The sequence below is a fragment of the Bacillus sp. NPDC094064 genome (assembly GCF_050279585.1).
GTDB lineage: Bacteria > Bacillota > Bacilli > Bacillales > Bacillaceae_G > Bacillus_A.
Genome location: NZ_JBNNUI010000006.1, coordinates 39,571 through 97,241, shown reverse-complemented (window position 1 = coordinate 97,241; position 57,671 = coordinate 39,571). Strand labels below are relative to the sequence as shown.

The 57,671-nt window shown below is 34.6% G+C and carries 50 protein-coding genes and 1 pseudogene (1 of these 51 running past the window's edge); 12 read left to right on the top strand and 39 right to left on the bottom strand.

Annotated features, from left to right (window positions below; translation table 11 throughout):
• From ACQKNI_RS15125 to ACQKNI_RS15100, 6 genes are all read right to left on the bottom strand, one after another.
• Window positions 1-561 carry the 5' portion of a peptidoglycan-N-acetylglucosamine deacetylase gene (locus ACQKNI_RS15125; protein ID WP_427282486.1) on the bottom strand. It extends 267 nt beyond the left edge of the window, so only the first 561 of its 828 coding nucleotides appear in the window; it begins with the start codon at window positions 559-561; its stop codon lies off the left edge, out of view.
• A 117-nt stretch (window positions 562-678) separates the two neighbouring features.
• Entirely contained in the window at window positions 679-1,551 is an 873-nt protein-coding gene (locus tag ACQKNI_RS15120) for an aminoglycoside 6-adenylyltransferase (protein WP_098840891.1), read from the bottom strand.
• Between the two features lie 304 nt (window positions 1,552-1,855).
• Window positions 1,856-2,575, bottom strand: a complete 720-nt coding sequence (locus tag ACQKNI_RS15115; protein ID WP_000818985.1) for a 3-ketoacyl-ACP reductase — start codon at window positions 2,573-2,575, stop codon at window positions 1,856-1,858.
• Window positions 2,576-2,745: 170 nt separating this feature from the next.
• Window positions 2,746-3,819: an envelope stress sensor histidine kinase HitS gene (hitS, locus tag ACQKNI_RS15110; protein WP_427282485.1), complete on the bottom strand. Its 1,074-nt coding sequence runs from the start codon at window positions 3,817-3,819 to the stop codon at window positions 2,746-2,748.
• A complete protein-coding gene (gene hitR / locus ACQKNI_RS15105; RefSeq protein ID WP_218012486.1) occupies window positions 3,816-4,493 on the bottom strand; it encodes a response regulator transcription factor in 678 nt (225 codons plus the stop codon). Before hitR ends, hitS begins: the two co-directional genes overlap by 4 nt.
• A gap of 87 nt (window positions 4,494-4,580) precedes the next feature.
• Complete coding sequence (locus ACQKNI_RS15100) at window positions 4,581-6,341, bottom strand: ABC transporter ATP-binding protein (RefSeq protein WP_088230572.1); 1,761 nt, start codon at window positions 6,339-6,341, stop codon at window positions 4,581-4,583.
• A gap of 239 nt (window positions 6,342-6,580) precedes the next feature.
• Here ACQKNI_RS15100 and ACQKNI_RS15095 point away from each other — a divergent pair, with 239 nt between their 5' ends.
• Window positions 6,581-7,345 (top strand): alpha/beta fold hydrolase, encoded by a 765-nt coding sequence (locus tag ACQKNI_RS15095; protein ID WP_088230573.1) that lies wholly within the window; start codon window positions 6,581-6,583, stop codon window positions 7,343-7,345.
• A gap of 99 nt (window positions 7,346-7,444) precedes the next feature.
• On the opposite strand, the gene entFM is transcribed toward ACQKNI_RS15095, so the two are convergent.
• Complete coding sequence (gene entFM / locus ACQKNI_RS15090) at window positions 7,445-8,731, bottom strand: enterotoxin EntFM (RefSeq protein WP_088230574.1); 1,287 nt, start codon at window positions 8,729-8,731, stop codon at window positions 7,445-7,447.
• Window positions 8,732-9,362: 631 nt separating this feature from the next.
• Here entFM and ACQKNI_RS15085 point away from each other — a divergent pair.
• The gene (locus ACQKNI_RS15085; RefSeq protein WP_088230575.1) at window positions 9,363-9,554 is read left to right on the top strand and encodes a DNA mismatch repair protein MutT; all 192 of its coding nucleotides are present in this window, start codon (window positions 9,363-9,365) and stop codon (window positions 9,552-9,554) included.
• A 46-nt stretch (window positions 9,555-9,600) separates the two neighbouring features.
• On the opposite strand, the gene ACQKNI_RS15080 is transcribed toward ACQKNI_RS15085, so the two are convergent.
• Window positions 9,601-10,203 carry a nitroreductase family protein gene (locus ACQKNI_RS15080; protein ID WP_170933760.1) on the bottom strand — a complete coding sequence of 201 codons (603 nt, stop codon included), beginning with the start codon at window positions 10,201-10,203 and terminating at the stop codon, window positions 9,601-9,603.
• A 243-nt stretch (window positions 10,204-10,446) separates the two neighbouring features.
• Window positions 10,447-11,400 (bottom strand): D-alanyl-D-alanine carboxypeptidase family protein, encoded by a 954-nt coding sequence (locus ACQKNI_RS15075; protein ID WP_088230577.1) that lies wholly within the window; start codon window positions 11,398-11,400, stop codon window positions 10,447-10,449.
• Between the two features lie 200 nt (window positions 11,401-11,600).
• Between ACQKNI_RS15075 and ACQKNI_RS15070 the strand changes: the two genes are divergently transcribed.
• The gene (locus ACQKNI_RS15070; protein ID WP_098252246.1) at window positions 11,601-12,602 is read left to right on the top strand and encodes a S66 family peptidase; all 1,002 of its coding nucleotides are present in this window, start codon (window positions 11,601-11,603) and stop codon (window positions 12,600-12,602) included.
• Window positions 12,603-12,690: 88 nt separating this feature from the next.
• Here ACQKNI_RS15070 and ACQKNI_RS15065 read toward each other — a convergent pair whose 3' ends face one another.
• The 9 genes from ACQKNI_RS15065 to ACQKNI_RS15025 form a co-directional block, all read right to left on the bottom strand.
• Window positions 12,691-13,137: a DUF6376 family protein gene (locus ACQKNI_RS15065; RefSeq protein WP_088230579.1), complete on the bottom strand. Its 447-nt coding sequence runs from the start codon at window positions 13,135-13,137 to the stop codon at window positions 12,691-12,693.
• Window positions 13,138-13,225: 88 nt separating this feature from the next.
• Complete coding sequence (locus ACQKNI_RS15060; protein WP_140417346.1) at window positions 13,226-13,447, bottom strand: hypothetical protein; 222 nt, start codon at window positions 13,445-13,447, stop codon at window positions 13,226-13,228.
• 149 nt (window positions 13,448-13,596) lie between these two features.
• Complete coding sequence (gene cydC / locus ACQKNI_RS15055; protein ID WP_088230581.1) at window positions 13,597-15,321, bottom strand: thiol reductant ABC exporter subunit CydC; 1,725 nt, start codon at window positions 15,319-15,321, stop codon at window positions 13,597-13,599.
• A gap of 2 nt (window positions 15,322-15,323) precedes the next feature.
• Window positions 15,324-17,039 carry a thiol reductant ABC exporter subunit CydD gene (cydD, locus tag ACQKNI_RS15050; RefSeq protein ID WP_088230582.1) on the bottom strand — a complete coding sequence of 572 codons (1,716 nt, stop codon included), beginning with the start codon at window positions 17,037-17,039 and terminating at the stop codon, window positions 15,324-15,326.
• Complete coding sequence (cydB, locus tag ACQKNI_RS15045) at window positions 17,039-18,055, bottom strand: cytochrome d ubiquinol oxidase subunit II (protein ID WP_427282484.1); 1,017 nt, start codon at window positions 18,053-18,055, stop codon at window positions 17,039-17,041. Before cydB ends, cydD begins: the two co-directional genes overlap by 1 nt.
• On the bottom strand, window positions 18,042-19,445 hold the full coding sequence (cydA, locus tag ACQKNI_RS15040; protein WP_088230584.1) for a cytochrome ubiquinol oxidase subunit I: 1,404 nt from the start codon (window positions 19,443-19,445) through the stop codon (window positions 18,042-18,044). The genes cydB and cydA overlap by 14 nt, the downstream gene beginning before the upstream one ends.
• Before the next feature lie 604 nt (window positions 19,446-20,049).
• Window positions 20,050-21,105 carry an LLM class flavin-dependent oxidoreductase gene (locus tag ACQKNI_RS15035; RefSeq protein WP_088230585.1) on the bottom strand — a complete coding sequence of 352 codons (1,056 nt, stop codon included), beginning with the start codon at window positions 21,103-21,105 and terminating at the stop codon, window positions 20,050-20,052.
• A gap of 76 nt (window positions 21,106-21,181) precedes the next feature.
• Window positions 21,182-21,625 (bottom strand): MarR family winged helix-turn-helix transcriptional regulator, encoded by a 444-nt coding sequence (locus ACQKNI_RS15030; protein ID WP_088230586.1) that lies wholly within the window; start codon window positions 21,623-21,625, stop codon window positions 21,182-21,184.
• A 381-nt stretch (window positions 21,626-22,006) separates the two neighbouring features.
• The gene (locus ACQKNI_RS15025; protein ID WP_088230587.1) at window positions 22,007-22,546 is read right to left on the bottom strand and encodes a DUF4352 domain-containing protein; all 540 of its coding nucleotides are present in this window, start codon (window positions 22,544-22,546) and stop codon (window positions 22,007-22,009) included.
• 421 nt (window positions 22,547-22,967) lie between these two features.
• On the opposite strand from ACQKNI_RS15025, the gene ACQKNI_RS15020 reads away from it, so the two are divergent.
• Entirely contained in the window at window positions 22,968-23,711 is a 744-nt protein-coding gene (locus ACQKNI_RS15020; RefSeq protein ID WP_088230588.1) for a siderophore biosynthesis protein, read from the top strand.
• 79 nt (window positions 23,712-23,790) lie between these two features.
• Here ACQKNI_RS15020 and ACQKNI_RS15015 read toward each other — a convergent pair whose 3' ends face one another.
• On the bottom strand, window positions 23,791-24,339 hold the full coding sequence (locus ACQKNI_RS15015; RefSeq protein WP_088230589.1) for a DUF4865 family protein: 549 nt from the start codon (window positions 24,337-24,339) through the stop codon (window positions 23,791-23,793).
• 120 nt (window positions 24,340-24,459) lie between these two features.
• Between ACQKNI_RS15015 and ACQKNI_RS15010 the strand changes: the two genes are divergently transcribed.
• Entirely contained in the window at window positions 24,460-25,248 is a 789-nt protein-coding gene (locus tag ACQKNI_RS15010; protein ID WP_088230590.1) for a LysR family transcriptional regulator, read from the top strand.
• A gap of 102 nt (window positions 25,249-25,350) precedes the next feature.
• Here ACQKNI_RS15010 and ACQKNI_RS15005 read toward each other — a convergent pair whose 3' ends face one another.
• The 7 genes from ACQKNI_RS15005 to ACQKNI_RS14975 form a co-directional block, all read right to left on the bottom strand.
• Window positions 25,351-26,304 carry a branched-chain amino acid ABC transporter permease gene (locus ACQKNI_RS15005; RefSeq protein ID WP_141524734.1) on the bottom strand — a complete coding sequence of 318 codons (954 nt, stop codon included), beginning with the start codon at window positions 26,302-26,304 and terminating at the stop codon, window positions 25,351-25,353.
• A 49-nt stretch (window positions 26,305-26,353) separates the two neighbouring features.
• On the bottom strand, window positions 26,354-27,214 hold the full coding sequence (locus ACQKNI_RS15000) for a branched-chain amino acid ABC transporter permease (protein ID WP_000382808.1): 861 nt from the start codon (window positions 27,212-27,214) through the stop codon (window positions 26,354-26,356).
• 22 nt (window positions 27,215-27,236) lie between these two features.
• Window positions 27,237-27,938: an ABC transporter ATP-binding protein gene (locus ACQKNI_RS14995; RefSeq protein WP_088230593.1), complete on the bottom strand. Its 702-nt coding sequence runs from the start codon at window positions 27,936-27,938 to the stop codon at window positions 27,237-27,239.
• Window positions 27,916-28,689, bottom strand: coding sequence for an ABC transporter ATP-binding protein (locus ACQKNI_RS14990; RefSeq protein WP_088230594.1), 774 nt, complete (start codon window positions 28,687-28,689; stop codon window positions 27,916-27,918). The genes ACQKNI_RS14995 and ACQKNI_RS14990 overlap by 23 nt, the downstream gene beginning before the upstream one ends.
• A gap of 90 nt (window positions 28,690-28,779) precedes the next feature.
• Window positions 28,780-29,997: a substrate-binding domain-containing protein gene (locus tag ACQKNI_RS14985; protein WP_098252243.1), complete on the bottom strand. Its 1,218-nt coding sequence runs from the start codon at window positions 29,995-29,997 to the stop codon at window positions 28,780-28,782.
• Between the two features lie 292 nt (window positions 29,998-30,289).
• Window positions 30,290-31,207 carry a CobW family GTP-binding protein gene (locus tag ACQKNI_RS14980; protein WP_088230596.1) on the bottom strand — a complete coding sequence of 306 codons (918 nt, stop codon included), beginning with the start codon at window positions 31,205-31,207 and terminating at the stop codon, window positions 30,290-30,292.
• 104 nt (window positions 31,208-31,311) lie between these two features.
• Entirely contained in the window at window positions 31,312-32,754 is a 1,443-nt protein-coding gene (locus ACQKNI_RS14975; protein ID WP_427282483.1) for a flavin monoamine oxidase family protein, read from the bottom strand.
• Between the two features lie 197 nt (window positions 32,755-32,951).
• Here ACQKNI_RS14975 and ACQKNI_RS14970 point away from each other — a divergent pair, with 197 nt between their 5' ends.
• Both ACQKNI_RS14970 and ACQKNI_RS14965 read left to right on the top strand, forming a co-directional pair.
• Window positions 32,952-33,896 (top strand): L-lactate dehydrogenase, encoded by a 945-nt coding sequence (locus tag ACQKNI_RS14970; RefSeq protein WP_088230598.1) that lies wholly within the window; start codon window positions 32,952-32,954, stop codon window positions 33,894-33,896.
• A 110-nt stretch (window positions 33,897-34,006) separates the two neighbouring features.
• Window positions 34,007-34,291, top strand: coding sequence for a YesK family protein (locus ACQKNI_RS14965; RefSeq protein WP_088230599.1), 285 nt, complete (start codon window positions 34,007-34,009; stop codon window positions 34,289-34,291).
• 122 nt (window positions 34,292-34,413) lie between these two features.
• On the opposite strand, the gene ACQKNI_RS14960 is transcribed toward ACQKNI_RS14965, so the two are convergent.
• From ACQKNI_RS14960 to ACQKNI_RS14935, 6 genes and pseudogenes are all read right to left on the bottom strand, one after another.
• Window positions 34,414-35,427, bottom strand: coding sequence for an AI-2E family transporter (locus tag ACQKNI_RS14960; protein ID WP_088230600.1), 1,014 nt, complete (start codon window positions 35,425-35,427; stop codon window positions 34,414-34,416).
• A gap of 307 nt (window positions 35,428-35,734) precedes the next feature.
• Window positions 35,735-35,875, bottom strand: a complete 141-nt coding sequence (locus tag ACQKNI_RS14955; protein ID WP_071712481.1) for a hypothetical protein — start codon at window positions 35,873-35,875, stop codon at window positions 35,735-35,737.
• 126 nt (window positions 35,876-36,001) lie between these two features.
• Window positions 36,002-36,604, bottom strand: a complete 603-nt coding sequence (locus ACQKNI_RS14950; RefSeq protein ID WP_088230601.1) for a nitroreductase family protein — start codon at window positions 36,602-36,604, stop codon at window positions 36,002-36,004.
• 54 nt (window positions 36,605-36,658) lie between these two features.
• A complete protein-coding gene (locus ACQKNI_RS14945; protein WP_098252242.1) occupies window positions 36,659-37,309 on the bottom strand; it encodes a DsbA family oxidoreductase in 651 nt (216 codons plus the stop codon).
• A gap of 71 nt (window positions 37,310-37,380) precedes the next feature.
• Complete coding sequence (locus ACQKNI_RS14940) at window positions 37,381-37,812, bottom strand: Rrf2 family transcriptional regulator (protein ID WP_088230603.1); 432 nt, start codon at window positions 37,810-37,812, stop codon at window positions 37,381-37,383.
• Between the two features lie 123 nt (window positions 37,813-37,935).
• Window positions 37,936-38,665, bottom strand: a pseudogene (locus ACQKNI_RS14935) (UDP-glucose--hexose-1-phosphate uridylyltransferase); the annotation flags it as partial.
• A 310-nt stretch (window positions 38,666-38,975) separates the two neighbouring features.
• On the opposite strand from ACQKNI_RS14935, the gene ACQKNI_RS14930 reads away from it, so the two are divergent.
• The 3 genes from ACQKNI_RS14930 to ACQKNI_RS14920 all read left to right on the top strand — a co-directional run bounded on the left by ACQKNI_RS14930 (window position 38,976) and on the right by ACQKNI_RS14920 (window position 41,972).
• A complete protein-coding gene (locus ACQKNI_RS14930) occupies window positions 38,976-39,836 on the top strand; it encodes an AraC family transcriptional regulator (protein ID WP_098357523.1) in 861 nt (286 codons plus the stop codon).
• 68 nt (window positions 39,837-39,904) lie between these two features.
• Window positions 39,905-40,768, top strand: coding sequence for a PucR family transcriptional regulator (locus tag ACQKNI_RS14925; protein WP_088230605.1), 864 nt, complete (start codon window positions 39,905-39,907; stop codon window positions 40,766-40,768).
• A gap of 100 nt (window positions 40,769-40,868) precedes the next feature.
• Window positions 40,869-41,972, top strand: coding sequence for an ABC transporter ATP-binding protein (locus tag ACQKNI_RS14920; protein ID WP_088230606.1), 1,104 nt, complete (start codon window positions 40,869-40,871; stop codon window positions 41,970-41,972).
• 111 nt (window positions 41,973-42,083) lie between these two features.
• On the opposite strand, the gene ACQKNI_RS14915 is transcribed toward ACQKNI_RS14920, so the two are convergent.
• The 5 genes from ACQKNI_RS14915 to ACQKNI_RS14895 form a co-directional block, all read right to left on the bottom strand.
• Window positions 42,084-42,704: a YcnI family protein gene (locus ACQKNI_RS14915; RefSeq protein WP_088230607.1), complete on the bottom strand. Its 621-nt coding sequence runs from the start codon at window positions 42,702-42,704 to the stop codon at window positions 42,084-42,086.
• Between the two features lie 34 nt (window positions 42,705-42,738).
• Window positions 42,739-44,388 (bottom strand): copper resistance CopC/CopD family protein, encoded by a 1,650-nt coding sequence (locus ACQKNI_RS14910; RefSeq protein ID WP_141552139.1) that lies wholly within the window; start codon window positions 44,386-44,388, stop codon window positions 42,739-42,741.
• A 324-nt stretch (window positions 44,389-44,712) separates the two neighbouring features.
• Window positions 44,713-45,132: a VOC family protein gene (locus ACQKNI_RS14905; RefSeq protein WP_088230608.1), complete on the bottom strand. Its 420-nt coding sequence runs from the start codon at window positions 45,130-45,132 to the stop codon at window positions 44,713-44,715.
• Window positions 45,133-45,216: 84 nt separating this feature from the next.
• Window positions 45,217-46,575 carry a branched-chain amino acid transport system II carrier protein gene (gene brnQ / locus ACQKNI_RS14900; RefSeq protein WP_088230609.1) on the bottom strand — a complete coding sequence of 453 codons (1,359 nt, stop codon included), beginning with the start codon at window positions 46,573-46,575 and terminating at the stop codon, window positions 45,217-45,219.
• A gap of 237 nt (window positions 46,576-46,812) precedes the next feature.
• Window positions 46,813-47,505, bottom strand: a complete 693-nt coding sequence (locus ACQKNI_RS14895) for an FMN-dependent NADH-azoreductase (protein WP_088230610.1) — start codon at window positions 47,503-47,505, stop codon at window positions 46,813-46,815.
• A gap of 312 nt (window positions 47,506-47,817) precedes the next feature.
• On the opposite strand from ACQKNI_RS14895, the gene ACQKNI_RS14890 reads away from it, so the two are divergent.
• The gene (locus tag ACQKNI_RS14890) at window positions 47,818-48,777 is read left to right on the top strand and encodes an arsenic resistance protein (protein ID WP_088230611.1); all 960 of its coding nucleotides are present in this window, start codon (window positions 47,818-47,820) and stop codon (window positions 48,775-48,777) included.
• Window positions 48,778-49,072: 295 nt separating this feature from the next.
• Here the strand turns inward: ACQKNI_RS14890 and ACQKNI_RS14885 are convergent, their stop codons facing one another.
• Complete coding sequence (locus ACQKNI_RS14885; RefSeq protein WP_170933761.1) at window positions 49,073-50,584, bottom strand: glycosyltransferase; 1,512 nt, start codon at window positions 50,582-50,584, stop codon at window positions 49,073-49,075.
• Between the two features lie 187 nt (window positions 50,585-50,771).
• A complete protein-coding gene (locus tag ACQKNI_RS14880; protein WP_098357522.1) occupies window positions 50,772-52,424 on the bottom strand; it encodes a hypothetical protein in 1,653 nt (550 codons plus the stop codon).
• Between the two features lie 493 nt (window positions 52,425-52,917).
• Between ACQKNI_RS14880 and ACQKNI_RS14875 the strand changes: the two genes are divergently transcribed.
• Window positions 52,918-57,671, top strand: a 4,754-nt coding sequence (locus ACQKNI_RS14875) for an adhesive domain-containing protein (RefSeq protein WP_427282482.1), incomplete at its 3' end; no start/stop codon positions are given.

Below are 57,671 nucleotides of genomic sequence, written 5' to 3'. Positions count from 1 at the left end.
TTGATTTTCAAGTATTTCACCATACGGCGGACGTATAAACTTCGGCGCATAACCCGCTAAACGATTTAATATTTCTTCTGTTTTTACAATTTGATTACGGTACTCATCCTCATTTACTTTCGCTAAATTCCGATGACTATACGTATGATTACCAATTACATGCCCTTCATTCGCGATGCGCTTCACTACGTTCGGATACCTTTCTGCGTTTTCCCCTAGCAGAAAGAAAGTGGCTTTTACATTATGTTGTTTTAACTTATCTAATATTTTTGGCGTAAATACTAAATCTGGTCCATCATCAAATGTAAGAGCTACTTCCGCTTTATTGTATGGCCCTGAAAATGCATACGCATATTTTTCAACCCATGAAAATGGAGTCCATGATCCACGATCTTCTTTTATTTGGACTTCATAATTTTGAGGAACATGTAAAGCGTATGGCAATGAGCTTATATAGTCTCCATAATAAAATGGAGGATACGGCATATAAGCATACGAAATATCTCGTTCTAGCCCCGATTGAAATGGAACGAACATCTCTGGTGAATAAAAATAATACATGATAAAAACCTCCCTAAAATTTCATATGTGATTCGTCTGCACTTTGTTAGAAAAATTGTTATTCATGAACAAAAATAAGACTGTCCATAATTAGGACAGTCTTACTGCTTTATATAATTAATATATCGATGTACTATCTTTCGGCAAAGTTTTCACATGTTTTAAATAACTCGTCACTTTATCATCGTCATCTTGCGGATATTGATAACCATAAGTGTCAGCAATTTCATTCGCAACTTCTCTAAATAAATCACCCATTACAAAGAATGACTCCCAAACATTTTCATAGTCTGCATTTGAAAATGTTTGTTTAAATTGCTCCCACATATCTTTTTCAAAATACTGTTCGAAATGCTTCCCAAACTTCCCTGTATTAACTGTAAAGTCTGTTTTCATACCAATATGCCATTCTAGCATTACGATGAACATATCTCGCACCGGACCATCAAACATTCCTTTTGCATAAGAGAGTTCCTCTCTCCATAGCCCTTTTGCGACATTCGTACTACACCACCAAAATTCATTACAGCAATCTAAAAACTCTTTTTCTGTAGGCTTTTTTATTAAGTAATCCCTATCGCTTGCTGCTGAAAATTCATCCATACAATTATCTTTATCAAGAAGCAGCTTACTTAAACTGTCTTGTCCAACAAATGTATGTATTAAATCAACTGGAATTAATGTTAAATCAATTCGGTTCCCATCCATAAACTGCATTAAATACGGAAATTTCCCGTCTTCGTCCGCTGGAACTAATGACATTTCTTCTGGCATTTGTACAATCATTATTTCTCCGAATCTACGTATCCAATTATGATTAGACGTAAAAGATTGTATATCTTTTACAACATACATAATATCATAGTCTTGAAAACAATCTTTTTTCACATTTGGATTTACACGCGATCCATTCATGATAACTACTCGGATTCTTTCATCCTCTTTTGCTGTATTAATAATTAAGTCTAACATTTCCTTTTCAGTTCTCATCTACTTATACCTCCAATTTTTGAATATACAATATAACGCTATATCTAATGGAGGTCCACGAGCTAGCTGTGTCGTACACGATACACGTTATAATTTTTGAAACTTCTTTTTCATCCCTTTTTCCTCCTCACATCACTCATATATTGCAATCGTGCTCATTGAAATACTATCTCTTAAAGTTATTAATGCTTTTCTACTATGCACTTTTAATTATACAGAATTTCCCGTTTTTCACACAAACAGAAAAAAGGACATCCATTCCATCACAGAATAGATGTCCCTACCTTATTTTTAAACTTAGCCCTTACGGATTAGTAGACCAAAGTCCAGCCGATTTAATAAATGTGCGTTTATTTAATTTCAGCTGCGCTACGATAAACTCTGCAATATCTTCTGCTTGCATAACTTTATCAGGATTTCCATCAGTTAATCCTAAATCTACAGCCATATCCGTTGCTACTGTACTTGGTGTTAAAGCAGTTACACGAATGTTATGTTTACGAACTTCCATCGCTAACGATTCTGTTAAGCCAAGAACACCGAATTTAGAAGCACTATACGCACTTGTTACAGGCGCACCTTTTTGTCCTGCTGTAGATGAAATATTAATGATATCACCAGATTGCTGTTCAATCATGCTTGGTAAAGCTGCACGAGTTGCATAGTATACACCCATTAAGTTTACTTGAATGATTTTTTCCCAATCAGCAACGTCTAGTTCTAAAAACTTACCGAACTTAGAAATACCAGCGTTATTAATTAAAATATCGATAGATCCTAAACCGTTCTTTAACGTTTCAATCGCAGTTGTTACCTCTTCATATGAAGATACATCAGCAGTCGCAATAACAGCTTTTACACCTTCTGCTTCTACTTCTTTCGCAACTGCTTTTAAGTTTTCTTCTGAACGTGCTAAAAGACCTACATTTACGCCTTCTTTCGCTAACGCGATTGCTACAGCACGACCAATCCCTCTACCTGCTCCTGTAATTAAAGCATTTTTTCCTTGTAATAATTCTGCCAAGTATAACACTCCTTAATCATCTCAGTTATGTATTATATTAAAATTGTATCTATGTTTATGTAAAAAGGCAATGATGCACTTTCATGTGCGTAGGTTACTTGTAGGTAACTATAGTAGTTATACATACATTTTTTAAAGAAAATTAGTGTTAGAAAGCTTTCCTCCTAACACTAATTTCCTTCATATTTAGGAATACGCACAATAAATTCCGTACCATTCCCTTCCTCACTCTCGACTTTTATTTCTCCTTGATGAAGGTCGAGTACTTTTTTTACGATGGCTAAACCTAAGCCACTTCCTCCATACGTACGATTTCGTGAAGAATCCGCTTTATAAAAACGTTCAAAAATATGTTGTTTCTGTTCTTCGGATATCCCAATTCCCGTGTCATGAATACGTATTTCTACGAACTTCTCATGTTCTTGTAACTGAATTGTAATTGTGCCACCACTTGGAGTAAATTTAATACTATTATGAATTAAATTAATCCATACTTGACTCATACTTTCTTGGTCGGCAGTAATGTGTACTTTCTCTAAATTAAGTTCTAACTCAATTTCTTTTTCAACCCAGAGCGGCTCACTAGTTAATACAATTTGCTTTAACTGTTGATCTAATCGATAGGTCACTCTTTCTGGTGTATATTCTTCTGATTCTAAAAGGGTTAACTTCAGTAAGTTTTGACTCAGTTTAGATAATCTCGTTGTTTCCGTTTCAATAATGGTAAGATAATGCTTTCTTTTTTCCTCAGAAAGATTGTTATCTTGTAGCGCTCTAGCAAACCCTTTTATGGAAGTTAATGGCGACTGTATTTCATGAGAAACATTCGATACAAATTCTTGTCTCATTGTCTCCATTGCATTCAGTTCATCTGTCATATCATTTATACTTTTTACGAGTACACCAATTTCTCCATCATACTTTTCTTCATTTCGTATTTTTACGGAGAAGTCTCCTTTTGCAATTTTTTGTATCGGTTCAATAATAGTCCAAATCATCGCCTCTCGTTTTGGTCTCATTAAAATTCCGATCAATGTCCAAATAAGAACAATAAATACAAAGCCGACCATATCACTAATTAAAAAAGTAACAAACGGCGATACGTTTATTTCAAAAGCATCTAATATGCTAGATGCCACATAAAATGCGATAGACCAAATTATAGTGAGAAAAGAAAAGAGCGCTATTACCGCCCCAATTACTTTCAACATCTTCAACTTACTCATTCGTTCTCTTCTTCTCATTTACTTACCTCTAAGCGATAGCCTAAGCCTCTTATCGTTTTAATACTAAACTTCGACTTTTCTTCTTGAAACTTTTCACGTAACCGATTAATATGAACGTCTAATGTGCGTTCATTCCCTTCAAAATCATACCCCCATACGTCTTCAATTAATTGCTCTCTCGAACAAGTTCTTCCTGCTTTAGATCCTAATGTAAAGAGCAATTCAAATTCTTTTAATGGCAGTGTAACCGTTTGCTCTCCGAGTGTCACTTCAAATGTTTTACGATTCAACAATACATGCCCAACTTGAATTGATTGCGATACTGTAATTTGGTAACGTTTCAATAACGCCTTTACTCTCACTACTAATTCTATAGGATCAAATGGTTTTACAAGATAATCATCTGTTCCAAGGTGAAATCCTTTTACTTTTTGAGACGTTTCTCCTTTAGCAGTTAGCATCAGAATCGGGATATCATAGTATTTTCTTAATTCAAAACATACATCAAATCCATCCATATTCGGCATCATAATATCAAGAATAACCATATCAACTTTCACTTCATCTATTTTCTGAAGTGCATCTAGTCCATCAATTGCTTCATATGTTTGAAAACCTTCTCTTTCTAAAAATACAGACACAAGTTCTCTAATATGCGGATCATCGTCTACTATTAAAATGTTAAGTATCAAAGGAACCATTTCCTTTCTAATTAGCATCCTTGGTAAAACTTTTAAAAATGAATCATCAGCGGAGTACAACCCCACTGATGATTCATTTTATAATGCACCCTCTTTAATTTTCAATTGTTGCGTTGCAAATTCACGATACATGTCATGTGTGCGTAACAATTCATCATGCGTACCGCTACCAGTAAGATTCCCTTTTTCTATAAAGATAATTTTATCTGCATCTACTACAGTAGAAAGTCTATGTGCAATAACTAACGTTGTTCTGCCTTTCATTAAATTATTTAATGCCTTTTGAACGACAGATTCTGATTTACTATCTAGACTTGAAGTTGCTTCATCTAACATAAGAATTTGTGGATTTCGAAGTAACGCTCGGGCAATGGCAATTCGCTGTCTTTGTCCTCCAGAAAGCTTCACACCACGCTCTCCAACTTCTGTTGCATATCCGTTTGGCAAATCATGAATAAATGCATCAACATATGCCATCGCTGCTACTTTTTCAATTTCTTCATCTGTCACTTCGCCCTCAACACCGTAACAAATATTATCACGAATCGTTCCATCAATTAACGGACTATCTTGTGAAACGTAACCAATTTGACGTCGCCATGACTGTAATGAATAGTTCGTAATTGAATCTTTCCCTAATTTAATAGCACCGCTAGTTGGCTCATAAAAACGTTCTAATAGTGAGAATAACGTCGTTTTCCCGCTACCACTTGGCCCTACGATTGCTGTTACTTTTCCTGATTCAATTGTGAAATCAATATTTTTTAACACTTGCTCTTCTTCGTTATACTCGAAATGTACATTTTCAAGAACTATCGATTGCTTAGCATTTGTAACTTTCATACCAGTTTCATGGTCTTCTACCTCATATTCTAAAATCGTATTAATTCTTTCTGTTGCACCAATTGCCTTTTGAAATTGTGTAAAGAACATAGATAATTGACTCATCGGCATAATAATTTGAACTAAATATAAAATAAATGCTACCAGTTCTCCTGTTGTTAAAGCACCGCTAGAAACGCGCATTCCACCATATCCTACGATGATAACAAGTAGTGCCATTAAAACAAACGACATAACTGGTGAAATCAGCGCTTGCACTTTTCCTTCTTTCAAGCCAAATTGCAATAACTTTTGTATACCTGTATTACCTGTTTCATATTCTCTTTTTTCTGTATTTGAAGATTTCACTAAACGGATTTCTGATAATACTTGCGTTAACACACTTGTAAAAGAAGCTGTTTCATCTTGAAGTGCTTTTGAAATCTTATACATTTTCCGTCCAAGCGGCACTAAAATTAGCACAGACAATGGAATAACCGTTAATAGTAAAGCTGTCATTTTCCAATCTAAAACAAATAATACAATTAACGATCCAATTATTGAAATACCGCCAGTTAATAAGTTTGATAAGTGCTCAGAAATCAACGTCTTCACAACACCTGTATCATTTGTCATACGACTAATTGTATCACCTGTTCTATTTTTATCGTAATAAGATACCGGCAAAATAAGCACCTTTTTCCATAATCGTTCCCTCAGTCCCGCAACAATCTTCTGTCCAATATAATTTAATAAATATATAGACAATCCTGCAGCGATAGTTTGCATAATGAAGAAGGCAACTAATCCAACAATTTGTCCTGTACTAATTGACGACAGCGAAAAATTATCTACTAATCCTTTTGTTAACATCGGAATAAATAGGCTCGCTCCCGTAGAAAGCAAACTCATTAATAATGCAAAAACAAGAATCCCTTTCGGAGGATTTGTATCTTGAATAAGGCGTAAAAACTGCCTCCAATTCCCTTTTTTCTTCACTTCATTTCTAACTTCCATTCATGTTCATCTCCTCGTGTTAAACCAAACTGTTCTTTCTAAAACTAGAATACAATACAAATGTAAACTGAATGTAAACACACTTTTTCTATTTTTACAAAATATACATAAAAACTCATCTTTACAACATGTATAAATATCTGATATTATTACCTGGTACTTAATATTATTCTATGTGGATTATAGATAGCTAATTAAAACACTATATACATCTCCAGTTATTGAAAGGAGTATCCTTTTTGCAAACAAATATACATTCCGAAAAGGAAACAATCATTTTTATTCATGGATTAGTTGGCAATCGTCGCGCCTTCAAAAAAGAGCATAAACGATTTTCTGCCTCCTACAACATTATTACTTATGACTTATTAGGTCACGGTGACGATAAAGGAGAAGCTATCGATTTTTCATTACAGCGCCTCGTTGATCAATTATTGAGCTTATACGAAAAAGAAGGCATTAAAAAGGCTCATATTTGCGCTTTAAGCTATGGTTGTTATATCTCTACAATTTTTGCACAAATGCACCCCGAAAAAGTATTAAGCATTTGTCATATTGGTGGACATTATAATAACCCTTCTCGTTTATATAGCGTATTTCAAAATTTTTGGGAGAAACGAGGAGATGAATACTCTAAATGGCTCTCTCAATACGCAAATACTATTTTTCCGAGCGGCATACTAAAAGCGAATCCATTCGCAGTTATTTCTAGAAATATTTATTACCGTTTCGGATTACAATTACATTCTTCAATTATTGCCCAATCATTACGACACCGGTTAGAATTCGATTTAAAATCTAAATTAAAATCACTTCCCCACCCTATACTATGGGTAATGGGCGAACATGATCATCTCTATAAATCTTGTCTTTTTGATTTAAAGTCTATCTTGCCAAATGTTCTATATAAAGAAATACCTTTAGCAGGACATGCAGCAAACTTATTTCGTCCTAACTACTTCCATGACCTATACGATCGATTTTTAAATGGGAAGTTAAAGTAAAAACTACTACACTCCCAATTTATTCAACTATAAAAAGGCTTCCCAAGTTTCCCTGGAAAGCCTTTTCTCTATACGAAAAGTATATAAAACTACTTTTTCTTAGTATGCTTTTGTATAACCTAATAGGTGCTTGCTCCAGTAAGAGTTGTTTACAGAACTAATACGTACACCAGTTGCATCAGTTTCTGCACTAATGAACTGACCGTTTCCTAAGTAAACACCCATGTGAGAAGGACCTGATTTATAAGTATTTTGGAAGTATACTAAATCACCTGGTTGTGGATTGCTAGTTTTTGTTTTAGAGCTCCAGTATCCAGCAACTGTTTGACGAGCGCCTGTATGACCAGTTTGATTTAATACGTAGTGAATGAATCCACTGCAGTCAAAACCAGCAGGTGTTGTACCAGCAGTTCTGTATGGTGAACCATTTAATGATCTAGCGAATCCAGCGATTGAAGATGTATCTCCACCTGTTGGCGCTGTTGGTTTTTGTACTTGGTTAGAACCTTGATTAGAACCTTGGTTACCACCAGTAACTACATTGTTCACTCCGCCTTTTACAAACTTAACAAAGTCTGCACTTACGTAACCTGTGCGGCCGTTATGGTTAATTTTATACCAACCATTTTCAGCGCCAGTAACGTTTAATACTGTACCGTTCGTTACTCCACCGATTACAGCGTTATATGTAGCTGGGCCTGTACGTACTTTTAAAGCACCAGTGTTAACAACATAAGAACCACCAGTTTGAACTGTAGTAGTATTGTTGTTTGTAGTTGGTTGTTGTGTTTGGTTAGATACAGCAGAACCACCTTTTGTTACGAAGTCTTTGCTTACGTATCCAGTTCCACCATTGAAGTTGATTTTAAACCAATCTTGTACTTCACCTACAACTTGTACTGTTTTACCTTTATTTACAGAGCCTAATACTGTATGAGATGTACTTGGGCCTGTACGTACGTTAAGTGAAGAAACGTTTACTGTGTAAGTACCTGTTCCTTGTTGAACAGTAGTTCCTGTTTTGCCACCAGTCGTTACGAAGTCACCACTTACATAACCAGTTTGACCGTTTACATTAACTTTGAACCAACCGTTTTCTTGTCCAATTACTTGTAGTACTTGACCTGATTTCACTTTAGAAATAACGTTATGTCCTGTGCCAGCACCTGAACGAACATTTAATACATCAGCAGTTACTGTGTATTTTAAATCAGAGTTTGTTTCTACAGTTTTTGTTTCAGTTACAGTCGTTTGAGTTTGTGTTTGAGTTTGTCCATTAATTTCTTTTAGCGCTTCGTTTGAAACTTGTGCATGAGCAGAATCCATACCTGGAACTGCAACACCTGCTACTGAAGCTGCTGCTAAACCTGCAATTATTTTTTTCATAAGTTGTCTTTACTTCCTTTCCCTACTATCCTCTTAAAAAAAACTTACAAACTTAATACTTTACAATATTATCAAAGTAAAATATTCATCAAGTTCCATTTTTTAACAAGAGTTTTATTTTTCACACAGAGTTCATTTTAAACGAACGAAGTGAAATCCGTGTGAACTTCATGTGAACTTTACCATTAAACACACTGTTTTTGCAACGGTTTTTTCAAATTTCTTATGTATTGCATTAAAATTCGACATTTCATTTGATATTTTAATATAGAATTTTCATTGTCTATCCACTACAAAAAATTCTATTAACCTAATACAAAATAAAGTATGTGTTTCCTTATAAAGTTACTTACATGAAGTGTACTCTTATCATGACAAAAAAGACTTTATTTATCAATAGTATAATATTTTTAGAAAACTAATTCCCTATACTATATACAATTCCGAAACAATTTGACGAATTGTAAGATTTAGTTCACAAAACCTCATTTCTACTTTAACGAAAACACATACCTACCAACTACACATTTTTTCTAACTATGGAATTCCCAGGATAATTCTAGTATTATATACACATCCAAATAAAACGAAATTTTAGCGGATTGATTTTTTTAATGAGATTCTTATTTGAATAAAAAGGGGAGGTGTATTTGTGAAAAATATAATAGATAACCCTATAAATAAAAATATAGAACTGTACTATGCAGTTATTCAATTCGCCTCATTTATAACATCACAAAAAATATCGACTATTGAAACGCTTAAAAACGAATTAAAAAATCAGATGAAAAATGCAGAGCAAAAAAATCCTTATTACGTATAAAAAGGTGAACAGGTTATATTCCTGTTCACCTTTTATAATTTCTACATTATTTATAAATTTTCACACGAGTTTCTAATGGTTGAAATTCTTTTTGACCAGCAGGTGCTACTGGTTTACCAAACGGCATTTGTGCAGTTAGTTTCCAATTCCCTGGAACATCCCATTCTTTTCTTACTTCTTCATCAATTAACGGATTATAATGTTGCAATGTAGCACCAAATCCTTCAATTTCTAAAGTTGTCCAAATTGCAAATTGTAACATACCTGAAGATTGCTGAGACCAAATCGGGAAATTTTCTTTATATAATGCAAAGTTTTGTTGCAGTTCTTCCACTACTTGACTATCTTCAAAGAATAAAACCGTTCCATAACCACTTTTAAATGCATTCATTTTTTCTTCAGTAGGCGCAAAGTTATTTTCAGGTACAATTTTTCGTAGCGTTTCTTTCGTAATATCCCATAATTTATCATGTTGTTCTCCTAGCAAAACAACAACACGAGCACTTTGAGAGTTAAAAGCTGAAGGTGTATGTTTTACAGCATGATAAATCACTTCTTGAATTTTTTCATCAGAAACTACTTGCTCTTTGCTTATTGCGTAAATAGATCTTCTGTCTTCAATTGCTGCGTAAAAATCTTTTGCCATCATAATTCCCTCCAATTTTCATTTGAGGCCATTTCATATGTATACATCATATTACGCCCCTCAAACTTATTATTAATAAGTTTATAACTTTATAATATCAATATGAGGATGCAAACTCAAACGATTACACTTATTTTTAGCATATTTCCCCTTTTTACAATGAAAATAAAAAGACTGTTTATTGTTATCTAAAATAAGTAACAACAAACAATCTTGCTTATGTAGCAATTTACAACGATATTTTACTTAATTAACTAATCCAAATGCATACGACATTAACTTATTCGTCTCTGAAAAACGTTTTGTTTTACTCGATGTCCCCATCACAACTGTAATAATTCGATTATCACCTTGTTTTGCAGTACCTGTAAAACAATACCCAGCACTATCTGTAAATCCTGTTTTTAGCCCGTCCATTCCTTCTATATGTAAACTTTTATTATTTTCATTTAACATTTCATTTGTATTTGTAACTGTAGTATTATTAAATGCTAACTGACTCTGTCTTAAATGCGTTACTTCTAATATTTCAGGATAATCTTTTATAAGGTGATACGCTAATTTTCCAACATCAGCAGCCGTCATCTTCGTTTCACTTCCATCAGGCTCTTGTAGCCCTGAAGCATTTGCGAATTTAGCATGTTCCGACATTTCCAACTGTTTCGCTTTCGCGTTCATAATCTGAACAAAATCTTTCTCCGTCTTTGCCAGATGCTCAGCTAAAGCAACTGCTGAATTGTTAGCTGACTCAATCATTAACGCATGGTATAAATCTTTTACAGTTAACGTATCATTAACTTGTACTGGAATTCTCGCACCTTCGGTTTGTGCCGCTTTTGCACTTATTTTCACAGGATCTTCCCAGCGAACTTTCCCATTATGTACACTTTCTAATAGAAGATATGCTGTCATCATCTTAGACATACTAGCTGGCGCAAAAGCCTCATTCTCGTTATTTTGATAAATAACATCACCATCACTCGCATCAATAACGATAGCCGCCTTCGCATTAATTTCTGGTGGAATATACTTTTGTGGAACTTCCTTGTCAGAGAGCCCTATTTTAGGTAACTCAGCTACCTGTAAAGGTTGAGCATCTACGCTGTCCCCACTCTTTTGAGCTCCTTGGAAAAAGAACCAACATATACCCAAAATTACTACTGATAGGATTGCCATTATTCCCCATTTCAACTGCTTCATTTTAAAACTCCTTTTGTAACCTTTTATACACTCAAATTTAACCTTAACAACAATTACTTTATATCGTCAAGATAAAAAGTATATTTATTTAGCTACAACAATTATTATTTCAGCTATGTTAAACTTACAATAACGAAATATGAGAAAATTCAATTATATCAAAACCCAAAAAAACTATATAATAGAAAGGATTCATACAAATGATACTTCCAAAACCATTGAAATATGGAGATACAATCGGCATATACTCGCCCTCTTCACCAATTACCTACACTTCTCCAAAAAGATTTGCACGAGCAAAATCTTACTTACAACAGAAAGGATTTCGTATATTAGAAGGTTCCCTAACAGGCCGACATGATTACTATCGTTCTGGCAGTATACAGGAGCGTGCTGAGGAACTAAATGACTTGATAAGAAATCCTAATGTCTCTTGCATTATGTCAACAATTGGCGGCATGAATTCTAATTCATTATTACCTTATATTGATTATGGTGCTTTTCAAAATAACCCTAAAATAATGATTGGTTATTCAGATGCGACCGCTTTATTACTAGGTATTTATGCAAAAACAGGAATCCCTACATTTTATGGTCCCGCACTTGTTCCTTCCTTTGGAGAATTTGAACCTTTTGTAGATTATACATATAAATATTTTGCAGAAACGTTACTGCATAATCAACCTCTTCCTTATCATATAAAACAACCGTTATTTTGGTCAGATGAATATATGAATTGGGAAGAGAAGACGAAAGAAAAAGAACTGAGGCCAAATAATTGGATTTCTGTAACGAATGGACGTGCTACTGGGCGCATTATTGGCGGGAACTTAAATACAATACAAGGAATTTGGGGCAGCCCCTATATGCCTCATATTCAAGAAGGAGATATTCTATTTATTGAAGATAGCTCAAAAGATGCAGCTACTATTGAAAGAAGCTTTTCCTTACTTAAGATTAACGGCATATTTGATAAAGTTTCAGGTATCATTCTTGGAAAACATGAGCAATTTGATGATTGCGGCACAAATCGAAAGCCTTACGAAATACTATTAGAAGTGCTACAAAATCAAAAAATCCCTTTTTTAGCTGACTTTGATTGTTGTCATACCCATCCAATGATCACTATGCCTATCGGTATTAAAATAGAAATGGATGCAACCAATAAGACAATACATATTTTAGACAAATGGAACGTCTAATAACACTTATATTATAGGAAGAAAATATGGTGAGCTTTTCTTTTAGAAAACATTAAAAAGCTCTGTTTATTAAAAACAGAGCTTTTTATTATTGTCCTAAATTTTGCACCTTATCTTTCAAATCTCGCACTTGATCTATCGTCTGCATAAGCTCAGAGTTTTTAAATTGCTCTACATCCATTTTTCCTTCCTCTATCTTTTTCATAGATGTATCAATCAATTCACTTAACTTCTCATTATAGCCAACAATTTGCTCATGAAGATCCTTCGCTACATCTGGTGGTGTTAATTCATTGAAAGCAGGTATATCTTGCTTAATTTCATTCAGCTTCGTTTCCAATTCTTTACGAGCTTCACCATCATTAATAGCCTTTTCAACTAATGCTGGTGCTTCATTTGCAAATGCACTGACTTCATTCACATAGTCTGTTGCTTTTTGAGCATAATCTAATGAGTTCTTCCCTTCCTCTACCATCGAACAACCTATTAAACCCATTGAAACTATAAATACTAATAAAATGGATTTTATTTTCACATTATACTCCCTTCGTCTTTATAATTCCCTATATGCTTCCCTTCATAACTTCTAGCTAAATTGCTTATAACCTTTTTCAAATTACTACTTATCCTCTTACATGTCCTATTATCGTTACAACATCTATTTCTATATGTACGCTAATAATGTCTTCAATTATATCCATATATCCTTGTCCTATAGCTGTTCCGTAGTGTAATGAAAGTCCCTTCTTTTCGTAAACTGACTTTGGTACTGTAAAAATAAATCTCCTCATGTTCAGTTCATCAGCAGGTTCCATAATTAAAACAATCCCATCCTCATCAAACATATACTCTCGCCCTCCAACTTTACATTCACTATGGCTCAGTATTGCCTTAGACAGATAGATTTTAAACACCATCTTCAATGAAACCATTCGAATCTTACAAAAAAACACAAACCTTGAGCTATCAAGAATTTGTGTTTTTTATGACATATTTAAATGCCTTTATCAAGTTCATAAAGCATACGATACTTTTCGTTTTCTTTAAGAAGTTGTTCATGACTGCCTTGCATTACAATTTGACCACAATCAAGGAATATAACTTCATCTACATGTTCTATTCCTACAAGATGGTGTGTAATCCAAATAACGGTCTTTTCTTCAGTTGCAGAAAACATTGTTTCGATTAAAGACAATTCTGTTTTTGGATCTAAACCGATAGTCGGTTCATCAAGTACAACGATTGGTGTTTCTTGCATAAGGGTTCTAGCAAAAGCAACCCTTTGTCTTTCCCCACCAGAAAACCGCTTTCCCATTTCATGCATTTTTGTTTGTAACCCATCTGGAAGAGAAGTAATATGCGAAGCTAATTGTGCTTTCTCTAAAGCTTTCCATATCTCTTTATCAGCCGCCTCTGGTTTACCGATTCGTACATTATTTCCAATTGTCGTATCGAACAAATGCGGTTTTTGATTTAATACAGAAATGTATTTGGATAAAAGATTCGTATGAGCTTGTTCACCATTTAATAAAACTTCGCCATTTACCGGGCGTAACGCCCCTGTTAACAATTTTAGTAAAGTAGATTTCCCTGTCCCACTTCTGCCTAAAATAGCAATTTTCTTTCCTGCTTTTATTTGTAATGATACATCTTTTAATATCATCTCATTACTATCGGGATACATATATGATACATGATTCAATTCAATATCTACATGTTTTGGTGCAACGTAATCTTTATCTCCATGCAAATCCATTTCATCATGTAACATACTATCACTTTCTACGCGCTTAAGACGATGAGTAGATTCTACATACGATGGAATTCGATCGACGGCATCTGCAATTGGAATAAGCGCATTTGTTACAGATAATGTCATTAATACGAAAGCTGCGATAACTGTAGGAGCAATCTGTGCACTTGCGGCTTCATTCCCAGTCCATATAATCATTGAAATCACTACAATCCCTACTACTAACTGAATGAGGCTGTCTCGAATATGATACCAGCGTTTCACTCTCTTTTCCGTTTTTAACAACTGAGCATTTTGCTCTACATACTCATTAATAAATTCATCTTTTCTACCACTTGCCTGCCAATCTGATAGTCCAAAAACAGCATCTGTTAATTGTTGATACAAGCGGTTTCTTCCTTGCTTCAAAGTAACATGATGTCGCTTCATTAATAGTAATGATACAAATGGGAGCAGAAAAACGATAATAGCCAACATACACCCTGTAATGAATGCAAACACAACATCAAATGCACCAATAACAAGTACGAATATACTATATACAACTAGTGCCAATATACTAGGGAATATTGTACGTAAATATAGGTTTTGCAAATGCTCTATATCTTCGGATAGTACACCTAACACATCACCTGTTTGAAATCGTGAACGGAAAAATAACGCCTGTGGTTCTACTATTCTGTATAATTTCGTTCTCATTCTTTCCAATATTCGTAGTACGACATCATGTCCCACTAACCGCTCTATATAATGAAAAACAGCTTGCCCTATACTAAACGCACGCGTTGCAACAATAGGAACATATACAACCATTACATTTTCTGGTCTGAGAGCAGATTTAGAGATTAAATAACCTGAAATGAAAAGTAACATCGCACCTGAACTAACTCCGAGAAGCCCAAGAAATATAGTCAAAGTCATTCTACCTTTATTTTGCTTTATATAAGGTTTAATCCAGCTACTCATCTCTACTCCCTCCCTTTCCTATGAAAATGTAATGTCTCATTTTCTAAAAGTTCTTCATATGTTCCACTTTCTTCAATCTTTCCTTTATTTAAAATGAGAATATGGTCCATTTGTTTCATCCAATGCAGACGATGTGTTGCGAGAAATACTAATTTACCTTTAAATAGACGTAACATTGCTTGCTTTATTTCAAATTCAGTTTCAATATCAAGATGCGCCGTAGGCTCGTCCAATAAAATAATTGGTTTTTTACTTAAAAGTGCACGTGCCATAGCAACACGCTGTTCTTGTCCGCCGCTAAGCATACGTCCACCTTCTCCAATTCTCTCATTCATCCCATTTGGAAGTGATGCAACGAGTGAACGGAGACCCACTTCGTTAATAACTCTTTCCACTTCTTCATCAGTTGTATTTGTTTCATAGAAACAAATGTTATCTTTTAATGAAAGCGGAAAAATATAAGGTTGCTGCGGAATATAAGCAATGTTTTTTTGCCAAGCCGCACGAGTAGTTCCGTCCATGTTCACACCATTTACTAGCATCTTCCCTTTAGATGGAGCTAAAAATCCAGCCAACACATCAATTATCGTCGATTTTCCAGCTCCACTTTCACCAATGATGCCAATAGCACCGTTACCTTTCCAAGTAAAATCAATTCCTTCTAATATCGCCTTATCAGATTCATCGTTATTTACTTTTATAGCTTGTAACTTTAAGCTACTCGAAGAATCCCATGTAACCTCTACATTTGAATCCTTTATTTCCATTGCCTTTTGTCGCTGTAAAATCCCTTCAATTTGCTCCATAGCCAGTTGTCCATCTAAAGTAGCATGATAATTCGCTCCAACTTGCTTGATGGGAAGAAAATATTCCGGAGCTAAAATTAATATAGTAAGAGCAGGCAATAAAAGAATCGTTCCGTCTATTAAACGAATTCCTAAGCCTACTGCTACAAATGCGATTGATAAACTCGTAAAGAAATCTAATGCAAAAGAAGAAAGAAAAGCAACTCGCAAAGTTCGCATCGTCGCTTTTCTATATCTTTTACTTACTTTTTCAATCTTTCCTTCGTGCTGTTTACTTTTTCCTAAATACTTTAATGTTTCTAATCCTTTTAACGTATCTACAAAATGATTAGAAAGTACACGATACGTCTCATATTGACTATCAGCCATTTTCTGCGCTGCTAATCCTAGAAGAATCATAAATATGATCACAATCGGAATCGTTACAACTAAAATGATTCCAGATTCAATATCTAGCGTAAAAACATATAAAACAATTAGGGCTGGAACGATACTACTTCTAATCATTTTAGGAATTGTTAATTCAATATATGTTTTAAATTTCTCAATCCCTTCAATCGACAAGGTAACCAGATGACCTGTTCCGACCGTTTGAACATACCTTGGACCTAATGTGAAATATGCCTCTATTAACTGTTTTCTTAGTAACGCCCCTGTTTTTTCAGCAAAACGTTCCACTACTATTTGTGATATTCGAACTAATATTTGACGCGCTACAAACGAGATACCAAAATAAACAATTTCACTTAACACTGTTTGTACTGTCTCTCCATGAAATAAAAATGTAATAGCGCGCGCTAAAAAGGTTGTTAATGCAAGAATACTAAAAGCTTCTAAAATACTAATAATCGTTAACGCTACATATAAAATACGGCTACCGGGATAAGACGGAAGTCCTCTTTTTCTTTTCATTAGTACTCCAAATCGTTGTCTGACTTAACAGGTTGTCTAAATACATAATAACTCCATATTTGACTTCCGATAACGAAAGGCAAAATAGCAATCGCAAAGTAAGTCATAAGTTTTAATGCATAAGCCCCTGATGCTGCATTGTAAATTGTCAAATCATTCATCGCTCCTAAAGAGCTAATCATAACACGTGGGAACATACCGATAAATACACTCGCACTTAGTAAAATGATTGTTAAACTCGTCATAAAGAAAGCCCAACCATCTCTTCTTCTTTTATTTAATACAGTAGACATTAATAGTGCTACAAAAGCTCCAATTGGCACCATAATCCATTCTGTTCCATGAGCAGTGAAAATATCGGTTTTCCACAACCCTATACCAGCAAAAATAAGAAGCGTAATTAATGAAAATGGTGCAATTTTTATTGCAGCAATTCGTGCACGTTCTCTCAATTTACCAGTTGTACGTATTGTAAGGAATTGTAATCCGTGAACAATACATAGTAGAAGGAACATCACTCCTCCAAGTAACGCAAATGGATGAAGTAATTGCAGGAATCCCCCTACAACATTTTTACTCTCATCAATAGGTACACCTACCATAAAGTTTGCAATTGCAACTCCCCAAAGGATAGGAGGTAACATACTTCCTATAAACATCCCCCAATCCCATGCACTCTTCCATTTATGATTATCTATTTTTGCACGGAACTTAAAGGAAACCCCTCTTAAAATTAAGGCAAGTAGCATAAAGACAAATGGAATATAAAAACCACTAAATAAAGTTGCGTACCAGTGCGGAAATGCCGCAAACATAGCGCCACCAGCACAAACAAGCCATACTTCATTCGCGTGCCAGAACGGTCCAATTGTATTTAAATACACTCGTTTTTCAAAATCATTTTCCCCTAAAAACCTCGAAACCATTCCTACACCAAAATCAAAACCTTCCAGTACGAAAAATCCTACAAATAAGATTACAATAACTATAAACCACAACTCATTAAGAGATAACATACTCTTCCTCCTTATCAAATGGATCATGGCTTTGATTATCCTTTTTCGTTTTCTTATTCGTATGACCTTTAATGATACGAACGAATAAGTAAACACAAATTCCACCCATAATTAAATACATTGATGTGAATGAAATAAGTGAGAATAACACTTCACCGAATGTTACATTTGGTGATACAGCATCTTCTGTTTTCATGACACCAAATACTACCCATGGCTGACGACCCATTTCAGTCATAACCCATCCGACAGTATTACCGATAAACGGTAGTGAAATTGCATACACCATTAATTTTAAATACCACGTTTTTTCAGCTAATCGATCTTTTCTTGATAAGAACCATCCGTAAGCTCCTAAAAGTAACATGAACGTTCCGCTCATTACCATCGCTCTAAAGCTCCAAAACATTGTATGTACTGGCGGAATATAATCCCCAGGTCCATATTTTTCTTCATATTGTTTTTGAATTTGATTCATACCTTCTACTTGACCGCTAAATTTATCGTATGACAATAGACTTAACATATAAGGGATTTGAATTTCAAACGAATTTTCTTTCTTCTCTGTATCAATTTTTGCAAATACCGTAAATGGCGCTGGATCCTCACTCGTATTCCATAATGCTTCAGCTGCCGCCATTTTCATCGGATGTGTCTTAATTAAATTTTGCGCTTGTGCATGACCGAAAAATAATACCAATGCTGTTGAAATTGTTCCAACAACGATAGAAACTCGGAAAGACTTCTTAAACACCTCAGTCTCTTGTTGTTTTGTAATTTTCCATGCACTAACACCAGCAATAAAGAATGCCCCTGTTGCAAGTGCCGCTGTAATTGTATGCGGGAATTGCACCCATAGTTGTGGGTTTTGAATAATCGCTAAGAAATCATTCATCTGTGCGCGACCATCTGCTGCCATTTCATATCCTACAGGTGACTGCATAAATGCATTTGCAGTTAAAATCCAAAACGCTGATAACATCGTTCCAATTGAAAGAAGCCAAATACATAAAAGGTGAATTTTCTTTGGTAGTTTATCCTCACCAAATACCCATAAACCTAGGAATGTAGACTCAATGAAAAATGCTAATAATCCTTCAATTGCAAGTGATGGACCAAACACATCACCTACGAAACGTGAATACGTTGACCAGTTCATACCAAATTGAAACTCTTGTAAAATACCTGTTACTACACCTACCGCAAAGTTTACAAGGAATATTTGTGTCCAAAATTTCCCCATCTTCTTATATACTTCTTGCCCTTTTACTACATACAACGTTTGCATTAACGCAATAATAAAAGCTAAACCAATGGACAGTGGAACGAACAAGTAATGAAATATCGTTGTTGATGCGAATTGTATTCGTGCCAATTCGAGCGTTTCCATGCTAAACTCACTTCCCTCATAGTTTTTATCATAAAAATTAATTGAGCACTCTTAATGAACTCAATTAATAAGAAATACGAAAAGATAAAATCATCCTGTATGTATTTTCATAAAATATGAAATTTCAGTTTTTCGAACTATTACACTTCTATTTTTTACCTTTTCACTATTTCTGTAGTGTTTTTATTCGTTAATCGAATTGTATAATATACTTACATAATAAATTCAGCTGATTTTTGACGTATTCTTGACATCATTTTGTCTGAAATATGTCTTTTGGTATTTTTTTGAATGATTTTTTTCTCATTAATAAAATGCATTTTTTGAATGTTAAACTTGCTTTTATATTAATAAAAACATTATTTTTCTCTTTATGTATTTGACTTCCCTTCAAAAAAATGTCCTTAGAGCCAACCAGAAAAAACACTATTTTTTTGTCAAGAAAAAAATATATTTTTAATATTCAATCCTATCATTTTGTTATTCAAAAATAGAAAAAAACTCCCTTTTCTCTAAACTAAAATTCATTTTTTTGTCACTTTTTCAAACGTAATACATACATAAAAAAATACCGAGAATCCATTCGATTCTCGGTATTTTCAAATTATTTCGCTGTATGTTTTCTAACAGCTGGTAAAATTTCAGTAGCAATTAATTCGATGTTTTTCTCAATTTTGTCAAATGGTACACCACCAAAATCGATTTGTGCCATAAAACGTTGTTGTCCAAATAATTCATATTGATAAAGCATTTTTTCAATAATTTGCTGCGGGCTGCCAATCATTAACGCGTCACGGTAATCTAGCGCATTTGTAAATTGTTGCTTCGGATATCCGCCTCCACGTAATGCAATCATTCCCGCATTAATGTGAGGATAATATTCACTTAGCGCATCCTGTGAATTTTCTGCTGTATAGAATAAACTCGTTGTTGCAATTGGTAAACTAGCTGGATCAAATCCACTTTGCGCAGCCGCCTCACGATAAGCATCTACTGAAACTTTAAAATTAATAGCTGGTCCGCCAAGTGTTGTTATCATCATCGGAACACCTGCGCGCCCCGCTTTTATTGCACTAGCTGGTGGACCACCAACCGCACGCCAAATTGGTAAGTTATTATTTTTAGCTCTTGGAATAATACCTGCACGTTCAAGTGGTGCTCTGAACTGCCCTTTCCATGTTACATTTTCTTCTTTATTAATTTTTAGTAAAAGATCCATCTTCTCTTCAAATAGCTCTTCATAATCATTTACATCGTAACCAAGTAAACTATATCCTCCAATGCGAGAACCACGACCAGCTACGATTTCAGCACGACCATTAGAAATTAAATCAATAGTCGCAAAATCCTCATATACTCGAACTGGATCTGATGTACTTAAAATTGTTGCAGAACTCGCTATTTTAATATTTTTCGTTGCTTGTGCAACAGCCCCTAAAATTACTGTGTGAGCTTGCGTTGTAAAATGCGTTTGATGACTTTCACCAACTGCAAATACATCAAGTCCAGCCTCATCCGCTAACTTAGCAGTTTCAATAAGCTCACGGATTCGCTCCCCTGCACTTAATTTTTTTCCATTATGCGGATTTAAAATATGATCCCCAATTGAATATAATCCAAACTCAATTCCTTTACTTGTATCCATACGGTATTTTTCCATAATTGCGCTCTCCTTTATTAATCGGTATTAACTTTTCTCTAATCACTTGATTAGTCAATTGATTCTGTAAAAAAAATTACTCACTCGGTAATTCTTTTTTTTCACTATGCTTATGAACTTTTGTCATCAACTCATAAAGTATTTTCTGCTCTTCTTCATTTAATACATCATCAAAAAATGATGATTGAAATGCAAGTTGTTCTGGCAATGCTCTTTCTAAAGCCCCTTCCCCTTGCTCTGTAAGACTAATGGTTTTCGTCTTCCAATCTTGTTTTCGTATAATATAACCTTCTTTTTCAAGGCGAGTTAACATTCGAGAAATACCACCTTGTGTAACAGTAACCTTCTCAGCTAACTCCATTTGCGTTAACGGCTGATAAGTCCGTATTTGTAAAAGTACATCAAATTGTGCTGTCGTTAAATCAAAACGTTTTAAAAACTCATTTGACATTTGATTACTTTGGTTCGTAAATCGTATTAAACGTAACCATATTAACGATCCTATTGTATTATCACGCATGATTCATCACTTCCTAGCGTTTATCTTACTATCACTTTACTACGCAAGTGATAGTAATGCAAGTGATAATTACATTTTTTTTATACAACTCAACTTATTTAAACTTGAAACAATAAGTTATATCGAAATGCATCACTCGTGTAGTGTCAGGTCTACTTGCCGTTCTCTACATCTCCATACAAAAAGGATTAAGCTCCAATGCCTAATCCTTATCATACATTTATTTTTGTTTTCCAAAACGGTATGTTTGAAATTCACACTATCTAACCTAATATTTTTGCCGTACCGTCATTTCATTCAAGCTTACCGTTTTCATTTAAAACTTGTATAGATTTGCATAAAAGACCCTTGTCTACACAAATCGGGCTTTTACGAGATAAATCATTTAAGTTTCACTTTTACTTCCTCTTTAGACATAACATCAGGTCTATAAATTAATTGAAGATTAGAATCACCTTTTTTCGCTTCAAATGTTATCGCTCCTGTTAACTTACCATTTGGATCTACATCATTAATTTTAAAAATATTTTTATTGCTAGTTGAAAATGTATGGTCAACAACACTTCCATCGCCTCTTTCAAGGTAAAAATCTAATGGGTTAATTCTAACTTTTTGATTACCAACATTCTCTACTGTAACATGAACAATAACAAACTCATTACCTTTTTCCAGCTTATCATATTCTGCCACTTGTGCTATTTGCACCTTATGGACTGTTAATTTTTGATCTCTAATTTGAGTAGTTTTTTCAACATTATATTCCCTTGTATCTTCTTTCTTCGCATCTTCTTTTTTTTCACTACTTTGCTCTTCCTTAGTATTATTTGATACGGTTTTAGCTACTTCTTCCTTCTCATCGCATGCCGATAAACTGAAAGCTAATGTCCCTGCTAGAGTGATTGTCCCAATTTTTTTAAACATAAATTCCCTTCCCCCAATATAAAAATGATAAAAACCCCAAAAAAACTATATATTATGATAACAGATGGACGAACAGCATGTTGTCATTTTGTGTCGAATATAGTAAAGCGATTTATAAGTATGAAGTATCACTTCACTCCTCGTCTTTTCGACGTATGATAAAATCTCAAAAATGAGATATCTACCTTACTTACGAATTCTTTCTTCTCATAAAGTGAAACTTTAATCAGTGGAGGTTTTGTTCACCCCCCACTGATTATTAGCCCGACTCCCACCTTACTTCTTTGCTTCAGCCTAGAGGTGGGAGTTTTACTGCCTACAAATAGCGGGATAAATATGAGTATCTTAAAGTTTCAAATAAGAAAAAATTCAAATAATATGATAAAATTAAACAAAAAACTCGTATAAAGGTGGACAGGCCATGCATATTTCTAAACAATTTATAAAACCGTTTCCTGCATATGAAGAAGTATTTTATGATAATTTGGAACTGCATAAAAAACACTTTTTACCCATTTGCTCTATAAACTTACAATGTATTGAACCGGAATGGGACGAATGGTTACATATTGTGTCAGCAAAGGAAATTCACGAAGGGTGCGTTGGTGATTTCACCCAATCATTTCACACAAATTATACGAAAGCAGATACAATAGGCTTCGATGTCATTGATGGGAAATATAAATTCGAAGCAAATTGGAATTACTTTAAAATTGAACAAAATCATTCTGATATTATAGAAAAAGCCTACGAGTTTAATGAAAAAAACTATAAAATCCGTAAAGAATATTTCAATCGCAATCAAAAAATTTATCCTTATTCTAGTTTTGGAAAAGAATTTACATCTGTAGAATTATTAGAACAAGAGTTTGCTGAAAAACAAACAAATGGCTGGGGATTAAATTATCCCGAGGTAAATGGGTTCCTAAATGATATACGCTTTATGACAGAAGAAGGCAAAGAATTATTAGAAGACTGCGTTAACGAAGACGAAATTTTTGACTATACTAATCTTCTATATGTACCAAAAGATGAATATGGTCATCCCTTTACATATGTTGGATTTGTCACAGGATATTATTTTCAAGCTTATGGTGCAGATCGTGTATACTTATTCTTCAATAAAGAATTAAGAAAAGCAGTAATTTGTTTTGAGTATACATAAGATAATTAAGAAAAATCCATTTTGAACCTTTTTACTTTACTCAAAATGGATTTTTTTATAAATAAGCTATCTTTCATATCTACTGTGAAATGTGTAAAACCTCATATATTGTAATATCCTTCATTTCTTCAACTTCAGGCTTCTCTTCATAAAAATGAAACTGACTATATCCCCATTTATCCGGATTATATACTACCACATTTCCCAAGCAATTTTCTGTATTTTGGACATTATGATTCGAACTGTTAAATTGATTCCCAATCAATGATTCCTTTTGAGAAATACTCCCTACATATTCAACAGCATACCTACTTTTTTTAAACTCATTACTTAAATTAATCACTAAAGGGACACCTATATGTATTTGTTGCCATCCAAACGATTGTAAAATATTATCGTAATACCCTTCAAATATAAATTTGTTCATTCCTTCATGACTATTCCAAATATATAAAGGTGCATAACAGTTATAGAAATTCCCATCTTTACCTGCCTCAGTAATTAAATACGCCTTGAAATTCAGTTCTTGAAAACCATCTGTTTTATACCCATTATCCTTTACCCTTTTCTTAATAATCCCCATGTCATAATCCTTTGGTAAAATGACCTTATATTGCATTCCAATCATGATTATCACTCTCTTTCGATCTTATATATATAATGATAAGTCGACGACCGGCTGACGTAAAATAGGTATAAATTATGTTTGATATCATTTATAATGATACCAAACAAGGGGCTGAGATACATGGAAATTAATGATCTTATCATATTCAAAACTGTAGCCAGTGAGGGTTCTATTAGTAAAGCTGCTAAAGAATTAGGGTATGTTCAACCGAACGTAACGGAGCGTATTAAAAAATTAGAACAAGAGTTAGAAACTCCTTTACTACATAGAGATAACAAAGGTGTTTCTCTGTTACCTTCTGGTGACATTTTATTAGACTACACGAATAAAATATTAACTCTATTAGAAGAAGCCAAAAATGAAATTAAAGCGAGCGGTACTGCTTTTGTAATAGCGACGTCACAATCTATTTTGACAAGTTATTTAAGTAAGCGTATTAAAGAAAATTTCAGGAATTATCAAATATACATAGAAAGTAGTAGCCATTTACAAAAACTACTACAGCAACAAAAAGTTGATATGGTCATAACGTATGAGGATTATTCCGACGTAGCGTTTAAAAAAGTGTTTACTACATCAATTTCTGTAGGCTTATTAAAAACGAAAGAAAAGTATACCATTGACTATTCAAAGGAACTTTTTTTCGTAAGTAACGATAAGAAGTGTCCTTTTCGAAATAAGACAATACAATTTCTTAAAGAAAACGGTCTATCCCAGCATCAACTTCAACAATTGGATTCTTATTCGCTTATTGAAGAATTTATTAATGATGGAAAAGGAATAGCTTTTTTGCCGGTTAAAAATGATATATTAGTAACCATTGAAGATGTTCCCATAGAGAAATTAGCTGTTCATTTTTTTACGAATGGAAACTTTATAAAACATATCCCTGATGAACTATTTTATTAATAGAATTACTATGTTTACAGACTAACTAATTACCTACACCAATAAAAATCCCTCCTTCACTAATCGAAAGGAGGGATTTTTATATTATATACAATTGTTTTTTCACACGTTTTGCTCCACTCCTGCGCTTTTCTCCTTCTTCCTCCTTTTAAAGCCCTTCAACTTCTTAACCGTTCCAACTAATCCTTTCGGAAAAACTAGCAACACGATAATATACAATAAACCTAGCATAATCGTCCATCTTTCAAAAATCGGATACTCCGTCGCTAGTTCTGATAAATAATATTTCAGCGATTCAATTATGCCAGCTCCAGCAATGGCTCCTATTAACGTTCCAACTCCTCCAATCATTGTCATCAACAATGCATTTAATGTCATTTCAATTGAAAATACTGTCGTATTTACAAAGCGCAATGTGATAACAAATAACCCACCGCTAATTGCAGCTACTACTCCCGCCACTACACTCGCGATTATTTTATAATGAAGAACTTTGTATCCAAGCGCTTCAACACGTTGTTCATTTTGTGAGATTGCTTTCAATACTTTTCCAATAGATGATTTTGTGAAAAGACGTAACACAATGAAAATGATAATTAGACATATGAATGTTACATAATAAAATGTAAAACGATCACGAAATACATCTGGCACACCAAATGTAAAACCATCTCCCCCGTGGGTAAGCCCACGCCATTTTTCAGCAAGTACGAAAAACAACTGTGAAATAGCAAGTGTTAACATTGCATAAAAGTGACTTTTCAACCGTAAAGAAAGCAAACCGATTATATAACTAACAATTGCCGAAACGATAATTGCAGCTACAATTCCTATTAAAAAGTTCGTTATTGATACTCCTTGCCGATCAAATAAAAGCGCTACCCCATATGCTCCTATCCCAAAGAACATACAGTGACCGAACGATACAATTCCTGTATACCCAAGCAATACATCAAAACTCATTGCAAAAATAGCAAAGATGAAGATTTGAGTGAATAAAATTAACAGGCTCCGTGAATCATTTACGAATGGAAATACACTTAAACAAATGAGCATAATTACTCCGAAGTATACTTTAATTCGGTTCGATGTGCCGTTCACCATTTCACCCCTTTTCACCAACAAGTCCAGTTGGCTTCACTATTAAGAAAAATAGTAACATTAACATATTAATTGCGAGTGATAAATCTGGCATAAAATACGCTGTAAACGCACCGGCTAATCCAACAATTAAAGAAGCGATAGCTGAACCTTGTACGCTTCCTAACCCGCCAATTATTACTACAATAAAAGCTAAAATTGCATATTGCATACCCATTTCCGCGAAAATAACGCCTGAATATGGAGCAAGTAGGAATCCACCTAATGCCGCCATTCCTGCTCCTAATAAAAAAACGAAAGAAAATATAGCTTTTACATTAATGCCGAGCGCTTGAACCATCTCTTTATCCATTACACCAGCGCGGATCATAAGACCTATCTTTGTTTTTTTGAGTAATAATAGTAATGCAATGTAAATGAGTATCCCGATTACAATAACGAACAGACGATATTTAATTAATATAACGCCTCCGAATGTAAAGCTTCCTTGTAGCCATAAAGGTAATTTTGCGCTAATTGGATTGGGTCCCCAAAATATTTTGATACATTCACTTAGAACGAGCATTCCTCCGAGCGTAACGAGTAGTTGCCGAACATGATTTCCATACACAGGTCTGATAAGAAATCTTTCTAAAATAAAACCAAGCAACATTCCCATAGCTACTGCTCCAACTAACGCTAAGAAATAACTACCCGTCATATTAAATAACCAAACACCTGTAAAAGCTCCCCATGCAAATAAACCGCCATGTGCAAAGTTCAATACACTCATTAATCCGAAAATAAGTGACAGACCAGATGCTAATAAAAATATAAGCATCCCTGTTGAAACACCATTCACAAATAAGTTAATTAACACATCCACGTTCTATCCCCCCGTATCAATGTTAAGAAATACCTAAATATTTTTGACATGTTTCCTTATCCTCGCGTAATTCATTCATAAAACCGTTATGCACAATTCTCCCATTATCCATAATGTAAAAATAATCCCCAATTTGACTAGCCATCATAAAGTTTTGTTCAACAAGTAAAACTGTTGTTTTCTCTTTCATCTTCAAAATAGCTACCATTAGTTTCTCTACCATAATTGGGGCCAGTCCTTTACTCGGCTCATCAATTAGTAATAACCCATCACTATTAATAAACGCTCTTGAAATAGCCAACATTTGCTTTTGTCCTCCGCTCAAAAGGCCACTTTTTTTATTCCAAAACTCCTTTAAATCTGGGAATAGTTCAAGCATCCACTCTATTTTCTCTTCCTCTTCTTCTCCCTTTCCCCTAGCAAGAGCGAATGTTTCTTCTACGGTCAAATCATGAAAAATCCCTTGATTTTCTGGTACGTAACCTATCCCTTTCCTAGAAATCAAATGTGTAGATAATCCATTTACTTGTGTACTATCATAGTAAATTTCACCATCTGCAATCCGGTGAAACCCCATAACCGATCGCAATGTCGTAGTCTTCCCAGCCCCATTTCTTCCAAACAATACAGTAATTGTCCCTTTCTCAACAGAAAGAGATACCCCTTGTAAAATATGAAACTGATCTAAATACGTCTCTATATTATTTACTTGTAATAGTGCCACTATATAATCCCCCTAAATAAGCACTTTGTACACGCTCATCTTTCATAATTTCTTCCGGCAATCCTTCAGCCAATAATTCTCCATGAAATAAAACGATAAGATGATCTGACAAATCGATTACCATATCCATTTTGTGTTCAATAAGTACAATTGTGCTCTCTGGATGTTTCTTAATATTTTCAATCACTTGTAAAATAGCAGGTACCTCCTCAACTGATATACCTGCCGTCGGCTCGTCGAGTAATAACACATCCGTTTTCAAGGCCAATAACATCGCAAGCTCTAATTTTCTTTTTTCACCATGCGCTAAATCCTTCGCTAATACATTCTCTTTTTCGTGAAGTAATACTGTTTTTAAGAAACGCCTTGCCTCTCCAACTTGTTGCTTACGTTTTGCTGAACTTGGAAAGAAACTATAGTAATCTTGAACAAATGATTGAACACTTAAACGAACATTTTCAAGCACCGTTAACTCTGGGAATATATTCGTAAGCTGAAAAGAACGACCAATTCCTAAGCGTGTTCGATCTGAAATCGATAGGTTTGTAATATCTTGACCTTTAAAATACACTGCACCTTTTGATGGAGAAATCTGGCCACTTAGCAAATTAAATAATGTTGTCTTTCCCGCACCATTCGGCCCAATAATTGAAATGAGCTTTCCTTTTTGTACTTTTAAATTTACGTCTTTAATAACATGATGTTCACCGAAAGATACGCTAAGATTTTTCGTTTCTAGCAAATGCGTCACGAAATCCCTCCCTTTAAAGCTTTGAGTATGAAAGAAATACGTATAAAGAGGGTATCCCCTCTTTATACAAAAAACAACTGAAAATTCAGTCTATTTATTTTGAACTGGTGGTTCTGTCTCTTTCATTGTTAATTCTCTCTCTAAAACAGGCACTGGATAATCCACACCATCTTGCTTTTTCAATGTGATAGAATAAAGTGTCTGCATCGCTTGGTGGTCCTTCTCTCTAAATTTCATCTTTCCTTTCGGTGTATCAAATTCCATTCCTTCCATTTTCTTAATAAGCGTATCTACATCTGTATCACCTTTTGTTTTCTTTAAAGCTTCCACAATAGAAATTGCCGCTGACATTCCTCCTGCTGTAAATAAATCCGGCACTGCGCCATTAAAACGTTTTTTATGTTCTTCAACTAGCCAATCGTTCACCTTATTTTTAGGAAGTTTGTGATAATATACAGAAAAACCTTGCATTCCGACTAATGCATCCATCGTTTTTAATGCTGGTATATCTGGCGCACCAGTAGAAATTTTAATACCTTGCGCTTCCACATTCATATCTTTCAACTGTTTCCATGGTGAATTGGCACCTGCCCAAACGACAAATAAATAATCTGGTTTTGAGCTAATGATATTTTGAATATTCGCTGTGAAATCAGTTGAATTCGTATCTGCGTATTGCTCATTTACAATATTCGCACCTAATTTCTTCGCTCCCGCTTTAAATGCTGCAATTCCTTCACGACCGAAAGCATTATCCGGGGCAAACGTCGCAATCTTTACATCTTTTTTAGCAATTGAGGCAGCACCAGCAATCGCATCTTGTGAAGAGCTTCTTCCTGTTCTAAAAATATATTTATTCCAGTTTTTTCCAGTGATACTATCAGCAACTGCCGGTTCAACAACCATAATTTTTTCATATTCTTCAGCTAATGGTAATACTGCCAATGTATCACTTGAACTAGACGAGCCGACTAAAAAATCGACCTTCTCTTCTTCTAATAACTTCGTAGCTTTTTTAACTGCTACATCGGCTTTCGTTTCCGTATCTTCTACAACAAACTTAATCTTCTTTCCTTCCACTTTTCCCGTCCCACCAGTTGCATAATCTAATCCTAATTCAAACCCGTTCACTGTTTGTTTTCCATACGATTCTAGTGGACCTGTTAATGAAGCAAGAACCCCTACCTTAATCGTTTTTTCATCCTCAGTACTTGTCTTCTTACCTGAACAAGCTGCTGTTACCAATAGCGACCCTAAAACACAACCAGTAACCACCGTTTTTAGCCATTTACGTTTTTTTATCGACATTGTGATCCTCCCCATACTTTACTTTCTGATAGAATCAAACACGCCAAATTCCCCTGTCCGTAATCATGACTGTTTAACTTCAAAATTTGTATTGGAAAACTCTTGTAGTAAACTCTACATTCGGCATAAATCTATAATCACCTTCCTATTAAATGGAAACGGACATACAATCCATATATATTCCGCTGTTCAAATGAAATTACTGTTTCATTACAGGAATCATCACGAAAAAAACTGCAAATAATTAACTTAAGTTATTAAGTCAATTATTTGCAGCCTATCTAAAAAGCTCTTAATTACTTTCTACTTTCTCTAATCCTTCAACCAATTGCTTCTTATCTAACCCTTCCCCTATAACTACCAAATTAGTCGGGAAACCGAAATCTTGTTCCAATAAAGTTGGTACCCCGAACGAATATTGGAATAGATGAGGGTATTTATCTCCATGGAATTTCACAAAACCTTTCACACGATAAATACTATCTGGTAAATTCGAAAGCCATTCATATAATTTGTCTTGATCAATTGATTTCGTAAATTGATACGTCATCGTTTGTATATGTAGATGCTGTTTTACATGCAAGGTCTCATGTTCCCCATCATTCATAAATTCAGCTTCTTCTATATCTTTTAAAGATATATTACAATACTTTGTTTCAAACAATTTCGCATGATTATTTATAGCTTTTACTTCTTCAAGTACTTTGTTTTTATCTTCTTCTGTTAGTAAATCTGATTTATTAATTAAAATGTGGCTACCAAACTTCATTTGCTCATGCAATAACTGTTGCACATTTGCACTTAATATACCTCGATGTATCCATCTTACTGCATCTAAAACGACTACAATTGATTTCACTTCTAGGAAAGGTGCTAAAATTGGTGATACACATGCATCTAACACTTCAATTGGATGCGCAACACCTGTCGTTTCTATATAAATTACATCTGGTTTTTCTTGCTGATATAACGAATGCAATTGTATTTCAAGCTCTTCTTTTAATGTACAACAAATACATCCTTTAAGTAGCTCTCTTAAAACATTCTCTTTTCCAATAATATCTGTATCTACTGAGTATTCACCAATCTCATTCATCAACACGGCAACTTTTCTATTCTTCTTTTTCTCCGCTAACAATAAGTTTTGTAATAATGTTGATTTTCCGCTACCTAAAAAACCACCTAATATATGAATTTCTACTTTATTCATTCGACCGACCATCCATTTCTTTATTTCAAACGTATTCAAAGCGTAATAATTACGATTTATATTTATCATTTTATTAAAAGAATAGCAATTTGTAAATATAACTACTAGATTAACTGTTCATTTACTTCATGAGCAACTCTAATTCCAGACTCAATTGCTCCTTGCATCCATCCGTGTGTTAATGTCGTATGCTCTCCTGCAAAGTGTACCTTTCCAGCTGGCGGCGTAATATACGGAAATATCTCTAGCTCTTGCCCTGGTTCAAAAGCTGTAAATGCTCCGCAAGAATACGGATTTTGACTCCAGTTAAAAGATGCACCTGTAACAAACTCACTATAGACGATGTCACCATATATTTCCGCTAAATTTTTTAATACGTAACGAATACGTTCTCTTTGCGTGAGACTATCCCATGTTAACGCCTCATCTGCCCATGTATAACTAGCCAACATTACCGCTGGACCTGGCGTATGAAGCCCATAACTTGGATAGTATGTAAATCGAATCGGCAAATCTGTAATAGATTTGCCACCACACTGTCCCGTTCTCTCCCAAAATCTACTTTTAAACTCTATCGCAATTTTAGTCGCAGCTATGTAGTTTAATTCACGAATTGCCCGTCTTTTAAAATAAGAGAATAAATCATAAGGCTGAATCTCAACAAAACGTAACGCTGAAAATGGGATAGTAACAATTGCAACATCACCCGTGACTGTAAATTGCTCTAACGTTTGTTTATGGTTTACTTGCATCATCACTTTGTTATCTTCTTGTATGATTTTTTCAACCTTATACTGCATAAATATATTTTCATTTAACTGCGGTAAAAAAGCTTTGGGTAATGCATCCATCCCGCCAGTTATCTCATAATATTTCGCAGTTGAAGTAAAGAAGATCATTTCCCGTAATACTTCAATTAAAGACATTCCCATATAAGCCTCCATATCAAGAAGTACTCCAATCATATCTATTGCACCGTCTGAATAATATGCTGTTAAAAATGAACTAAGTGAGTATGTTTTATACTTTTTTTCAACAATAATCCAGTTTTTATTAGGATCTTTTTTAATAAAATTAAGTATTGGTTCTAATATTTTTAACATTAATTTCTCTGCCGTTTTTCCTTTTTCGTTTTCTAAAACGGGATATTTAAGTACACTTGGGTTTTCTTCAAACATACTCAATCTCGTTCTAATATGATTCGTATAAATTATATCCGAAGGAGTTTTATTAATAAAAAGATTTAACGGCAGTTTAAATTTACGAATGTACGCTAAAGTTAACTCATGGGTTTCAGGAATTCTCATCGGTCCAGCATTAAAATATAAGCCCGCACTAAATGGTTTACGAATCGTATATACTCTGCCACCTATTCGGTTATTTGCTTCTATAATCGTTATTTTATGACCCGCTTCTTTTAATAAAGATGCTGCGACTAAACCTGACATCCCTGCACCAGCAACTATAATTTGTTTTGGCTTTTGCGTTTTTACGAGCCCCGCATTGATAATATGAAGCATTTTTTCTATCGTTAATGGCTTCAGCATACCCTTTTCCCCTTTTGTAAAGGATTTTACTGAATTATATTCGGTTAACATGATTCCTATGTTTTTCATGTTATTGAGCGGATACATTTTCAATTACTTGAATATCTTTTATAAAATGTAATAAACTAGATATGACTATAGAAGTAAGACGTATTATCTTACATAATAAAATTAATGAAATTGCGAGGAATTTTGAAATGAAAAAAGGTATTAACCGTGTTGTATTAGTAGGAACAGGAGCAGTTGGATGTAGTTATGCGTACTGCATGATTAACCAAGCCGTAGCTGAAGAATTTGTTTTAGTCGATGTAAATGAGGCAAAAGCTGAAGGGGAAGCAATGGACTTAAGTCATGCCGTGCCATTCGCACCTGCCCCAACTAGAGTATGGAAAGGCAGCTACGAAGATTGTAAAGATGCTGATCTTGTAGTCATTACGGCTGGATTACCACAAAAGCCAGGCGAAACACGTTTAGATTTAGTTGAGAAAAACGCTAAAATCTTTAAACAAATCGTTCGTAGTATTATGGATAGCGGATTTGATGGCATCTTCTTAATCGCAACAAACCCTGTAGATATTTTAACTTACGTAACTTGGAAGGAATCTGGTTTACCGAAAGAGCGCGTAATTGGTTCTGGTACAACACTTGATTCTGCTCGTTTCCGTTACATGTTAGGTGAATACTTCAATATTGGCCCACACAACATTCATGCTTATATTATTGGAGAACACGGCGATACTGAACTTCCAGTTTGGAGTCATGTATCAGTTGGTATCCAAAAACTACAAACGCTTCTTGACAGGGACAACACATATACACAAGAAGATTTAGACAAAATTTTCATAAACGTTCGTGATGCAGCTTACCATATTATTGAGCGAAAAGGTGCCACTTATTATGGTATTGGTATGTCACTTCTACGTGTTACGAAAGCAATTTTAAACGATGAAAATAGCGTATTAACGGTTTCAGCATACTTAGAAGGTCAATACGGCCAAAAAGACGTTTATATCGGCGTACCTGCTGTTTTAAATCGCGGCGGTGTGCGTGAAATTTTAGAAGTAGAATTAAATGAAGAAGAAGAATTAAAATTCGATCACTCTGTTCAAGTATTAAAAGAAACAATGGCTCCGGTTCTTTAATCTTATATTCCAAAAAAGCAATCCAATTTATTTTGGATTGCTTTTTATATTTTTATTGTTCCCCCTCACTCTAAACCATAATATTATCCATAATAGAAAGGAGTGATTTTATGAATGATTCTTGGACAATTGTAATCCTCTTATTGGCTATTTCATCCTTAATCCTTTTCCTCTTTTTAATCATCAGGACTCTATTTCCAACTCAAAAACATGACAAAAATCTCGGATTCATTCTACTTATTATTTGCTTATTAACAATACCGATAAGCATCTTCCTTATCGGAGGCTGGACAGGTATGGGAATTAGCATAATCGCAGTATTTCTTTTTACTGCTGTTACTATCGCTTTACTAGCCAATAAATTCATTAAACTTCCACCTGCTAAGAAAAAATAAAGTAAAACTTTAATCAGTAGCGTTCCGTCCGTCTTTACTATGTATTAGCTTCTGTTAATTAACATTTTTCAAGATAAAAATACCCGATGTTTTCGCTCCTTGAAAGCATCGGGTATTTTCTATTATTTTTTAATCGCTTCCTCATTATTTACATCAAGTACATCTAAGAAAAAAATAAAGATTGGTATGCCGATAATAAGTCCCCATATTCCGAGGAAATGTTCTGAAAAGATGAGTATCATAAATGTATAAAAGATTGGTAAATTTGTTTTCGCAGACATAAACTTCGGGTTTAAAAAATAACTTTCAAGAGCATGGATTACTGTAATGATCACAAGTATGTATACAACGTATATAACTCCGCCTACGTTATATGCAATGATACAAAGTGGAAACAAAGAAATAATCACACCTGCAACCGGAATCAATCCTAGTAGGAAAATCATAACAGCTAATACGAGTAGCTGTGGAAATCCTAAAACGATTAATGCAATAACAGTAAGAATACAATTTACAACCGCAATTAAAAACTGTGCTTCAATTACTTTACCGAACGATCTTGCAAATCTTTCACCAAAGTATGCAATCTCCTCATAAAAAATCTTTAACTTACTATCTTTAAACTTAGAAGTAAATGTAATAATACGCTCTTTTTCTAGTAAGAAAAATAAGCTTAAAATTAGAGACAATAATATTTGTAAACTTACCTTCCCTATATTTGTTATCGATTGATATATAACATCTACACCTTGTTCTATATACTTTGATACTTCCATTCCATTAATTGTCGAAAGTGCATATTTAATAATTTCATTATCAGGTGGGTTTTGAAAAAACAACTTAAATTGATAAATCAACTGTGAAATTTGTATCGTTAGTACAGGTAAATATTTATACAATGTCGTGCCGATAAAGGAAACTAATATTATATATAAACATGCGATAACAATTTTTCGATTCACATTCAATTTTTTTGATATAAAACGTTGAAACCGATCCATTAAAAATGTCAGTATAAACGTAATTAATATTAAATTAATCATACTTTTTAATCCGTATAATACAAGCGCCACTATTATTAAAACGAGAAAACGTTGAAACCCTCTACTTCGAAAAAAATTTTTCACTTCATTCATTAAAAATTAACCTCCCCCTTCAACGGATGGAAATTGGCTATATTACAAAACGTACTTATTCATTGTAATACTATTACATGTTATGAACTTATATAGACAATCTTTCTTACTAATTGGGAAGAATCCTTTTTTTCTTTTCATATTGTTAGATTCTTTCGAAATCAGCCCAGCAACATATTTCTGTGAAGTTCATTTTTTAGTATAATCTATTACAGCTTAGGTGATCTTCTATTTTCCGGCTGCTGTTCAGAGAGTTATATTCCCCGTAACTCTCTAGACAAAATGCTAAATAAAAAACTTAATTACTTCAATCTAATCGGTTCTTTTTTTGCATTTGCTTCGCTAATAATTCCTTTACTTGGTTATAAGTTAACCCTGAATTTTTATTTAAACGCTTTACTTCCTCAACATCAGTACCTACCACTGTATATTTTTTCTCATTACCCATGTTTCCACTTCCTTTTTCATCAGTTTATTTCTTATATTCCTTCCCTAAATACACATAAATTAACACCTATACAAAAAAGGAAGCTGCTTCTAAGCACAGCTTCCTCCTCGTTTTATATTCTATTTTTTAATAAAATTTCACTACGTCTTCAGTAGGTAAAAATGTTCTTTCTCCCGGTTGTTCATTTGGTTCACCAAATGGCATTTGTCCTACTAAATTCCACTCAGCTGGAATACTCCAAGTCTCTTTTACTTCTGCGTCTACGATTGGATTATAATGTTGTAATGACGCTCCGATTCCTTCAGCAGCTAATAGCATCCATACAGTATGTTGTAACATTGCATTTCCTTGATGAGACCAGAATGGGAACTGACCTTTATATAATGGAGCGTTTTCTTGCATCTTTTCTACTGTCGCCTGATCTTCAAAGAATAATACAGTTCCTACACCTGTATGGAATCCTTTTAGCCTTTCTACAGTCGCTTCAAAGTTTTCTGCTGGTACTCGTGATCTAAGTGTTTCTTTTACAATATCCCAAAACTTTTCATGTTCTCCGTCCATTAATACGATCATACGGCCACTTTGCATATTGAATGAAGTTGGTGCATGTAAAGCTGTTTTTAAAACTTCTTCAATTCTTTCTTTCGTAATTGCATCGTTTTTTGTTACTTTACGAATTGAACGGCGGTTCACGATCGCTTCTTTTAAATTTGTTGTAGTTGCTGACATGGTAATTCCTCCAAATGTATGTTTTTTTATTTTAGTTATTTCATGACAAACAAATTAGCAATACCCATCCGTATTACATTGCATGCCCTCAAATGAATTTATTTTATCCTTTTCAATTTCTTTATCAATGAATCTTTCTAGCGTTTCTTTACTCGCAAGCCCTTGAATGACTTCATCTCCAATCATAATAGTTGGGACAGCCATAATGTTTGCTTCATCATATGCGTGCTGAATTGCTTCTTGATGTTTTTCTTTATATTTACGAGTTACTAAAGCATTTTTAAATTCAGCTTCAGGAAGACCTACTTCTACTGCTAATTTTGTTAACACATCAATATCTTCAATGTTTTGTTCCTCTTGGAAAAATGCTGTGAATACACGGTGATGATATTCATTTCCTAGTTCATGTTCTTTCGCAAATTGGCATCCCTCAAAAGCTAAATGTGTATATGGGTGCGGAGAAACACGTGGTAGACGCATTTCAATTCCTAATTTCTCAGCTGTAGGACGAATGAACGCATCCCATGAACCTAATTTATCTGGTTCGTTCCAAGGATCTATTTTTGAATATGGACTTGGACGTAATTCAAATGGCATCCATTCGATTTCTACATCTTTCTCTTTCTCTACTTCATCTAATGGACCTTTTGCTAAAAAACAAAACGGACATATAAAATCTGAGTATACTTTCATTTTTACAGTCATAGTTTTTACACCTTACCTTTATTGTTGTAATCAAAATAGTTACATTAATAACAAAAAAATATAAATATTATTTAAGCATTCATTTTCTCTTGCAACGATTCAAACAACTGCGCCATCGTAATATTTCTCAAAACTTCTTCCATCGCGGATTGTGCTTGAATCAAAATAACTTCTAATACAGCTTGAATATTCGCGCCAATTGGACAATCTGGATTTGGTTGCTCATGAATATGAAATAGTTTATCCTCTTCCACTACATTCACTGCATGATACACATCTAACAATGTGATTTCATGTAAATCCTTTAATAATCCAGCACCACCTGGACCTCGATTTACGTAAACAAAGCCAGCTTGTTTTAAGTACGACATAATTTTACGAATGACTACTGGATTTGTATTTACGCTCTCAGCCATATAGTCTGAAGTGCAAAGTGAAGATGGATTGTTTTTCAAAATAGATAAAATATGAACTGCTATAGAAAAGCGGCTACTAATTTTCATTATGATCACCACCTCGATGTAATCATTATAGTTACAACAAAAAGATAAGTCAATCCTTTTCATAGACTTTTTAGAGTAAACTAAAAAAGTGCCTCATTACGATATATGAGACACTTCTTCTTATTCTGCAAATTTTAATAAACGCATAAACGTTTGACGGTCAATTTTCATATTTCGGTGTTCTGCGGACAATACAGTGTTCATTGTAATATATATACGGAGAATACTGCAGAAACCATCTTTCGTTTGTAAGATTCATATGAATCATGCGGTGGTTCGAGCGTGCAGGATGTCCAATTCTCCCCATATATCCTTCATTCTCAATACAGAGTAAACATTTTGGATAGTTCTTACTTTCCAATGCTTTTTCTCTCGCAATTTGTTCCGGGTTTTTTTCCGGTTTTGATAAGTTAATCGTTATATCAATGGCACCGTATTCCGTTTTTACTTTATAATTTATGTTTTGGGCAATTTGCTTCATTTGGATATAGTTGCTATTTTTACTTAATTCATAGAAGTAATCTGTCGCAGTCATCGGATTTTGTTCGTATTTCTCATAAAACAATGCATTGATAGCGGATGGTTTGGACATAAAGACATCCATAATTACGCTTGCTAAAATCTCTCTCTCATCCAATGCTTTCTCAATAATTTCATGCGTACAAGCATATTCGATTAATTCTTCTAATAATTCTGGAATTTCTTTCTTTACAGATGCTGACACTTCCACTACAAAGCCATCTAAGCGAAACAGGGAAAGTATTTTATTCCTTACATATATTTCATCATCTTCTTCAATCAATTTAGCTTCAATAGCACGATCAATTAACTGCTGAATTGTTTGATATATCATCAACGTTTCCCTCCTCGATCCTCATAGCACTTTGGATTGTTAAGATGCCAGTTCCATGCATCTTTTATCATTTTATGGACAACAGTACGAGTTGGACTCCCCCTCATGTAAGAATCTCTTTCCCCGAACAAACTAGTAACATACCTCGGTCGCCCGCTCATTTTGCAAGCTATTTTTTTAAATTATACGTATGTAAAAACGCTTCTACAATAAACATCTTGTCGTGTTTTTTAGATATCTTGCTTTTTGTTTAATATTTCCCTAAAATCATTATAATAATAGATAAAAAGTCTATGAAGGAGGGATTCATTTGTCCAATGAGGTGTATGAGATTCCGCAATCTCAAAGAGACCATCTTCCAGTAAAACTTCTTTATGTAACAAAATCAAAATACAATAAATGTTGGCATAGCACCAATCATGCTCATCACTTTACAGAGCTATTGTATATTACCAAGGGCAAAGGAACTTTTATCTTTAACAAAGAAGAAATCCCCGTCAAAGAGCATGATTTGATTATCATCAACCCGAATGTCGAGCACACGGAAAGGTCTGATACCAATCACCCACTCGAATATATTGCACTTGGTATTCAAGGTCTCTCCTTTTCATCTACAGAAAATCCGGGTCAGATCACTATTTACAATTATAAACAGGAGCAAAAAAACTTTCTCTTTTACCTTCAGCAATTGCTTGAAGAAGCGGAAAATCAACAGGAAGATTATGAATTAATCATGCAAGATATTTTAGAAATTTTGTTGCTTAAAATGATGAGAAAAAAAGCTTTTAACGTGGAGAAAACCTCTTCTCAAAAAATCAATAAAGATATTGAATTTGTTAAAAATTATATTAAGCAGCATTTTCGTGAAAATATCAGCCTGGATACATTAGCAAAAGTAGGTCATATCAATAAATATTATCTATCACATTCCTTTAGGAAATTCGTCGGTGTTTCACCTATTGAATACTTAATTCAAATCCGGATTAGAGAAAGCAAAATATTGTTGGAAACCACCAACTATCCGATTTCCAATATTTCAACCATTACCGGCTTTTCTTCCCAATCATTCTTTGCACAATCATTTAAACGAGAAACGAATCTATCTCCTTCAAAATACAGAAATACTATAAACTCTAACAAAAATAAAACGGATTTTGATGCAAAAACTTAAGGACACTTGCAATGAATCTATAAATCTTGGACATATTGTTACTATTATTTTAGAAAAGGGGTGTTCCTATGATTCAAAAATTAAAATCATATTATGGTAAAGATATAAAGATTAATGAAGCCGTATTGTCTGAGGATTATAGCTGGTTTTTAGTCGAAGAACATAAAGTAGGGATACGAAAAACTCGATTACATAAAAAGGAACATCTATTGCTTTCATCTATCTTAACACCTATTCATACTGATACATTTTATGAAACAGAAAAAGAAAAATTGTGGTATGAAGTGTTATATAAAAATAAGAGCCTTCCTATCGTATCGGTTCGTTTTTTACACTTCTTCACAACGCACCCTTTAGTAGAAAGAGAAGAATTTCAATATGCTTTACAGTCTATGTTTCCTTTCACCACTACAACAATATGGGAGACCTCTCAAACTGGCGCCCTCATCTTAGAAGAAGATGTACCGGCATCTGTATTGCAAGCAGCCCTTGATACACTAGAAACAGATTTTTTTATATCTCTATCCTTTTTTATGGGAAGACACTATACACAAACAAATGAAATTGCTCAATTATATCAATGGGAGCGAAATTTATTTTCTGTTCTTTCTCCCTATGTATCGCAAAAAATTATACATATTGAACAACTACTTCCTTATCAACTAATGATTTCATTACCGAAAGAAGAAAGAGAAAAATACACGAATCAATTATTAGCACCCATTTCTAATAACAAGGAACTAATAGATAGTATTAAAGTATTCTTTCAATGTAATTTAAATGTATCACTTGCAGCTAAACAATTATATTTACATCGTAATACTTTACAATATCGAATTGATAAATTCATTGAAAAGACAGGAATTAATATAAAAACTTTTGAGGGTGCAGTAACAGTTTATATGGCTTTTCTTTCATTAGATATCTCGTAAACTTGCATAAAAACCTCACATTCTTTTGTGCACCATGCCAATTTACCTACGCCTTAAATAATCTTATAATTCAATTAATTATAAAAGGGAGTGAGTAATTATGACAGAACTTGTATTAGATCATATTTTTAAAGTTTATGATAATAAAACGACTGCTGTTTCTGATTTTAATTTACATATTGAAGATAAAGAGTTTATCGTATTTGTCGGACCTTCTGGATGTGGAAAATCAACAACTCTACGTATGATTGCTGGTCTAGAAGACATTTCTGACGGTTCATTTTATATTGATGGCGTACGCATGAATGATGTCGCTCCAAAAGATCGCAACATTGCAATGGTATTTCAGAATTACGCACTATATCCACATATGTCTGTTTATGAGAATATGGCTTTTGGCTTGAAACTACGAAAACTACCAAAAGCTGAAATTAATCACCGTGTAACTGAGGCGGCGAAAATCTTAGGGCTTGAAGATTACTTACAACGAAAACCGAAAGCATTATCAGGTGGACAACGCCAACGTGTTGCGCTAGGAAGAGCTATCGTTCGTGACGCAAAAATATTTTTAATGGACGAGCCTCTATCCAATTTAGACGCAAAATTACGCGTAAGTATGCGTTCCGAAATCTCTAAACTTCATCGTCGTTTAAACACGACTACTATATATGTGACACATGATCAAACAGAAGCAATGACAATGGCATCGCGCCTAGTTGTTATGAAAGATGGACTTATTCAGCAAATTGGTACTCCAAAAGAAGTATATGATAATCCTGAAAACATTTTTGTTGGAGGATTCATCGGTTCTCCAGCTATGAATTTCTTTACCGGAACATTACAAGATAAATATTTCCATATAGAAAATATTCGCTTCAAGGTACCAGAGGGTCTATTAAAAACATTAACTAAACAGGGGTATAATGGAAAAACAATCATACTCGGTATTCGTCCTGAAGACATTCATGATGAACCAATTGTTCTTCAAGCTTCTCCTGAATCCACTGTCGAAATTACAGTAGAAGTTGCTGAGTTATTAGGTGCCGAAACGATGATTCATGGCAAACTTGCGAGCCAAAACTTTATTGCACGAATCAATGCCCGTTCCGAAATTAAAGCAACCGATAAAATTCCGTTAGCTTTTAGTTTAACTAAAGCTCATTTTTTCGATATTGATACAGAACAACGTATACGTAATAATTAGACATACTTGATTAACAATTCCATGTTTTACGTAACACCTTTTCTGGCTGCTGAAAAGTCTTCTCCACAATCTAGAGAAAGAGCCTACTGTTTGTAGGCTCTTTCTCTTTCCTTATTTTTTACGACGTACGACAAACACACACGCGCCCACCGACGATACAATCGCCAAAATAGATAAGACAATTGCTATTGTTGTCATATTACTTGTACTCTCATTTTTTTCAACACTTGACACTTCTCCATGTTCTCCTGTTAATGATGTACCTTTTGTAATTGCAGTAAGTGAATGTGGTTTCTCCGCTTTTTCGTCGCCTGTCCATTCAACAATTTCTCCATCTTTATATTGTTGATATGCATCCCAAGCTATTTTTTGTTCCTTATTTGGATTTTTAGCAACGAAAGTAAATCGCTGAAACTGACCAGGTAAAATTCCCTCACCTGTTGCTTCCCATACTACAGTTTTAACTTTTCCATCTGTATCTTTTTTCTCTTCCACTTTCCATCCCGGCACTGGTTCATATTGCTGAAATTCAACTCCAGACGGTATTTTTAGTGTGACTTTTGTCGTTGCCACATTCTTTTCAACGGGTACTTTTATCGTATAAGTCTCCCAAGAGTTAACATCTGAAGTTGCTGGTTTCACAGTTACGTGAGCACTAACAGGTAACACAAAAATTCCCATTGCAATGATTGTTGCTATCATTGTTGTTCCTAATTTTTTTATACGTTTCATTTTCTATTAACTCCTTTTCATCTATTAGGCCCCTTTATCTGCCACCTACAATAAATTTATAATCTGCATCGAAGCTATCAAGAGATTTTGTTAATCCATGAACATGTATATTCCAGTTTCCTGTCATGTTAATATACATACCTTCCGCTTCATATTCTCCTGGTGAAACAGCTGAAGCTTTAAATGAACCTTTGCCCATATTCATATCTAACGATTGAGTTGTCAATACAATTTGTTCCATATCAGTAACAAGCTGTCCATTCTCATCCTTTAAAGTAATATGAAATATATTTTGTCCTACCTTATTAGGACTCACCTGTAGAGTAAGTTCATATCCATTATTTAATTGCTTACTCTCTGTAAAAGGTCCAGTAGGAGGCATCGGCGGTGTTTGTACGTTTGTCATAAAAGCTACGATTATAAAAACGATAATTCCTATGATAAATTCTATTTTCACCGTAGCTCCTAACCTTTGCTGCGCCCGCATTCTTCCCTTCACATAATGAACAATTCCCAATATTCCCATGCAAACGAATAAAAGTATCTTTGCTAATAAAGCTAATCCATACTTCGTATCAAATAGTGAATGGATCGTAGGAATAAAAAATGTACTATTAAAAAGACCCGTTATTACAATCACTATAACAGCACCTGTTGCCCACGGTGAAAAACGCTTAATTGCATCCCAATACTTAGTCCACTTATCCTCCTCTTTACGTAAAAGAAGAATAATTGATGATAAACCGCCAATCCATAATGACGCTGCAAATAAATGTAGAAAATCCATAACGATAGCAATGCCTTTAAACTTCAAACCATATGCATGACTATTTAAAGCTTTCATAACAAGCAGCCCAGTAAACAATAGTATTGGAATGCTCCATACTTTAAACGACGAAAGCTTCTCACGCTTCACCGCAAAATATGTAACTAGTATAAGCATACTAATAAGAGCCATTTGCGTTATCCATACATAACCAAAAACAGATAGCTGTAATGTTTCTTTTAATAAGAAAGGATCAAATGCTTCTAGCCATGAAACATCAGCATTCATTTTCGATTGCAACGGTAGATTGAATAGTAAACTAATGAATATACCAATTAATGAGATCCATATTATTCTCTTACTTCTTGATTGAACTTCTATTGCATTTACTTTATACATAATAAGATTAAAAAATAGAACTCCTAAAAATAGTGCGAAACTTGTATATAGAATCCCGCGTTCCATAATCATATCAATTTGCGGAACATACCCCATCTCTTCTACTTGTATATCGTCTGTGCCAGCTTCTGCTAACCCAACACGAAATGGAATCACACCTTGAATGGGATGCCCGTCAGCTGAAATAACTTTCCATTGAATTGAGTAGAGACCATTTTTGAGGTTCTCTTTTAACCCAGCTTCTAATACTTTTTTATTCTTTTTATCAATATGAGCATCTTTTAAATCTACTCTTTTACCTGAGGAATCTCTTACAAACAATGTATTAAAATGCGAAACTTGTATATCCTCATCAAATTCAATTTTTACAACAGATGGTGCTTTCTTCAACGTTTCATTTTCAGTAGGATTTGATTTCACCACATATGCATGAGCAGATACGCTTTTTGGTATCAATATGATACATACACACGCAACTAATAGCCATACCCCTAACCTTCTCATTACTTTCAAGCTTATTTCACTTCTTTCGTCTTCGTTACTACACTTTCAATACTGTTTATTTTGATTTTCTATCAAAATGTTAATCTGGTTAAGTATAGGTTTCTACATAGTGCAATACTTTATTTATCCTTCACCTCTTAACTTCCAATATTATAGCTACTACTTCCATTGATACAACTTACATTTTTAAAGCCGATTGTTATTATATCACAAAATATATTTATGTAAGTTCCAGAAGAAGAAAAGTTCTCGTGAATCATTTGTGAAGAAAATGTGAAATACATAAATAAAAAGGTGTCACATTAGTATGTAACACCTTCCACAAAAAATATTCTTCTTTTATTTCTCTTCCGGATAATCACAATATTCAATAATTGTCCCTTCCGTATCCGCTGGGTTAAGGTAAATCAATCGTCTACCATGTTTATTTATTCGAAGTGTATGCTCTAACGTTCGAATTCCTTGTTCTTTCAATTCTTCTAAAGCTACATCTAAATCATCTACACGATACGCAACATGATGAACGCCTTTCCCCTTTTGTTTAATAAATCGTGCGATTGGAGATGTCGTATTATTCGTAGGCGCAAGTAATTCAATTCTATCACCGTCTACTTCCATAATAGCAACTTCACTTTCAACTCCTGGCGCTTCACTTACGTAACGGTCAATTAAAGTTCCTGACAAAACCGTTTCATAAAAATGTATCGTACTATCTATATCACGAACTGCGATTCCAATATGATCAATTGTTTTTTTCATTTTATTTCCCCTAATACTTTATTTTTTCTCACTATTAATAGTAACAAAAAAAGTCATAGAAACAAGTTCTATAACTTTTTTTATTTAACCTATTTTCTTACCCGCTCTAGTTGCTGGTTGAACTTGATTTTTCACTTTTAAAACGCTAATACCATATCCGATAAATCCACCGATAATCGCTGGGAAGATCCAGCCTAATCCTACTTCTTGCATTGGAAGGAATTTAGTGAACACTTTGCTTACTACTTCAATGTTAACTCCAGCTGCACTCAATCCATCGAATAAGCTGATGATAAATGTTACGATTAAACTCACTTGATAAACTTCAGCTCTTCCTTTAAATAGTGAATGGAAGAATGTTAAGAAAATCAATACAATTGCTAGTGGATAAATTGCTGTCAATACCGGAACAGAAACTGCGATTAGTTGTGTTAATCCTACGTTTGCAACAATTGCACTAAATACACATAGCGTGATTGCGATTGCTTTGTAAGGAACATTTGGGAATAACTTATGGAAGAATGAAGAACATGCTGATACAAGTCCCACACTAGTCGTTAAACAAGCAACTGTAATCATCAATCCTAATAATACGCCACCATATGATCCGAAATAGTAGTTAGAAACTTTTGCTAATACTTCTCCACCGTTTTCTAAATATCCAAGTTTCGCAACACTTGAAGCCCCCATATAAGAAAGCGCTGTATAAATAATTGCTAAAATAGATGCTGCAATGATTGTCGCCTTTGCACAAACGACCATAATTTGTTTTTTCGTTTTCGCACCTTTTTCTTTAATTGCATTAATGATGATGATCCCAAATACGAATGATGCAAGTGTGTCCATTGTTAAGTATCCTTCTTGGAATCCTTTAAAGAACGCATGCGATGTATAATCTTCAACTGGCGCTTGCAGATCTCCAATCGGATGAATAAAAGCAACGATTACTAAAATCCCGATGAATGTTAATTTAATTGGTGTTAATATTTTCCCAACAATATCGACAATTTTTGCAGGATTTAGCGAAAAAAAACAAGTGATGCTAAAGAATATAATTGTAAAAAGAATTAACGATGTAGAACCTAATCCTTCTGGTATAAACGGTTTAAGACCAATTTCATAAGAAACATTTCCTGTTCTTGGTATTGCAAATAACGGGCCGATTGCTAAGTATAAAACTGTTGTAAACACAATCCCGAACACTGGGTGAACACGACTTGCTAATGACTGTAAATCATCTTTACCTGAAAAACCAAATGCTAGTACACCTAGTAATGGTAATCCAACACCTGTTACTAAAAATCCAGCGTTAGCAATCCATACATTTTCTCCTGCCGATTGACCAAGCATCGCTGGGAATATTAAATTTCCTGCTCCAAAAAATAGGGCGAATAACATTAAACCAATAACTACAACGAACGAGAACGGTACTTTATTCGTCATCATATAACCTCCATTCAAAATAACCTATATCATTTCCATTTTTAACTAATTGAATTTTCTGAATATTTAATTTGAACATCAACTATTCTTGAACTAATTATAGTTTGAAAGATAATATTTTGCAATACTATTTTCAAACTTTTCTTTCATTTTATTAATATACATTTTTTAACATTAGTAATAGACTAAAAAACCAACATGGTCATCCATGTTGGTTTTTCCATTTACTATCATTAGTTAAAATTGCGCCGCTACTTTTTTCACGTTTTCTAAACCTTCTTCAACAATTTGTTGTGAACGATCTGGATATTGATTGTGTCCTTCAATTACAACTGTCTCTGGATTTGTAATTCCCCAGAATCCAAGCACATTTGTTACATAATTAACTGCCATTTCCATAGGAGCCATTTGATCTGAAGAGTAATCTGAACCACGAGCACCTAACACAACTACTTTCTTATCACCAGCTAAACCTTCTGGACCATTTGCTGTATATTTAAACGTTTTGCCCGCTTGAGAAAGGTATGAAATATACGTAATTAATGGTGCTGGCACTGTAAAGTTCCATAATGGGAATGCAAATACAACTTTATCTGCTTCTAAAAACTGATTTAAATATTGATCTACTGTTGCTACAGCCTTTTCTTCTTCTGCTGTTAACTCCATTCCTTGACTACGTTTATATCCGCCTGAAATAGCGACATTTCCGTAATAAGGAAGATCTAGTGCAAATAAATCTAACTCCGTCACTTCTGTATTTGGATTTGCTTCTTTATAAGTACTTACAAATGTTTCATACATTTTTGAACTAACTGCTTGCTCCGCTGGACGATCGTTTGCTTTTACAAATAATACTTTTGACATAACTTGATTCTCCTCTACTTTTGTATTTTCTTCTTTTTTACCAAATAATGAGCTAAATAATCCCACTCGCCTCACCTAAACTTTCTTTTCATATTCATTATTCATCATCATAAAAATTCTTATTCTAAGAAAAAATTCCAATAGATACCTTAAGTTAAACTCTCTAAAACTTTTTGTTATTTAATTACCTTATGTAAGTGAGTATATTACAACCACTTACTTTAGTCAAGTAACTTTTTAAAATTAAAAATATCTCAAATTAAAAATATATAAGAAAGATATTCCCTCAGTCAAAATGTTAAACTCGAAAACACATACGTGAAATACCTTGTATAATACAATTAGAGAGAGAAATTCACCAATAGAGAGGATTTATTAATGAGTACTTTAGAAAAGATTCAAACCTTTATCATTCTTGCAGCTGTTATATTCGGAGTTATATTGGGGCAATTTAATATGATACATATGCATTCTGAAAAATTTATTGTCCCCTTCTTATTTTTCATGCTATATGGACTATTCCTCAGCATCCCATTAAAAGAAATAAAAAACGGATTCCGCAATTTAAAATTTGCTGGAACAAGCCTTACCATTAATTTTTTATGGACACCTCTCCTCGCTTGGGGATTAGGTGCACTATTTCTTTCAGATCATCCAGCACTTTGGGTTGGGTTTATTATGTTAATGGTTACTCCATGTACAGATTGGTACTTAATATTTACTGAAATAGCGAAAGGAAATGTGGCGCTTTCTACTGCAATTCTACCTGTAAATTTAATTTTGCAAGTACTACTCCTTCCAATTTATTTATTTTTATTTGCTGGTGTAATGAAGACCGTAGCAGTTTCTGTTTTAGTAGAAAGTATTGTTATCGTAATCGTCTTACCATTTTTACTTGCACACGCTACAAAATTCATTATGAATAAAATGAAAAAAGCTAAAACACTCGAGAATAAACTCATTCCATTTTTCAGCTCTGCCCAAATTGTATTTTTAAGTTTAGCCATAGTAGCGATGTTTGCATCCCAAGGTAAATATTTACTACAAAACATGAATGTCGTTTTATTATTACTGATTCCTGTTCTATTGTTCTTCATTATTAATTTTTTACTAGGACAATTTATCGGGCGCATTATGCGTTTATCTTATAAAGATACAGTAAGCCTAAACTTAACAACATTAGCAAGAAACTCGCCTGTTGCGCTCGCTATTGCTGTGACTGCTTTTCCAGACGAGCCTCTTATTGCACTTGCACTCGTTATTGGGCCGTTGATTGAGCTGCCCGTACTCGCTTGTGTTTCACAAGTGTTGTTGCTTATTAAGAAAAAACAATACTAGGTAAACTAGGAAAAATAAAAACTCGTCCCAGTGTCCATTTACACATGCGACGAGTTTTATTATTACAGTTTTTTTAAAGAACATATAGTAAGTAATTTTATAATACGGACTTCCTCTTACACTCTAATATCCTCTATTTTCAATAAGATATCCTTTGAACTTCGTCAAAAATTGAATCATTCAAAAGCGTTATTTTTTCAATTTATGATTCGTGCAACCCCTTAGCTTAATAGTGATTGGTCCGTATCCCTATAAGTAACTAGCTATTTGAGAGTAACATGTTGTATTCATTATTTTAATTATTGGGAGTTGTTAATAGTAAATCTTTTATTAAAGATTCCCACTGCTTAGAAACAATTGCTCCTGTAAATTCCTTAATTACTTCATATGAATTCTCACTATAGCGTTCTCTTGTTTGATCATGTTGTAATAATTCTATTACTTTTTCAGCAAATTGTTCCATATTATCCGCTTCAACTTTCATAGAATTTTCACCATGTCTTAAGTAATCCCCTAAATAATCAATATCAAAATAAATAACGGGACATCCACATGCAATTGCTTCTTGGGCAGCTAAACAAAATCCCTCATTGCGGCTTGTTAGTAAAAAACAGCTACTTTCGTTTAAAATTTGTTTAGTTTGAAACGTAAAGGGATGTATAAAAATACTTTTCTCCATATTATTTCTCTTTATTATATCTATTAATTTACTTTTTTCTTTACCTTCTCCATAAATATGCAATGTTGCAGAAGGAATTTTTTTCACTACCCTTGTAAAAATTCCAACCATTTTATCAATCTGTTTTTCGGGTGATAATCTTGCAAATAAAACACACTTATTTTTTTCACGTTTTTCAAAAGGAACTTTTTCAATTTCACCAGAAATAGAATGAGGTATTACAGCTAACTTCTCTTCTCCCCCGAATCTATTAGCAATATCCTGCTTTTGCTTTCCGGTTAAAACCACAATTTTCTCAACTTGATTAAAGTCCTTCCAAATCGGTATGTAATTCGAATTAAGTGCCCCATTTAATTTATCACTCGGATTATTATAAAAAGTACTATGAATTATAGGAACAACGTGGACCTTGGGGTTTCTTATGTTTTTTACAATATGATAATAAAATCGATTTTTGTCCACGAACAAAATGCTTTCATCATCATTTTTTATTTTCTGTGTAATCCAAATTTGAATTAATTCTTCTTCTGTCACACTTTTGCGAAAGTTACCACATTCATCCATTAACAAGAAAATATCCTGTTTTATATCTTTAACTAAAGCTATTGTGCCGTCTGTTCTGTAATATTCTTCACGTACTATTTTTTGTGTATCATCGAAATACTGCTTACTAGACAATGTACCGTATTCATCAAATAGCTCCTTCATATACTTTTTCCCATGAATAAAATTGTTAATATAGTTAATTTTCTGTTTGTCTTTCTCATCGTATACGATGTATTTTATAACTTCTTTATTTTCATTTATTACTTTCACAACATTTTCTTGATTAGGTTCTTGAGCAGCAGACCATATACTCTCACTAACATGTTTAGATATTTTCCGATTTTCCGAGTGTTGAAAATCTCCATATAGATTTGCGAAATTCACCTTATTAGACAATCTATAAGAATCCAAATACATCGATCTGCATTTATCTAATGTTCTTCTATATTTTAATGATAATAGTTTTATATCATAATTTAAAAATTCATCAAAGATTTGGGCTCTCTTTAGCGAAGATATCTCAATCCCCGTTAATTTTTCACCATAATCTAAATTTAGAAAATACACTCCTATTTTCCTCATTAAAAATCTCCTTTCACTCAAAAACCTACTTAAAGAAGTTCCACTATAACTGTATAATCATTAATACGTTATTTATCCCACTATTTGTGAGCAGTAAAACTCCACTTCAAAATTCAGCTTAAACAAAGAAGTTAAGTGGGAGATGAACAAAATCCCACCGGACTAAACTTTCACTTTATACCCAAACTTAATTTTGTGGATTTTTTAAATAATTAATAAATCCTGAAAGAAAATGCTCTGCATCATCTATTCTAGTTCTAAAACGATCATGCCGAGAATAGAATCCATATTGTATCTTTTGTGGGTTTTTAAAATACATTGCTATTTCTGGCAGAAAAACTCCTGTAATTTCATGTCGAGCTCGTTTGGTTCTAATTTTTTCAAACTTCTCTACATCATATTTTTCTAATAGTTCAGGATGTTCTTTTTTACATTTTTCTATTAATAAATGAGCAGAGTTCATAAGCTCTAGAAGAGTAGGGTATGCCGTCTCTCTTTTATCAATAAATTCCAAGTGTTCAAAAGCATTTCTAATTCCAAAATCGAAATAGTCAGGACAATTGATATAATATGTAATTTCATTTGCGGCGTAACTTAACCAATGGTCATGATATTTCCAATATTTCTTTTCAATCAAACGGTCAAAAATGCGTTGCGCAAGCTCTAAAATATGCTTATCTTGAACTAAAGTATATAAACGCATTAATCCAAAAACAGCTTCTCCATCATAATAAACCGTCCGAAACTCTTCTACTACTTGAAGTGTTTCCCCATCTAAAACATGTACGGTATTTCCAGCCTTGTCCACCATTCTTTCAAGGGCGGAAACAACCTGTAAACAAGAGGATTCATACTCTCTTGATCCTGTAATAGACATATATTTACTTAATGCAAGCAAGACCATACCTTGCGCACCTAGTTTAATCTCCCTATTTGTACTTTCAAAAAAGAACCGTTGATTATCTACTAGTTTACTTAAATGTTTAATTCCCCAATCAATAGAGGATTTAATTTTTTTAACCATCGAAAAGTCCTTTGTATATTCAAGAACTTCTAATAAGGCATATAAACTAGAAAAATGACGAATTGTATTATAACTTGTCAAAGTACGGTCATAGCAAGGAAAATATCCGTATACAAATTTACCGTCATGTGAAAGTTGATTTACTAAAAACTTTCCACCCTCTTCCACAATATGAGTTAGTAGTTTCTTTTCATTTTTTCCATTTATAAAACGGATACCGTTATACAACTCTCTTTTTTGCAAGTCTACTAATGTACCGCTTTCTTCAATAAGAAATGATTTCGTTGTGAATATATGTAAAACTTTTGAATGGAGCATTTCTTCTTTTAGGAAGAGTGGTCTTTTATACTTTTCAAAAATATACTTATTAAGATTATTAAAATCAAAATGCAAATCAACATTACCTAATTGTGAAATCCGATAATTAGGACCAGGTTTTAAAATTTCATTTGCATTTATCTCTTGCTCTAAAAAGGCTACTTCAAATCGATTATCAAAAGCTATGCCGTATCTAAAATAATTGTTTCTTTCTATCGTGCTAAATTGTTGCTGTAATTCTTCATAACTCATAGTACGTACTGAATCAACAACGTCAATCTTAATCCATGGTGAAACGTTGTAATATCTATCAATATGACGTTCTATCTTCGTCCAAATTCTATTGGAATTTTCATGTCGAGTTTGCCATACGAAAGCTCGTTTGTTTAGAAAACCTACAGAAACAAAAGCTATTTTCTGAGAATGATCCTGTGGTAATGATGCTAGTACTCTTTTTTTTACCTTTTCAAGTAACTCAGATCGGGATATTCGTGTCATTTTCTCACTCCATCTATCAATTATACGTTTTACATTATACACACATTACCATTTTTCGGAAAGTAGATTTTCACTCCCTTTTACCTTCTATCTCTCCTTCATATAAGAATTCTAATTTGAAATTTTTTCATTAAATACATAAAAACAAAAAAAATCCTAAACATTTCCATTTTAATATGATACCATATCATAGGTGTGACACAAATATACATTTTACAGCAATTTTGTGTCATACTTAACAACTTTTTGTAACAGTTAACGGAATTACATTTTATGTACTTAATATTACATGAAATAAATTAATTAAACCATTATTACATAATATTAATTTATTTAACTAACATTACATAGAGTTAATTATTACTTTTATATTAAGTGAAATTAATCTAGTACTTCTATACTACAAAAGAGTAAATTTATTCACTTAATATTACATGAAACTAACTACACGAAATTAATATTACATGTAGTTAATCAAAGGGGAAGAGAATACATGAAAAAGAAGGTCAACTATAAGAAAAAGTTGAACGCTAATAACTCTAGAAAACTAATGCTATCTGCCAAACTATTAACAGCAACTTGTGTACTGATTGCACCTTTCGCACCAAATGCTTCAAATCATATACCATTTGCTCAATCAGGGGTAGCTTACGCAGATGGTCTTACAGATATTACGATTCTACAAAATGCAAAATTAACAACGTCTAACGATCGTCCAGTACAAAAACCTGATGGATCATACGATTTTGATTTAACATTATCAGGCCGAGCACTAGCTGAAGTAGGCGCTTTAGATGATAAAAAAATTGTTTTCACAATTCCAAAAGAACTTCGGGGAAAAATTACAAATCCGACAGTTGACATCAGCGTCGAACTATTACCTTTACAACTTGCAGATGTCCCATTACTAAACACTACTTTAACTGGTCTTCAAGCAACATTGGAAACGGTTAACGGTATCTTAAAACCAATCAGTAAAGTTCCACTTGTTGGTAGACTTGTTAGTGGGCTCATAACTGCGATTACAAATTTAACAACTAACATCAATCAAACTATCGAAGGACTAAAACATTTAGGAACTTATACAGACTCACTTCCAGGTGTAATTTCAAACGACGGTAGTACTATTACTGTCGATTTCGATGAAGGTCTAGGGAATTACTTGCAAAAAACATATGCGGAAATTCTTAGTCCTCTTGTGAATGGATTGGATCAATTTGTTAAGGAGTTAATAAACGGACTTCCAGTTTTAGGGAAAATTCTAGGGCCAGTTTTAACTCCAATTGTAGATACTGCTTTAAAACCGGTACTAGCCCTACTTCAAGGAGTAATTAACGGAACTGGAGATCTAGCTAATGCACTACTAAATGCTAGAATTCTAGGAGAAAACAAATATACATTGCATGCAACAACTTTAGATCCGAATATTCCGCTTTCTGATTTCCATGCCGCAGCAATAAAAGGGAATTTAATTAATCTAGATTTAATTACTTCAGGCGCATCGAAACAAAGAATTTACTGGAAAGATGACTCTGATAGCGACTCTGATTCCGACTCTGATTCTGACTCTGATTCTGACTCTGATTCTGATTCCGATTCTGACAGCGACTCTGACTCTGATTCTGACAGTGACTCTGATTCCGACTCTGATTCCGATTCCGACAGTGATTCCGATTCTGATAGCGACTCTGATTCCGACAGCGACTCTGACAGCGATTCTGATTCCGATAGTGATTCCGATAGTGACTCTGATAGTGACTCTGATTCCGACTCTGACTCTGACTCTGATTCCGATAGTGACTCTGACTCTGATTCTGATTCTGATTCTGATTCCGACTCTGATTCCGATTCTGATTCCGACTCTGACTCTGATTCCGACTCTGATTCTGATTCCGACTCTGATTCCGATTCCGATTCCGACTCTGATTCCGATTCCGATTCCGATTCCGACTCTGATTCTGATTCTGATTCTGATTCTGATTCCGATTCCGATTCCGACTCTGATTCTGACTCTGATTCTGATAGTGACTCTGATTCTGACTCTGATTCTGATTCCGATAGTGACTCTGATTCCGATTCTGATAGCGATTCTGATAGCGATTCCGATTCTGACTCTGATTCTGACTCTGATTCCGATAGCGACTCTGATTCCGACTCTGATTCTGATTCCGATTCTGACAGTGACTCTGATTCCGACTCTGACTCCGATAGCGATTCTGACTCTGATTCTGACAGTGACTCTGATAGCGACAGCGACTCTGATAGCGACTCTGATTCTGATTCCGATAGTGACTCTGATTCCGATAGCGACTCTGACTCTGATTCTGATAGCGACTCTGACTCTGACTCTGACTCTGATTCTGATAGCGACAGTGACTCTGATTCTGATTCCGACTCTGACTCTGATTCCGACTCTGATTCTGATTCCGACTCTGATTCTGATTCCGACTCTGACTCTGATTCCGATTCTGATTCTGATTCTGATTCTGACAGTGACTCTGATTCTGATAGTGACTCTGACTCTGACTCTGATAGCGACAGTGACTCTGATTCCGATAGCGACTCTGATTCCGATAGCGATTCTGATTCTGACTCTGACTCTGATAGCGACAGTGATTCTGATTCTGATTCCGATTCCGACTCTGATTCTGATAGCGACAGTGACTCTGATTCCGATTCCGATTCTGATAGCGACTCTGACAGCGATTCTGATTCCGATAGTGATTCCGACTCTGACTCTGATTCCGATTCTGATTCCGATTCCGATTCTGATAGCGACAGTGATTCTGATTCTGATTCCGATTCCGATTCTGATAGCGACAGTGATTCTGATTCCGATAGTGACTCTGATTCTGACAGCGACTCTGATTCCGATTCTGACTCTGATTCCGATTCTGATTCCGACTCTGACTCTGATTCTGACTCTGATTCCGACTCTGATTCCGATTCCGACTCTGATTCTGATTCCGACTCTGATTCTGATTCCGACTCTGATTCTGATTCCGACTCTGATTCCGATTCTGATTCTGATTCTGATTCTGATTCTGACAGTGACTCTGATTCTGACTCTGATTCCGACTCTGACTCTGATTCCGATTCTGACAGTGACTCTGATAGCGACAGCGACTCTGATTCTGATAGCGACTCTGATTCCGATTCCGACAGCGATTCTGACTCTGATTCTGACAGTGACTCTGATAGCGACAGTGACTCTGATTCCGATAGCGACTCTGATTCTGATTCTGATTCTGACAGTGACTCTGATTCCGACAGCGACTCTGATTCTGATTCTGACTCTGACTCAGATAGTGATTCCGATAGTGACTCTGATTCTGACAGCGACTCTGATTCTGATTCTGACTCTGATTCTGACTCTGATTCCGATAGCGACTCTGATTCTGATTCTGACTCTGATTCCGATAGTGATTCTGATTCTGACAGCGACTCTGATTCCGATTCTGACTCTGATTCCGATTCTGATTCCGACTCTGACTCTGATTCCGATTCTGATTCTGATTCTGACAGTGACTCTGATTCTGACTCTGATTCTGACTCTGATTCCGACTCTGATTCCGACTCTGATTCCGATAGTGACTCTGATAGCGACAGCGACTCTGATTCCGATTCTGACAGTGACTCTGATAGCGACAGCGACTCTGATTCTGATAGCGACTCCGATTCCGACAGCGATTCTGACTCTGATTCTGACAGTGACTCTGATTCCGATAGTGACTCTGATTCTGATTCTGATTCCGATTCTGATAGCGACTCTGATTCCGATAGTGACTCTGATTCTGATTCCGACTCTGATTCCGACTCTGATTCCGATAGTGACTCTGACTCTGACTCTGACTCTGACTCTGACTCTGATTCCGACTCTGACAGCGATTCCGACTCTGACAGCGATTCTGATTCTGACAGTGACTCTGATTCTGATTCCGATAGCGACTCTGATTCTGATAGCGACTCTGATAGTGATTCCGATAGTGACTCTGATTCCGACAGCGATTCTGATAGCGACAGTGATTCCGATAGCGACAGCGACTCTGATTCTGACAGTGACTCTGATTCTGATTCCGACTCTGATTCCGACTCTGATTCCGACTCTGATTCCGACTCTGATTCCGACTCTGATTCCGATAGTGACTCTGACTCTGACTCTGATTCCGACAGCGATTCTGATTCTGACAGTGACTCTGATTCTGATAGCGACTCTGATAGTGATTCTGATAGTGATTCCGATAGTGACTCTGATTCCGACAGCGATTCTGATTCCGATTCTGATAGCGACAGTGATTCCGATAGCGACAGCGACTCTGATTCTGACAGTGACTCTGATTCCGACTCTGATTCTGATTCTGATTCCGATTCCGATTCTGATAGCGACAGTGATTCTGATTCCGATAGTGACTCTGATTCTGACAGCGACTCTGATTCCGATTCTGACTCTGATTCCGATTCTGATTCTGATTCTGATTCTGACAGTGACTCTGATTCTGACTCTGATTCCGATTCTGACAGTGACTCTGATAGCGACAGCGACTCTGATTCCGATTCCGACAGCGATTCTGACTCTGATTCTGACAGTGACTCTGATTCTGATTCCGATAGTGACTCTGACTCTGATTCCGATTCTGACAGTGACTCTGATAGCGACAGCGACTCTGATTCCGATTCCGACAGCGATTCTGACTCTGATTCTGACTCTGACTCTGATTCCGATTCTGACAGTGACTCTGATAGCGACAGCGACTCTGATTCTGACTCTGATTCCGACAGCGATTCTGACTCTGATTCCGATAGTGACTCTGATTCCGATAGTGACTCTGATTCTGATTCCGACTCTGATTCCGATTCCGATTCTGACAGTGACTCTGATTCCGACTCTGATTCTGACAGTGACTCTGATTCTGATTCCGATAGCGACTCTGATTCTGACTCTGATTCTGACTCTGACTCTGATTCTGATAGCGACTCTGATAGTGATTCCGATAGTGACTCTGATTCCGACAGCGATTCTGATTCTGATAGCGACTCTGATTCCGATTCCGACAGCGATTCTGACTCTGATTCTGACAGTGACTCTGATTCCGATAGTGACTCTGACTCTGATTCCGATTCTGACAGTGACTCTGATTCTGATTCCGATTCTGACAGTGACTCTGATTCCGATAGTGACTCTGATTCCGATAGTGACTCTGATTCTGATTCCGACTCTGACAGCGATTCTGACAGCGATTCTGATTC

Coding starts and splice junctions, on each gene's coding strand:
- ACQKNI_RS15120 (WP_098840891.1), bottom strand. CDS start 1,551: ATGAGAACTGAAAAGGAAATGTTAGACTTAATTATTAATACAGCAAAA.
- hitS (WP_427282485.1), bottom strand. CDS start 3,819: ATGAGAAGAAGAGAACGAATGAGTAAGTTGAAGATGTTGAAAGTAATT.
- ACQKNI_RS15100 (WP_088230572.1), bottom strand. CDS start 6,341: ATGGAAGTTAGAAATGAAGTGAAGAAAAAAGGGAATTGGAGGCAGTTT.
- entFM (WP_088230574.1), bottom strand. CDS start 8,731: ATGAAAAAAATAATTGCAGGTTTAGCAGCAGCTTCAGTAGCAGGTGTT.
- ACQKNI_RS15080 (WP_170933760.1), bottom strand. CDS start 10,203: ATGATGGCAAAAGATTTTTACGCAGCAATTGAAGACAGAAGATCTATT.
- ACQKNI_RS15075 (WP_088230577.1), bottom strand. CDS start 11,400: ATGAAGCAGTTGAAATGGGGAATAATGGCAATCCTATCAGTAGTAATT.
- ACQKNI_RS15070 (WP_098252246.1), top strand. CDS start 11,601: ATGATACTTCCAAAACCATTGAAATATGGAGATACAATCGGCATATAC.
- ACQKNI_RS15060 (WP_140417346.1), bottom strand. CDS start 13,447: ATGTTTGATGAGGATGGGATTGTTTTAATTATGGAACCTGCTGATGAA.
- cydC (WP_088230581.1), bottom strand. CDS start 15,321: ATGAGTAGCTGGATTAAACCTTATATAAAGCAAAATAAAGGTAGAATG.
- cydD (WP_088230582.1), bottom strand. CDS start 17,039: ATGAAAAGAAAAAGAGGACTTCCGTCTTATCCCGGTAGCCGTATTTTA.
- cydB (WP_427282484.1), bottom strand. CDS start 18,055: ATGTTATCTCTTAATGAGTTGTGGTTTATAGTTATTGTAATCTTATTT.
- cydA (WP_088230584.1), bottom strand. CDS start 19,445: ATGGAAACGCTCGAATTGGCACGAATACAATTCGCATCAACAACGATA.
- ACQKNI_RS15035 (WP_088230585.1), bottom strand. CDS start 21,105: ATGGAAAAATACCGTATGGATACAAGTAAAGGAATTGAGTTTGGATTA.
- ACQKNI_RS15030 (WP_088230586.1), bottom strand. CDS start 21,625: ATGCGTGATAATACAATAGGATCGTTAATATGGTTACGTTTAATACGA.
- ACQKNI_RS15025 (WP_088230587.1), bottom strand. CDS start 22,546: ATGTTTAAAAAAATTGGGACAATCACTCTAGCAGGGACATTAGCTTTC.
- ACQKNI_RS15020 (WP_088230588.1), top strand. CDS start 22,968: ATGCATATTTCTAAACAATTTATAAAACCGTTTCCTGCATATGAAGAA.
- ACQKNI_RS15015 (WP_088230589.1), bottom strand. CDS start 24,339: ATGATTGGAATGCAATATAAGGTCATTTTACCAAAGGATTATGACATG.
- ACQKNI_RS15010 (WP_088230590.1), top strand. CDS start 24,460: ATGGAAATTAATGATCTTATCATATTCAAAACTGTAGCCAGTGAGGGT.
- ACQKNI_RS15005 (WP_141524734.1), bottom strand. CDS start 26,304: ATGCTCATTTGTTTAAGTGTATTTCCATTCGTAAATGATTCACGGAGC.
- ACQKNI_RS14985 (WP_098252243.1), bottom strand. CDS start 29,997: ATGTCGATAAAAAAACGTAAATGGCTAAAAACGGTGGTTACTGGTTGT.
- ACQKNI_RS14980 (WP_088230596.1), bottom strand. CDS start 31,207: ATGAATAAAGTAGAAATTCATATATTAGGTGGTTTTTTAGGTAGCGGA.
- ACQKNI_RS14975 (WP_427282483.1), bottom strand. CDS start 32,754: ATGCTGAAGCCATTAACGATAGAAAAAATGCTTCATATTATCAATGCG.
- ACQKNI_RS14970 (WP_088230598.1), top strand. CDS start 32,952: ATGAAAAAAGGTATTAACCGTGTTGTATTAGTAGGAACAGGAGCAGTT.
- ACQKNI_RS14965 (WP_088230599.1), top strand. CDS start 34,007: ATGAATGATTCTTGGACAATTGTAATCCTCTTATTGGCTATTTCATCC.
- ACQKNI_RS14960 (WP_088230600.1), bottom strand. CDS start 35,427: ATGAATGAAGTGAAAAATTTTTTTCGAAGTAGAGGGTTTCAACGTTTT.
- ACQKNI_RS14955 (WP_071712481.1), bottom strand. CDS start 35,875: ATGGGTAATGAGAAAAAATATACAGTGGTAGGTACTGATGTTGAGGAA.
- ACQKNI_RS14950 (WP_088230601.1), bottom strand. CDS start 36,604: ATGTCAGCAACTACAACAAATTTAAAAGAAGCGATCGTGAACCGCCGT.
- ACQKNI_RS14945 (WP_098252242.1), bottom strand. CDS start 37,309: ATGACTGTAAAAATGAAAGTATACTCAGATTTTATATGTCCGTTTTGT.
- ACQKNI_RS14940 (WP_088230603.1), bottom strand. CDS start 37,812: ATGAAAATTAGTAGCCGCTTTTCTATAGCAGTTCATATTTTATCTATT.
- ACQKNI_RS14925 (WP_088230605.1), top strand. CDS start 39,905: ATGATTCAAAAATTAAAATCATATTATGGTAAAGATATAAAGATTAAT.
- ACQKNI_RS14920 (WP_088230606.1), top strand. CDS start 40,869: ATGACAGAACTTGTATTAGATCATATTTTTAAAGTTTATGATAATAAA.
- ACQKNI_RS14915 (WP_088230607.1), bottom strand. CDS start 42,704: ATGAAACGTATAAAAAAATTAGGAACAACAATGATAGCAACAATCATT.
- ACQKNI_RS14905 (WP_088230608.1), bottom strand. CDS start 45,132: ATGAAAAAAACAATTGATCATATTGGAATCGCAGTTCGTGATATAGAT.
- brnQ (WP_088230609.1), bottom strand. CDS start 46,575: ATGACGAATAAAGTACCGTTCTCGTTCGTTGTAGTTATTGGTTTAATG.
- ACQKNI_RS14890 (WP_088230611.1), top strand. CDS start 47,818: ATGAGTACTTTAGAAAAGATTCAAACCTTTATCATTCTTGCAGCTGTT.
- ACQKNI_RS14885 (WP_170933761.1), bottom strand. CDS start 50,584: ATGAGGAAAATAGGAGTGTATTTTCTAAATTTAGATTATGGTGAAAAA.
- ACQKNI_RS14880 (WP_098357522.1), bottom strand. CDS start 52,424: ATGACACGAATATCCCGATCTGAGTTACTTGAAAAGGTAAAAAAAAGA.